Raw genomic sequence first — 57671 nt, forward strand, 5'->3', positions numbered from 1 at the left:
GTTTCGGGGCGGCCTGAAGCACCTTTCATCGCATTCTGGAGGTATCCCGTGTCCGAAAGCAGCGTCGCAGAAGCCAAATCGGCTCTCTCGAAGATCCGCAATATCGGTATCACCGCGCATATTGATGCCGGCAAGACCACGACGACCGAGCGTATTCTGTACTACACCGGCGTGTCGCATCGCATTGGTGAAGTGCATGACGGCAACACGACCACCGACTACATGGCGCAGGAACGTGAGCGTGGCATCACGATCACCTCGGCAGCCGTGACCTGCGAGTGGGAAAACCACCGCATCAACATCATCGACACCCCGGGCCACATCGACTTCAATATCGAAGTGAACCGCTCGCTGCGCGTGCTCGACGGCGCCATCTTCATCATCGAAGGCGTTGCCGGTGTTCAGCCGCAGTCGGAAACCAACTGGCGTCTGGCTGACCGCTATAACGTTCCGCGCGTCATCTTCATCAACAAGCTCGATCGTACCGGCGCCGATTTCTATCGCGCGTTCGACACGCTGAAGGAAAAGCTCGACATCGTCGCTATTCCGCTTCAGCTGCCGATCGGCATTGAAGAAAATTTCGTTGGCGTGGTCGACCTGGTCGAAATGCGCGCCATCATCTGGGAAGGCGGCGAGCTGGGCGCGAAGTTCCACTATGCCGAGATCCCCGATGACCTGAAGGAGAAGGCAGCTGAAGCCCGCCAGAACCTTCTGGACACCGCGCTGAGCGTTGATGAAGCCGCTATCGAAGAATACTTCGAGAAGGGCGATGTCGATGTCGCAACGCTGAAGAAGTGCATCAAGAAGGGCGCCATCTCCGGCGTGTTCCGTCCCGTCCTGTGCGGCACGGCCTTCAAGAACAAGGGCGTTCAGCCGCTCCTCGATGCCGTTATCGATTATCTGCCGGCTCCTGACGAAGTCGAAGGCATCCGTATCGCGCCGCCGGAAGGCGAAGAGGTTGACGAGAACTTCCTGCCGATCGTGCCGGTCGACCCCGATGGCAAGTTCGCTGGCCTCGCGTTCAAGATCATCTCGGACAAGTACGGCACCCTGACCTTCGTGCGCGTCTATCGCGGCGTCCTGAAGTCGGGCGATACCGTGCTGAACACGACCAAGGGCCACAAGGAACGCGTGGGCCGCATGTTCCAGATGCACGCTGACAAGCGTGAGGAAGTCAAGCAGGTCGGCGCTGGCGATATCGCCGCTTTCGTGGGTCTGAAGGACACCCAGACGGGTGACACCCTGGCCGACGCTGCCGATCCGGTTGTTCTGGAGCGCATGCAGTTCCCGGTTCCGGTGATCGACATCTCGGTCGAGCCGAAGACCAAGGACGGCGTTGAGAAGATGACGCTGGCCCTGCAGAAGCTGGCCGCTGAAGATCCCTCGCTGCAGCTCAAGACCGATCAGGAAACGGGTCAGACCATCCTGTCCGGCATGGGCGAGCTGCATCTGGACATCATCGTGGACCGTCTGCGTCGTGAATACGGCGTTGAAGCCAATGTCGGTGCGCCTCAGGTGGCCTATCGTGAGACGATCTCGCGTGCCCACACCGAGACCTACACCCACAAGAAGCAGTCCGGTGGTTCGGGTCAGTACGCTGAAGTCAAGATCGAGTTTGTGCCTGTCGAGCGTAACGAAGGCATCAGCTTCGAGAACAAGGTCGTTGGCGGTACGGTTCCGAAGGAATACATCCCGGCTGTCGAAAAGGGCATCCGCATGCAGTCCTCGACGGGCGTGCTGGCCGGCTTCCCGACGGTGGACTTCAAGTTCACGCTGCTTGACGGCAAGTACCATGACGTTGACTCGTCGGCTCTCGCCTTCGAAATCGCCGCCAAGGCCTGCTTCCGTGAAGGCATGAAGAATGCCGGCCCCGTGATCCTTGAGCCGATCATGGACGTCGAAATCACGACCCCGAACGATCACGTTGGTGACGTGGTAGGCGACCTCAACCGTCGTCGTGGCATCATCCAGAGCCAGGAGACGGCCGGTTCGACCGTCATGATCCGTGCTCAGGTGCCGCTGAAGGAAATGTTCGGCTACATCTCGCATCTGCGTTCGGCCACCAAGGGCCGCGCGTCGTTCACGATGCAGTTCCATCACTATGATCCGGTGCCGCGCAACGTGGCCGACGAGATCATGGCGAAGAGCGCCTGATCCCTCGGATTCAGTCTCGGAACACGGAAAAGCCGCCCTTTTGGGCGGCTTTTTTCGTTTTGGGCAATTGTGCGCAACGGGGGCGTATCTGGGATGGTGATGGTGCAGGAGGTGCGAAACCCCAGCAAGGCCGTGCGTGAGGAGGGGCGCTTCTACCCGCCGCCGCTGCTCATGGGCACCGGCGATGTATCCGGCCTCAATCCAGTCACAGGGCAGGGTGGGCACGCTGGTAGAGGCGATAAAGCGCCGGACCACGAAAACTGAGCAGGATCATGATGAGCAGGCTGAGTTTCAGCCCGATCTGCTCTGTAAGCACGTCCTGAGTCTGCAAGGACATCAGAAGCAGTGTCAGGGCACGCAGGCTGAAATACCCAGCCCATATGAGGGTGTAGACACGAAAGAAGCGCAGAAGAGTGGGATTGCCACGATCGAACATCTGGCCCGTGCGCTGCTCTGCTAGCAGTTGGATCATGGGCACACGCCAGAAACTCCCCGACAGGAAAAGGGCTGCGAGCAGTGTGGCGCAGAGGGCCGCGAAGATATCCGGGGAAAGCTGCGCACGCAGCGTCATATCCATGATGCCGAATCCCAGAGCCGTACCATTCAAGGCCAGCCACAGACGATCGAACGGAACAGAAGCGCGCCAACGGCGAAAGACGCTCACGCCAATCAGAGCACAGCAGGCGGGAAAGGCGTATGCTTCAACATGAAACCATTCGCCACCCCAGATCAGGGCGAGGGCACCCAGTTCGGTAAGGAGCGCTCGGAGGGGTAAACGATGCGCATCTCTCAGATAAGTCATTAATCTGTTTCCCTTGTAATCTTTTCCATGAAAAGATTGCATTTTCATGGGTCATGATGTCAAACTTTTCCTTGTAAAGATTTGGCAGAGGGGGATTTCATGACCCAATATTTGGAGAGTTATCATCACGGCGATCTTGCCAAGGCGCTGATGCGGGCGGCGCGGGTCGTCATCCAGCGCGATGGTATCGAGGCCCTGACCCTGCGCGCTGTAACACGGGAGGTCGGCGTCTCGGCCACCGCTGCCGTGCCACATTTCGGCAACCTGACTGGCTTGCGCTCAGCTCTTGCAGCTGAAGGGTATGAGGCCCTTGCCCATGCCTTGACCCGGGCCATATCGGGAGCGCCTCGGGTGAGCGCTCATGCTGTAGGTATGGCCTATATCGGTTTTGCCCTGGAAAATCCGGACCTGTTTCGGTTGATGTTTCGACGTAGCTTGCTCGATTACGCGCTGCCAGACCTTGCGCAGGCGTCATCGCGTGCTTTTGCCGCTCTGCGTGGAATCGCAGGCAGGGAAGAATCTTACCCGGATTCGACGGATGCAATGCCCCGCATGGCGGGACTATGGGCGCGCGTTCATGGCCTTTCGCTTCTGGCAATAGACGGGATGTTTGACCCGTTCCTCCAAAGTGCTGAGGCCGGAGTACTTCCTGACTTTTTGAGCAAGGCGCTCGGTGAGGGTAAGCCTGGATCGTGAGATTCCATGATCGGATGCTGTCCCATCAGGATGGCAAGCGACCGGTCATGAGAGTGCTCACAATGTGATTTATAACATGGATGGGATTTAACTATCACATATCCGTTATAAGATTAAAGATTGCAAAAACATTATATAAATTTAACAAAATATCTGCTTCTCTCTCGTCAGGCAGAGGGACGCGCAAGGACCCGTCCGGCTGCTAGCGTTTAATCCGGGAGACTGGTCCCATGACACTGGCCCAACACATTTCGTGTGACACGCATGGCGGTGCGCCGCTTCTGCAGGTCGAGGGTATTTCCAAAACATTCTCGGGAGTGAGAGTTCTCAAGGATGTTTCGCTGGTCGCTTATGGCGGCGAGATTCTGGCGCTCATGGGAGAGAACGGGGCCGGTAAATCCACCCTGATGAAAATCCTTTCCGGTGCCTACACGGCAGACCCGGGCGGCGAGATCCGCATTGCAGGCGAGACAGCCAGAATTACAAATCCGGGCTCAGCGCGGGCACTTGGGATCGGCATCATCTATCAGGAACTGGCGCTCGCGCCGAACCTGACCGTTGCCGAAAACATCCATCTGGGTTCAGAGCTTCGCAAGAACGGCATGATCGACCGCGCCGCCATGAACGAGGCCTGTCGGGGTCTGCTCAAGGAACTCGGGGCACCTTTCGGGCCGGAAGACCTGCTCTCAACTATGTCGGTAGCCGAGCAGCAACTTGTCGAGATTGCCCGCGCGCTGCATCGCGATGCCCGTATTCTCGTGCTCGACGAGCCCACCACGGCCCTTTCAGCCCGCGAGACGGATCGTCTGTTTGCGCTCATCCGTCAGCTTCGGGCCAAGGGGCTGGCAATGATCTATATCAGCCATCGCATGGACGAGATTGACGAGCTGGCAGATCGGGTTTCAGTGCTCCGCGATGGTGCCCATGTCGGCACGCTCGAAAAGCATGAGCTCTCTTCCGGGCGTATCGTCAGCCTGATGGTCGGGCGTGATCTGTCGAGCTTTTACGAAAAAGACGGCAATCACATCCGCCATGATGCTGCGCCCATTCTGAAGGTCGAGGGACTGACGGATGGCAAGCGCGTTCAGCCAACCAGTTTCGACCTGCGGCCCGGTGAAGTGCTCGGCATCGCCGGGCTGGTCGGGGCAGGGCGTACCGAACTCGCGCGCCTGATTTTCGGGGCGGATCAGAAGACCGGCGGCACAGTGTGGCTCGACTCCCGCAAGATCGACATCCGTTCACCGCGCGACGCGCTGGCGGCGGGCATTGCGTATCTCACGGAAGATCGCAAGGCGCTCGGGCTTTTTCTGGATATGTCGTGCAGCGGCAACATCAATCTTGGCGTGGTCGAGCGTGACTCCCGTATGGGCGTGCTCGATCAGGGCAAAGGTCGCACACGCGCAACCGGGTCGTTCTCTGCCCTGCGGATCAAGGCACAGAACATGCTCACCAATGTCGGGGGGTTGTCAGGTGGCAACCAGCAGAAGGTCCTGCTTGGCCGCCTGCTCGAAACCGGCCCCAAGGTTCTGATTCTCGACGAGCCGACACGCGGCGTCGATATCGGGGCCAAGACTGAAATATACCGCATCATCAACGATCTGGCTGCCCAGGGTCTCGGGATCATCGTCATCTCCAGCGAGATGGCCGAGATCATCGGCGTCAGTGATCGGGTTCTTGTCATGCGCGAAGGTCACATGACCGGTGAACTTGAAGGCAAGGCCATCACGCAGGAGGCCATCATGTCTCTCGCTGTCGGGCTCGTCTCCCCCTCGCCAATCGCCGCCTAGGATATCATCTCCATGAGCAACACTCTCAACCCGGCGGTGGCGGCCTCACCAGCTGCCCAGCTGAACGCACGCGCCACCACGCGCAGCATCCTTCAGGCAGCGGGCATGCTGCCTGTGCTGATCCTTCTCGCGCTGGGCTTCCATTTCCTGGGTGGTCATCGCTTCCTGTCCGGCCAGAACCTTTCCATCATTGCCCAGCAGGCCTCAATCAACACCGTGCTGGCCTCAGGCATGACCTTTGTCATCCTGACAGGTGGTATCGACCTGTCTGTTGGGTCGATCCTCGCCTTCGCTGCCATGTGCGGACTGATCGTCTCGCTCATGCCGCATCTGGCCTGGCTTGCCGTGCCCGCCTGCCTTGGTGCCGGGCTTCTGATTGGCGTGTTCAATGGTGCGCTAATTGCGGGTGTGAAGATACCGCCTTTCATCGTCACCCTTGGTACGCTGACCGCCGTGCGCGGCCTTGCCCGCCTGATGGGCAATGACCGCACGATCTTCAACCCCGATCTTTCCTTTGCGTGGATCGGTAATGATGGCATCGCCATCACCTCGACCTTCACCATTCCCTGGCTGGCTGTCATCGCCTTTGCCGTCGTGGTGGCAAGCTGGTTCATCCTGCGTCGCACGGTGCTGGGTGTGCATATCTACGCGATTGGCGGCAATCCGTCCGCTGCGCGTCTGGCAGGTATTCGTGTCGGTCTGGTTCTCATGTTCGTCTATGCGGCTTCGGGCCTTCTGGCCGGGCTGGGTGCAGTCATGTCGTCGGCGCGTCTCTACGCAGCGAACGGCCTGCAACTCGGTCAATCCTATGAGCTCGACGCAATTGCCGCAGTCATTCTGGGTGGAACCTCTTTCGTGGGCGGTATCGGTTCGATCTGGGGCACGCTTGTCGGTGCTCTCCTGATTGCCGTGCTCACCAACGGGCTCATCCTGATTGGCGTCTCCGATATCTGGCAGTTCATCGTCAAGGGTCTGGTCATCATTGTGGCCGTGGCACTCGACAGGTTCCGTGCACCGACAGCCCGCACCTGAGCCGCCATTTATTCCACCGGTTCCAAAGCTTGTTTCTCTTCCGTTTCGGATTTTTCAAGATGATCACTCGTACGAAATTCTTCCTCGGTGCTCTCGCTCTCTCCACCGTTCTGGCGGCGCCCGCGGCACGGGCTGATGGCATCAGCAATGTCGGTGTCTCTGTCGGCTCACTCGGCAATCCCTACTTCGTGGCGCTGGTGAAGGGCGCCACAACCCAGCTCAAGAGCATCGCTCCAAGCGCCAGCATCAATGCGTTGTCGGCTGATTACGATCTCAACAAGCAGTTTTCGCAGATGGACAGCTTCGTCACCTCTGGCGTGAATCTGATCCTGCTCAATGGTGTGGATCCGCAGGCCGTCATGCCCGCCGTCAAACGTGTGCAGAAGGCCGGTGCGACCGTCATTGCGGTTGACGTGGCCTCGGCGGGTGTCGATGGCACGGTGCAGACAGATAACGTTGCCGCTGGGCGCATCTCCTGCGAGTATCTGGCCAAGAAAATTGACGGCAAGGGCGAGGTCGCCATCGAAAATGGCCCGCAGGTTTCGTCGATTATCGATCGTGTGAAGGGGTGCAAGGAGGTTCTTGCCAAGTACCCTGATATCAAGATCGTCAGCGACGACCAGAATGGTGGTGCCGAGCGCGATCTCGGATTCAAGGTGATGCAGGGCTTCCTTGTGCGCTTCCCGAACCTGAAGGGTGTGTTTGCGATCAATGACCCCGAGGCAATCGGTGGTGACCTGGCCATTCGCCAGGCCCATCGTCAGGGAATTGTCGTTACCTCTGTCGACGGTGCGCCCGATATCGTTTCGTCGCTCAAGGACCCGCGCTCGTCGGTGGTGGCCTCGGCCAGCCAGGACCCTTACCAAATGGGCAAGGACGGCGTGGCGATGGGGCAGGCCATCAAGGATGGCAAGGTTGCCAAGGGTACGGTGCGCCTGATGCCGCCAACCCTGATCACACGTGACAATGTTGGCAGCTACAAGGGCTGGACTGGCGAGTAAATCGCCTCGCAGCTATCCCCCCGGTGCTGAGGCGTCGGGGGGATTTTTTCAGTTCTGCTGGTTGTTGGCCACGAACAGGCGATAGATCAGCAGAAGGATCATGGCGCCGAATACGGACGCAACAAAACCGGCAGGCTGGCCGGGATGATAGAAATGCAGCTTCTGGCCGATCCAACTCGCCAGCAGCGCACCAGCCACACCGAGAAAGATCGTGATGATAAAACCACCCGGATCACGGCCGGGCATCAGGAATTTCGCGATCAGTCCCACAAAGAAACCGACAATCAGTGTCCAGATCAGATGCATGTCATCTCCTTGATTGGATAGGATAGTCTATCACGTTACCGTGAGTATCACGAAGCGTTCGTCATGACACGTGCCACTTGCGTCGCAAGGGTGACAGGTCAATGCGCTGCGTTGAGCGCCCAGCATCGCGATGTCGGAATATTCTGGTCATTGCGCAGGTCCGGGGGTGTGAGCGCACATAACACCACGTGGCCGCGCTGGCTCAGCGTTAGGACGAGTTCCGGCCCGGTTTGTGTCGTTGTGGTGATGGCATACCCCTGGTCGAGCAGGGAGGCGAGAGAGCCGGCGAGCGGCTTCATCGTTGTCGGCACGGCAGGGGCGGAATAGGGTGATTTCACCCCCGACTCAGGAAGAATGCTCGTTGTCTCTGCGGCCTGTGCGAGGCCGGGTACGGCGAGTGCCATAACCAGAGCAGCGTATCGTATCATGATCTGTCCTTGCTCAAGATGCAGGCCGTCTAGGGGCCGCTTCAGATAAGGGGCGCAAGATGCGCCGTACAGATCATGAACGATGGCAGGACAAGTTTGTTCAGCTGTCGCGCCCGGCCATGCCGTCCAGCCCCCTATAGAGGCGGGGCGGACTGCATGGGGAGACTGACTTAGCCGAACGACCCATTGGCATGCATGACCGCCACGCTGATTTCACGCAGCAGGGCAAACAGGCGTGCCATCGGGGCAAAGATTTCCTCATGCTCGCGCGTGAAGCCGTGATCGTCACGCGGGCCGCTCGGTTCGTGAAAGTCCAGATCGGTCACGATACCCGCGGATTGCGGGAAAATTTCCGAAAGACGTTTGAGCACGGCGGGAATTTCGAGCTGAAGCACGAGGCGCAGCAGGGTCTCACGATTGATATCGTTGCGCGGGCTGAAATACGGGATGCGTGTAGCCAGCAGCCAGATCTGCCCAATCACGGCATGACGTATGGCGTGCAGCGTACGCTCCTGCGCACTCATCTTGAGCGTGTGGCTCCAGACAGATTCGAGCGCGATATGGTCAGCCTGGATGCGGCGGAACATGGCAGGCAGGCTGCGCCAGAATTCGAGCCCCTCCAGACCATCGGCGAGAACGAGGTGCTGGCTTCGCTGTTCCTCATTGCGTGCCGAGGCCGCCCGGTCGAGCCAGGTGCCGGGGTCAAGCAGGCGCACGATGCCACGCAGGGCACCAATATCCGAATGGGCGGCGGCCTGGCGGGCAAAGTCGAGCGCAAGGCCGAAGCGACGGCTGCTGCGGGCCAGTTTCTCGAATGTTTCCGGGTGGCGTGATGCAGCCGTACCGAAGCCCTGCAGCACATTGGTCCACCAGCCGAGCTGCTCGAGAATGGCGTTGTTCGGGATGGCGCGAAGCTGGCTGGGATGGGTGATGCGCGTGACACTGATACCATCGCCCTGACGGGCCGACGGGCGTGATCCTGATTTGTCGATCAGTGCCGGACCGAATGCGCCGAGAAGCCCCGCATAACCCGGATCTTCCACAAGGCTGCTCATGTCGAGCGCGATGGTCGAGAAGAAGTCGGCGGAGAAATCGGGCTCGTCATAAATCGGATCGCGCGACGTGGAGAGCGGGCGCACGAGATGCTCTGCAAGCGTAGCGATCGTTGAAGCTGCCAGCGGGGCCGTGCCAAACAGGGTATAGCCATCGCCACCCTGAAAAGCGGCTTCCTCGCGCAGGCTGATACCGGCTTTCGCGAATAGACCGCGTGTATGATCGGGCGAGAAATAGCTGAGGCGGTCCGACAGGCTGAAGGGATGTGCCCCACGGCCGATGCTCTCGCCATGGGTGTCGAACAGGACAAGCTCAATATCCTGCATGCCATGCTTTTGCATGAGCGACAGGGTACGCAGGCGAAGGCGCTCGACGAGGTTCGTCGCAGCAAGCTGGCCGATATAGCGGCCCGAATCCGAATAGCCGAATTGCAGGCAGAGACGACCGTTATTGCGGATATACTGGCGCCAATGCGGTGAGCGGAAAGCCTCTTCCAGAATGATCTCACCATGTTCGAGGGCGCTTTGCGTCTCAAAGAGCGGTGAAATCTGGATCTGCTCGTCGCGAATACCCAGCAGGCGGGCCAGCCAGAGAGTGGCGAGAAGCGTATAGCCGCTTTCTGTTTCGGCAATCAGGAAGCGAATGGGTGTGGCGCTGTCGATGTGCTTGAGGATCTGCGCCATCGTCATCATGAGACGGCCAGCAGAGGACTGCTCCATCATCACCGCGCCGAAATCGACAGGAATCGGTTCCTTGATCCCTTCCAGCGCCTCGTTGATCTGTGACAGCACCAGACGGCGGCGTGAGGGAATGGTCGGGTCGTCCTCGATGCCGAGGCGATGGCGCACGACGTTGTAGATCTGTGTCGCATTGAGGCGCGTGTGGATATGCGCAGCACCAAGGCCATGCGCCATGAAGCCCGAACGTGCGGTCAGCAGGGCACTGCGCTTTTCCCCATCGATAAGCGTCAGAGCCTCATCGAAAAGGGGGCGAAGCGTCTCGGCGGAAATCAGGGCAGATTCGCGTCGGCTTACCAGCGCCTGCGCAAAGGCGGCGATGGCATTGGCGTCGTGATGCTGCTGGTCAGGGCAGGCGGCTTCCTGCTCCTTGACTGCGCCAAGGGCAACATCGATGCGGGCGACCAGTTGCGAGCACTGCGGCAGGAGAGATTCGAGCTGTGTGCGCAGGCGCTCCAGCTGCGTGCGCTTGAGTGCCAGCCGGATACGCAGCGTGTCCCACCAATGGATATCGCTGCGGCCATCTGTATCGAACCCGACCCAGGTTGCAAGAATCAGGGTGCGGATATCGAGCGTGCCGAGCGTGTCGCCCTGATCCGGCCAACGCTTGCTGGCATGATCGAGAATGGCCGCGTTGAAGATGTCGAGGGCATCGCGACCGCGCAATATGGCTGTCAGCGCCAGATTCTGCTCGTGAGCGAGGGTCGGGGCCGCTTCGCGCCGATGGGATTTCAGTTCGGGCAGGCGATGACTCGGCTCGGTGGCCATTTCGACAATGTGACGATAGACATTATCGGCCAGCGCGAAGGTGGGATGGGCGGTGAACACTGCGGCAAAACCGGGGCGCGATAGGCGCGCAACCAGCGTCTCGACGCTGTCGCAACTTTCCACGGTCAGGCGCGCAGCCTCGGCGAGGCGTGCTGCCGGTGTGGTCTCGTCCTTGAGCCCGACATAACTGCGCAGACGAGCCGCACGCTGCTTCAGATTCGCATCACGCAGGACGCGCACCGCGTTTTCAAGCGTGGGAACTGACAGGGCACCGTCGATCAGTTCATCACCGATCTGGCTCGACAGGGTCTCGATCGGGTCGGGAGCGTGACGCTCATGGGCGGCACGGTCCTGAAGCGCCTGCATCTCGCCGGTGAGACGTTCGGCAAAAGCTGCGCCATCTCGCAGGTCCGGCACGGTTTTCGGATCGGCCTTGCTCTCGGGTTTCGGGGCAGGCGTTCCGGAAGAGGCGTGATGCGGCGCGGTATTGGACAAGGCACTCTCGCTTATGTTCAGTTCACGGACTGCGCCCGGTTTTCCATGCCCCAAGAGTGATGGCAATGGTGGATTGCGGGAGGCGCAGGACTTTTTATCCCGCCGGTGGTAATCGATCCATCATGCAACAAGCGTTTTCCGAGAATCCGCCGCCAACGCAACGACCTGCCGAAACCTCGACGACCGAAGCCGAGGCGCTCGCCGCGCTCAGGGCGTCCCGCCGTCTGGCGGGCGGGCTGCTGGTCGGTATGGGCGGGCTCATGGTCGTATCGGCCGGGCTGCCGGCTATGGGTCTTGTGAAGGACGGCCTTGTTCTGGAAGTGCTGCGTTCCGGGGCGCGGGCCGGGGTGGTGGGCGGCATTGCCGACTGGTTTGCGGTCACGGCACTGTTTCGCCATCCGCTGGGGCTGCCCATTCCGCATACGGCTGTTCTGCCACGGCAGCAGCCCCGGCTGGCACGGGCGCTGGGGCGTTTCGTCTCAACGCAGTTTTTCACTGAGGAGGATGCCGGGCGGGCGCTGGCCTCGGCAGATGTCGCCCGTATTCTGGCCAATCTGTTGCGGCAGCCGCGCACTGCCAATGCCACGGCCTCCGCCCTCCGTCGTAGCGTGCCGGACATGCTGGACCGTCTGGAGGACGGGCGGGCCAGTGCTGCCATTGCCAAAGCACTGCCGGTGCTGGCGCGTGGTGAGGCCTCCATCAACGTCATCACCCGTGCGCTGCGCGCCTTGGTTGAGGATGAATTGCATCAGGAGGTGCTCTCGGCGCTGCTGGAGCGTTTCAAGATTGCCGTGCAGAAACGCGAGACAACATTGCGCAGCTTCATTGAGGAGCGTGTGCGTGAGCAGGGCGGTCGTATGATTGGCTGGGCCATTGGCCCCTCTGTCGCCAATCGTGTGATCACGGCCCTCTATCTGGAACTCGAGCGGATCGACCCTCAGGACTCCGAGCTGCGCGAGGGTTTCACCAGCTGGATACGTGCCGAGATCGACCGGCTGGAACAGGACCCCGAGCGGCGGGCGCGTTTTGGCGATGCCGTAAGCGGTTATCTTGGGCATGACAGCCTTAAGCTGTGGTGGTCCGAGATATGGCAGCGCTTTCGGACCCTCGCTGAAGATGATCTGGCCTGTGAGAATGGCTGGAGCCGCAGCGTGATCGAGACGGCATTGCAGAGTCTGGCTGACCAGCTTGACCACGACCCCACCATGCGCGCGCGCCTTGAGCAGACGCTGCGTACGACACTTGTGCGTATCCTGCCGTCGCTGCGTGACAAGCTGGCAGCCTATATCGCCTCCGTCATGGAGCGGTGGGACCCTGCGGAACTGTCGGCACGACTGGAGCAGCGTGTAGGGCGTGATCTGCAATATATCCGGATCAACGGAACTCTGGTTGGTTTCGTGGTGGGCGCGGTGCTGGATATGCTCATGCGGCTCTGTTTCGGCCATCTGGGCTGACCCATCGTCCTACGTTGCGAGGCCTGTGCGGTCACACGTGGCGCGCAGGATGCACAACCACCTGTTTTATCCTCATGACAAAAGGCGAAAAGGGTTGACGCGGGAGCCTCGGACGCGCATCTGCTAGAAAAATAGCACCATTTAGGTCTTTAATTTCTGTTCATGCGGAACTGATCGAGGGAGCAGGATGCTCAGGTTATCGAAACTCGCTGATTACGCTACGGTTCTGCTCGTGCAGCTTGGCCAACAGGACACGCTCATGACAGCTACTGCGCTCGCGGGTGCGACCGGTGTGCCCGAGCCGACAGTTGCCAAGCTCCTCAAGGGATTGGCAGCAGACGGGCTTGTGGCCTCGCATCGCGGGGCACGTGGCGGCTATCGTCTCGCCCGTTCGCTCTCCGATATCTCGATCGCTGCCGTCATTACGTCGGTCGATGGTCCGATTGCACTTACGGCCTGCGTTGAGGGGCGTGTGTGCGAGGCCAAGTCGCTCTGCTCTCTCTCCTCGGGGCAATGGGACATGGTGAACACGGCCATTCGCTCGACCCTTGAGGCCATCAATCTGGCGGATATGAGCCGTGCCCATCTCTCGGGGGGCTTCATGCCGGCGTCACGCTGTGTGGCGCATGATCACGCCGAAAATCACGACCAGCATCCTGCCAGGGAGGGATGACATGCCAGCCGTAACCGAAACACGCGAAGCCGTCGAAACCCTTGGCCAGTCGACCTATAAATGGGGTTTCGAGACCGAGATCGAGATGGAGTTCGCGCCCAAGGGCCTGAGCGAGGACACGATCCGGTTCATTTCCGCGCGCAAGCAGGAACCCGAATGGATGCTCGAATGGCGCCTCCAGGCTTTTCGCGCCTGGAAGTCCATGGAAGAGCCGAGCTGGCAGAAGCCCCATTATCCTGCCATCGACTATCAGGATGCTTTTTACTTCGCCGAGCCGAAGACGAAACCCGGCCCGAAATCGCTGGAAGAAGTCGATCCCGAGCTGCTGCGGACCTATGAAAAGCTCGGTATCCCGCTGCACGAGCAGGCCATTCTGGCCGGGGTCGAGGGCGCGGGCGAGCCTGAGGCACGCCTGCCCGTAGCGGTCGATGCCGTGTTTGACTCCGTTTCGGTGGTGACGACATTCCGCAAGACTCTGGAAGAGGCTGGCGTGATTTTCTGCCCGATATCGGACGCCATTCGCGAGCATCCCGAGCTGGTGAAGCGCTATCTCGGCTCGGTTGTGCCAGTCAGTGATAATTTCTTTGCTGCGCTCAACTCCGCCGTGTTCACTGACGGCTCGTTTGTCTATGTGCCAGAGGGTGTGCGTTGCCCGATGGAGCTGTCGACCTATTTCCGCATCAATGCCCGCAATACCGGGCAGTTCGAGCGTACGTTGATCATCTGTGAGGATCGGGCGACTGTCTCGTATCTCGAGGGCTGCACCGCGCCGATGCGCGACGAGAACCAGCTTCATGCAGCCGTGGTCGAACTGGTGGCTATGAACGATGCCACCATCAAGTATTCGACGGTGCAGAACTGGTATCCCGGCGACGAGAACGGCAAGGGCGGCATCTATAATTTTGTGACCAAACGTGGCGCCTGCCGCGGTCGCAATGCCAAGATCTCCTGGACACAGGTCGAGACCGGCTCCGCCATTACATGGAAATATCCCTCCTGCATTCTGGCGGGTGAGGGCTCGGTGGGCGAGTTCTACTCCGTGGCCGTGACCAACAACCGCCAGCAGGCAGATACGGGCACGAAGATGATCCATCTGGCGCCAAATACGCGCTCGACCATCATCGCCAAGACCATTTCGGCCGGACATTCGGACAGCACCTATCGTGGACTGGTGCGCATGATGCCCAAGGCACGCGGTGCCCGTAATTTCACGCAGTGTGACAGCCTGCTGATCGGTGATCAGTGTGGCGCGCATACCGTGCCCTATATCGAGAACCGCAACATGACGGCCCGTGTCGAGCATGAGGCGACCACCTCGAAAATCTCCGAGGACCAGCTGTTCTATTGCCGGTCCCGTGGCCTGTCGGAGGAAGATGCGGTGGGTCTGATCGTCAACGGGTTCTGCAAGGATGTCCTGAAGGAACTCCCCATGGAGTTTGCAGTGGAAGCACAGAAGCTCCTGCAACTCAGTCTTGAAGGTAGCGTCGGATAAAGAGCCGCAACATGAATGATTTTCTGAAAATTTCCGGTCTCTGTGCGCAGATCGACGACAACGGAACCCCCAAGGAGATTCTGCGCGGTCTGGATCTCGAAGTACCCAAGGGCGAGATTCACGCCATCATGGGGCCCAACGGGTCGGGCAAGTCGACCCTGTCCTATGTGCTGGCCGGGCGTGACGATTATGAAGTCACGGGTGGCAGCGCCTCCTTCCAGGGCGAGGATCTGCTGGCCCTCGAGCCGGAAGAGCGTGCAGCACTCGGTCTGTTCCTTGCCTTCCAGGCACCCGTGGAGTTGCCGGGCGTCAATAACGCGAATTTCCTTCGCACAGCCGTCAATGCCGTTCGTCGCGCCCGCAAGGAAGACGAGCTGGATGCTGTGGGATTCCTCAAGGCAGTTCGCGCGGAAACCAAGCACCTGCACATGTCGGACGACATGCTCAAGCGCAACGTGAATGTCGGCTTTTCGGGCGGCGAGAAGAAGCGCAACGAGGTGCTTCAGATGCGCATGCTGCGCCCGAAATTCGCGATCCTCGACGAAACCGATAGTGGCCTTGATATCGATGCCCTGCGTATCGTGGCAGAGGGCGTCAACAGCCTGCGCGGGCCTGATTTCTCGGCGCTGATCATCACCCATCATCAGCGTCTGCTGGATTATATTCAGCCGGACCGCGTGCATGTCATGGCCAAGGGACGCATCATCCATAGTGGTGGCGCAGAAGTGGCGCTCGCACTGGAAGCCCAGGGTTATCAGCAATATCTCGAGGCGGTGGCATGAGCGACGTCGCAGCCTTGTCGCCTGCGGTCGGGTCGTTTCTGACACGTGCCCATGAGGGTGAGGCCCGCGCGCTGCTGGCGCAGCAGGGCCTGCCCCAGCGTCGTGCAGAAGCATGGCGCTATACGCCGCTTCGTGAGATTGAAAAAACGAGCTTCGACGCGCCAAAGCCCGTGTCGCTCGGTGATGCGGAAGCGCTCCTCGCTCGTCTGGCACCTGAAGCGCGCACCGGGAATCGCGTTGTCTTCATCAATGGGTCGCTGGTTTCCGGGCTGACACGCCTGCCTGAGGGTGTTGTCATCACGAGCGACGTGGCATCGCTGGTGGCCGATCGGCCCTTGAGCGTGCTCAACAACGCCCTGCGTCAGCCGGGTCTGTCTCTGGTTGTGCCGGAAAACGTTGAGGCCGGTCAGGTCTGCCTCGTTTCGCTGGTAACGACCGATACGCCGGTCTCGACCCATCTTGCGCATCAGGTCACGCTCGAGGCCGGGGCTTCGCTGACCCTGCTCGACATCCAGTCGGGCGAGGGGGGCTATCTTGCCAATCCGAGCCTTACGGTGTCGGTTGCCGAAAAAGCGCATCTGACCCATCTGCGCGTCCAGCAGGACAGCGTTGAGGCCACCAATCTGGCTTTCGTCAATGCCTGCGTGGCTGAGCATGGAACGTATGACAGCTTCACCCTGACGCTGGGGGCCAGGCTCTCGCGTCATGAGGTGCTGGCGCATCTGGCTGGAAAGCATGCGATGGTGCATGTGAATGCGGCCCAGCTTCTGGCTGACGCGCAGCATGCCGATCTTACATCGGTGATCACTCACGCCGCGCCCGATTGCAATTCGCGCCAGACCGTCAAGAATGTGCTCATGGATGCGGCTCATGGCGTGTTCCAGGGCAAGATTCACGTTCATCGCGTTGCTCAGAAAACCGATGGCTATCAGATGAACCAGGCGCTTCTCCTTTCGGAGAAGGCCCAGATTGACAGCAAGCCCGAGCTGGAAATCTATGCGGATGACGTGAAGTGCAGCCATGGCGCGACCGTTGGTGCGCTTGATGACGAGCAGCTTTTCTATCTGCGCGCGCGCGGCATCCCCTATGCGGAAGCACGGGCTATTCTCGTGCGCGCCTTCCTGCTGGATGCGCTGTCTCTCGTGACTGACGAGGCGGCTCATGCCCTGCTTGACCAGCGCGTGGATACCTGGTGGCAAAAAAGAGAGGGATGATGTCCTCAATCGACATGCTCGACCGTTTTGCTGCCCTGCGCAGCCGGTTTCCGATCCTGTCCGAGACGGTTCATGGCCGCCCGCTGGTCTTTCTGGACAGTGCGGCGTCGTCGCAGAAACCGGATTGCGTGATCGAAGCCATGATTCACGCGATGCAGCATCAATACGCGAATATTCATCGCGGGCTGCACTGGATGAGCGAGCGTACGACCGAAGCCTATGAATCGGTGCGTACGCAGGTCGCGCGTTTTCTGAACGCGCCCGACCGTCATGAGGTCATTTTTACACGCAATAGCACCGAGGCCATCAATCTCGTTGCTCATTCCTATGGCGCCTTGCTCAAGCCGCGTCAGGCGGTGCTGATTTCGGAACTCGAGCATCACTCCAATCTCGTGCCGTGGCAGATGCTGCGTGACCGCGCCGGTATCGAATTGCGCGTCGCCCCCATTACCGAGACCGGCGATCTCGATCTCGAGGCCTATGAATCCCTGCTGGCCGATGGCCGCGTCGGGCTTGTGGCCATCACGCATATGTCGAATGTTCTAGGCACGCTGACACCTGCTAAGACACTCGCGCGTCTGGCCCATCAATACGGGGCGAAGATCCTGCTCGACGGGTCACAATCGGCCGTGCATCGCGCGATCGACGTGCAGGATCTGGACGCTGACTTCTTCGTTTGCACAGGGCACAAGCTCTACGGTCCGACCGGGATTGGTGTGCTCTGGGCACGCAGCGAATTGCTCAATGCCATGCCTCCATTCCTTGGTGGTGGCGAAATGATCGAGACGGTGAGTTTCGCGAAATCGAGCTGGGCCGCTATTCCGCACAAGTTCGAGGCGGGAACGCCCCCTATCATCGAGGTGATCGGGCTTGGCGCTGCGCTCTCGTTTATGGAAGAGCTGGGTGCTGCATCCATTGCCGCCCATGAAAATGCGCTTGTGGCCTATACGCGTGACGTGCTGGGTGGCAGCGAAGGCGTGAGGCTGATCGGTTCTCCGGCAGAACAGGGTGGTGTGGTCTCTTTCATTGTCGAGGGCGCGCACCCACATGATCTGGCGGTGCTGCTGGATCGGCAGGGTATTGCGATACGTGCTGGCCAGCATTGTGCCGAGCCACTGATCAGACGCCTTGGTCTGACCGCTACGGCCAGAGCCAGTTTCGGCGTTTACACCACACGAGATGATATCGACGCATTGGTGAAGGGCGTAGCACGCGCCCGTCAGATGCTGGTCTGACCAAGGGAGGTCGTTCATGTCTGAAGAAGGTCACATCCTGACCAGACCGCTTGGCGCTCCGGCGGAAACGCCAGCGCCGGAAGCTCACGCCGGTGTTCCTGACGAGGATAGCGTCATATCGGCTATCGCGACCGTTTATGACCCGGAAATACCGGTCAATATCTACGAGCTGGGGCTGATCTACGCGATCGACCTGCATGATGATGGTCGCGTGGATATCGAAATGACGCTGACCGCCCCGAATTGCCCGAGCGCACAGGAATTGCCCGAGCAGGTGCGCGAGGCTGTGGCGGCGCTTCCCGGTGTCAGCAATGCCAGCGTCTCGATTGTCTGGGATCCGCCTTGGGATATGAGCCGCATGAGCGACGATGCCCGCCTTGCGCTGAACATGTTCTGAACCGGGAGAGAATCATGAGCGATACGACAACCGCCCCGGCACCGGTGAAGCGTGCCCTGCCGCCCCTGATGCAGATGACCGAACGCGCTGCCAAACGGCTGAAGAAGCTCTATGAGGGCGCAAACAAGGGCCAGCTTTTGCGTATTGGCGTGAACACGCGTGGCTGTTCAGGCATGTCCTATGACATGAGCTTTGTGGAGAGCGTGTCACCCGGTGATGAGCGCGTTACCGATCACGGGGTGGATGTGCTGATCGATCGCAAAGCGACACTGTTTTTGATTGGTACGGTGATGGATTACGAGATCAAGGATCTCGAATCCGGCTTCACCTTTACCAATCCGAATGAGAAGGGCCGTTGTGGCTGTGGCGAGAGCTTTCACGTCTGACGACGTGAAAGCCGTTTCTTGCTTCTGGTAAAGGTTACTACAGCTTCAACCTCGGTCGACCAGAGGAACTGGTCGATCACCGCGATCGACAGCACCTCGTAACCCGCCTTTTTCAGGAGCGCCGAATCCTTGTTCAGCGCCTGCGGGTTGCAGCTGACATAGATGATGTCCTCCACCTTGGACCGTGCGATATGATCCATCTGGATCAACGCACCCGCGTGAGGCGGGTCCAGAACGACAACGCGCGCCTTTTCGAATTCCTTCGCAATAAGCGGCTGACGCGTCAGATCGCGATGCGTTGTCTCGATACGCTGGCCAATCGCGCCCGATTTCAACGCAGCAATAGCCTCGAAGTGGCCTTCATAGGCGAGGACACGGCCCTTTTGCGCGAGAGGCACGGTTAATGTGCCGAAACCAGCAAACAACTCGACGATAGGATCGCGGCGGTTCAGCGCAGGCAGAGCAGCGAGGACGGCCTCGGCAATGGCAGTCTCGCTCTGGGCGCTGGCCTGCAGGAACCCGCCGGGGGGCGGTGTAAGCTTCACGCTGCCAAAGGCATGAAACACCGGGCCCTGCTGGGCAACGATTTCATAGCCGTCATTCGGGCGGCGTTTCGAGCGCCATGAGATACGCGGGATCTTATGTGTCTTGCCGAAATTGGCGAGCTTTACCCGATCCGTCGGCACAAGAGCCGCGTCCGTCGAAAGCAGAATATCGGGGCCGGAGCTGTAGAGATTGATCTGCAGATCACCCCCGCCTGTGACGGCGCCGAGCGAGCCGAGAACCTCGCGCAAAGGAGCGAGCAGTGCAAAAAGGGCAGGATCGATGACATGACACTCGGTCATATCCACGACATCGCCATGGCGTCGATGTAGCCCGAGGATAATCCGGCCGGGCAGGCGCTGGAACGCTAGATCGATGCGGCGACGGCTTTCAACCGGCACCTGCATGGCCTCGATACGGGGCAGATTGTCGAAGCCCGCACGCTGCAACGCGTGCGCCACAAGACCCGTCTTCCATTCCAGGAGTGCCGGAAGGGCGGTTGTCTGCATGGAGCAGCCGCCGCAACTGTCAAACAGCGCGCAGACAGGGGCAACGCGATTGGCGGAAGCGCTCTCGATATCGAGAACCTCGATATGCCGATCGCTGCCAACACGCAGCTTCAGGCGGTCTCCGGGGACGGCCTGCGGAATATAGGCGGGCTTGTCATCGATAAGGACAAGCCCGTCGCCGTTCGCCCCGTAGGAGAGAACGGTTGTATCAATCAGGGATGCCATGATCGCTCAGACAGTACCGCGATGCTGGATCGGGCCGACCTGATCTTCATTCTCGACCCGCCGGTTGCGACGCGGCAGGAGCATGAAGGCCGGGGTCTCGTGGCCGAAGCCGGTGCGTGGTGCGTCGTGATCGAAGGCGTTCGTCGGCGCAACGGAACCACGGTCGGCGCTCGCATGCTCGCCAGAGTGGCGCTCGATCGCTGCATCCTGCTTCGGGCGCGATGCTTGACGCGTCGGTTCGGACGTAGCAGCCCGGTCACGGTCACGGTCACGGTCACGGTCACGGTCACGGTCACGGTCACGGTCACGGTCACGGTCACGGTCACGGTTTTCGCCGTGGCGGTTCTGGCGCCCGCCGCGATCCTTCCCGCGCCGCTCGCGTCGTTCATGCTGCCCGCCTTCCTGCTCCGGATCGGCCCAAGGGAGGGTTTCAATACCCTCGACTTCGACCATGGGAATTGGCGCGTGTTTCAGCTTCTCGATACCCTCAGCCAGAAGCTTCTGGCGAGGTGAGGCCAGGCTGAAGGCATGACCTGTCTTGCCCGCACGTCCCGTGCGACCAATGCGGTGGATATAGTCCTCGGCATTGAAGGGCAGGTCGAAGTTGAAGACATGCGACAATCCGCCGATATCGATGCCGCGAGCCGCGACGTCGGAACAGACGAGAATCTGCAATTCGCCAGCCTTGAAGCGTTCCAGCGTCTTGAAGCGCAGCGACTGCGCCAGATCGCCATGCAGGTGCCCAACCGCGAAGCCGTGCTTGTGCAGCGATTTGTAAAGCACATCCACATCGCGCTTGCGGTTGCAGAACACGATGGCGTTTTGCACGTTCTCGCGACGCAGCAGCTTGCGCAGGACGCGACGCTTGTCGTGTTCATCAACGACCAGCAGCGCTTCCTCAATGGTCGTGGCAACCGATGAGGGACGGGAAACCGTGATTTCCTCAGGCAGATGCAGGAACTGATCGGCCAGGGTGCGGATCTCCGGGGCCATCGTCGCCGAGAACAGCAAGGTCTGGCGGCGCACTGGCAGCATGGACACAATGCGCGTGATATCGGGAATGAACCCCATATCGAGCATACGATCCGCCTCGTCGATGACGAGGATACCGGTCTGGGTCAGGAGCAGCCCGCCACGATCGAAAAGATCCATCAGGCGACCCGGCGTGGCGATCAGGATATCAACACCCTGATTAAGTACCGCACGCTGGTCAGCCATGCTCTCGCCACCAATCAGCAGGGCATGGTTGAGCCGCAGATGCTTGCCATAGAGTGTGAGGTTTTCGGCAACCTGCAGCGCAAGCTCGCGCGTCGGTTCGAGGATGAGAGAACGCGGCATGCGGGCGCGAGCGCGCGAGCCTGCGAGCTTCTCCAGCATGGGCAGGGTGAAGGACGCTGTCTTGCCGGTGCCTGTCTGGGCGACACCCAGCACATCCTGTCCGCTCAAGACGACCGGAATGGCGCGTGCCTGAATCGGGGTTGGGTGCTCGTACCCCATTTCCTCGATGGCACGCATGATCGGTGCAGAAAGGCCGAGTTCGGAGAAGAGCGGCTTGGGCGTATCAATGATAGCTTGCAGTGCTGGATCGGCCTTGGCTGCCTCGGTCGTGCTCGCAGGAGGGATGTCTTGCGTTTCCGGCGCGGCGTCGACAGACGATGCATCAGTAGCAGACGTACGGGCTGAGTTCCTGCCCCCGCGTCGACGACGCGAGCGCGTCGCGCGGCTGTCGGTCTGTACTTCAGGCTCAGAAACCGCGGGGGTAGGGGCCTCGGGTTCAGCAACCGTGGTGCTGCTCACGACTGGCGCGTTATCCTGCGCAGCAGCTTTCTCGGCGGCTTTCTTCACAGCGCGGCTGCGTGTTTCCGCCGGGGTCGTGCTCGGGGCGCTGTTGCGACGCGAAGGACGGCCAGCGCGAGACTTGGGCTCGTCCGTGACAGGTGTAACGGCCTCTGCGATCGCTTCTTCCGGCTTGGGCGCAGCGGGCTTCCTGCCACGGCGTGGCTTTTCTGCTGGCGCTGCCGTGTTACCGCTTTTGACGTTGCCTTCTGCAATTTCTGCAGCGACAGCTGTCTTGCGCGGGCGACCCGGCTTGCGCTTGGCGGGCTGCTCGGGCGAGACGGGCACTTCTGGGCTCGCATCGGCCGGAGCGGTCACGACGGCCTCGATCTCGGTTGCGCTGGCGTCCTTGCCGCGTGAAGAACGACGGCCAGCTGATTTTGGCTCGTCTGCCTTGCTGCCCGCAGTTGCGGGTTTACTCGCCTTGCGCGTCGTGGATTTGGCTTTGGCCGGGGTCTTGGCGCTGGCAGAGTCTGCCGCGTTGATCTCGGGCTCTGGAGCGGTTTTCGCTGTAGCCGCCTTCGTGGCGCGTGCCTTGGTCGGGCGCGCTGCCGTAGTCTTTGTCTTGCGTGCAGCCTTCGCGACGGGCGACGCAATCGAGGCCTCGGGTTCGCTGTTGCGCGGCTGTGTGTCAGCCACGGCCTCCATCACGGATTGTTCCGTCTTTGAGGTGGAACGTTTCTTGCGTGTGGTGGAGGTCTTTGCAGAACCTGCGGTCGATTTTGCGGTCAAACTGCTCTCTGATAACTTTGGAGGTCCAGAAATGATGCGGTGCCGTGGCGCTGCATATTCTCAAACAGGTCAGCCCGTAATGCTGGCCAATTGCCTGTGCGTTATCGCGAAATCAGGCAAAAGGCAAGATTTTACGGGGTATTTTGCGTGTCTCTCATTCCGCCTGCCGCGGCCAGCCCGTAGCGGCAGGGGCGCGGCGGGGTCAGTCCCTGTTTACATGTTTCCGCCCATGGCCGCGCAAAGCACGGTCAGGACACCAACAGCGACCATAATGATCACGCGCTGACGGACCTTGTTAAAAAGGGCAGGCTGCGGACGGATGGCGCGGCGGAGGCTCTGGAACGGACCGAGATAAGCGCTCACGAAAATCAGCGCCATGACAAGCGCAAGACCCTGCATGAGGTTGATCGGCAGGCTCATATTCGCAAAGCCACCCGTATGAATGACAAGCAGCCACCCCGTCACCAGCGCGGTCGGGATGATGTGCAGCAGGGTACGAAAATAGCGCGCAATGAGCTGCATCTGGACGTTCTGGCGCTGTGCGGGCTCCAAAAGGGCCACGGTGCTGCGGCTCACAATGGCTGCATAGAGACCGCCGCCAATCCAGTACGCCATGCATAACAGATGGATGGCGAGAACGAGGCTCCAGAGAAACGGGTTCGACATGGGGGCTCCATAACGGGTCGGTTCGCGCATGAACCAGCCCTCAAAAGGGCGGCATCATGAATACACGGGGTTGCTGCGACGTTCCCTAGCAGTATGCGCGAAATCATCAACAGTGGAGTGAATTCATGACAGCCTTGCCGCTACGTTTCTGCCTGCCGGATCCTGCCCAGTGTGCCGCAATGGATGAAATGGCGAGCCACAGCATTGGCATCGAGGCGTTGATGGAGCGTGCTGGATGGGCAGTAGCGCAGGCCGTCAGAGCGCGGTTCGCCCCGTGCCGTGTGCTGGTCTTGTGTGGGCCCGGCAATAATGGAGGCGATGGCTATGTGGCGGCGCGCTATCTCGAGCGCGCCGGGTGGCCGGTTCAGGTGGCGGCGATGGCTACGCCTCGCGCAGGCACCGTAGCTGCTCAGGCAGCGGCGCGCTTTCATGGCAGGCATGCCGCTTTTGATCAGGAAAGCGCGGCACGCGCCGATCTGGTGATCGATGCTGTTTTTGGAGCCGGGCTTGATCGGGCGCCATCGGACGATGTGATGACCGTACTGGACAGCGCGAAAAAGCTGGTGGCGATCGATCTGCCAAGCTTTGTGAACGGTCGCACTGGCGAGTTGCTGACCAATGATAGTGCCTCCCGTGAGGTGCCGGATTACCTCATGAGTGTCACGTTCGTGCGGCCCAAACCGGGACACGTGCTCTATCCTGCGCGATCAATCTGCGGGGAAGTGATCTGTGCGGATATCGGCATGCCGGAAGATTGCGTGGCGCACGCCGCACCGGACATGTGGCTCAACCATCCCGCGCTCTGGGCCATTCCGGCCATGTCGCCGGGTGATCATAAATATAGTCGCGGCGTCGTCAGTCTTTGTGGCGGGGCGGTCATGCCTGGCGCGACACGTCTTGCGGCAGCGGGCGCGAGGGCCAGTGGGGCTGGGCTCGTGCGGATCAGTGCTGGCGAAGCTGCGCAGGCTTATCGCCTGGGTGCGGCCGGACTAGTGATCGACGATGCGCCACTGCCGTCTTTACTGGACGATGAACGGCGCAAGGTCTGGCTCTGCGGGCCGGGACTGACGCCTGAGGAAGTGGAGGCGGCATTGCCGAGCCTGCTCCGCGCTGGTCGTATCGTTCTTGCGGATGCCGGAGCACTTGGTTGGGCCGATGGCGTTCCGGACAAGCTGCGCGGCGTGTCGGTCATCACGCCCCATATCGGAGAATTTACCAGATTATTCGGTGCCCCTGGCAAGGATCTGGTCCAGGCCGTGCGTGCTGCGGCGGAGAAGCTTGATTGCGTGGTGCTTCTCAAAGGGGCTGTGAGCATTATCGCGGCGCCGGATGGGCGGGTGATGCTCAACGATCATGCGAGTCCTGCACTGGCCACGGCAGGCTCCGGAGACACGCTGGCCGGTGTGATTGCCACGATGTTGGCGGCAGGTATGCCGGCCTGGGAAGCCAGCTGTGCCGGGGCCTGGCTGCATGGCGAAGCAGGGATAAAGGCTGGCAACTGGCCTGTTGTCGAGGCGCTGGATACTCGTCTTGGTGATGCGCGGGCGCTCGCAATCGCCCTTCATGCTGCCGCGCACGCGCAGGTGTGAAAGCTTATGGGCATGTCGTGGAGCACCCCGTCTTGTGAAAAGATTGATCTTGCTGTAAAGCGGCGCGCTTGACGGCTCAGTTTACTCTGATCCGAGTGTGCGGGCGTGGTGGAATTGGCAGACACGCCAGATTTAGGTTCTGGTGGCGCAAGTCGTGGGGGTTCAAGTCCCTCCGCCCGTACCAAAAAATTTTCTCCTTAGTCGGGGCTTCCTGCCTTGCCCGTGCTGCGATGAAGCCGGGCGTGGGGCCCCGATGGCAACCCGGTCAATAGAGGATCGCCTGACAGATGCAGGTTACCCAAACGCAATCCGAAGGTCTGAAGCGCGGCTTTACCGTCACTGTGCCGGCTGGCGATCTGGAGGCGCGACGCGCCGCTCGTCTCGCCGAGCTCGGCCGCACGATCAATCTGCCCGGCTTCCGCCCCGGCAAGGTGCCCGCATCGCTCGTCAAGCAGCGCTATGGCGCCGCCCTGAACGGCGAGATCATGGAGCAGGCTGTCAACGACTCCACCAACCAGGTTCTGGAAGACAACAAGCTGCGCCCTGCCGTACAGCCCAAGGTCGAGCTGGTTTCCGGTGGTGAAGGCGAAGGTGATCTCGTTTTCAAGATCGAGCTGGAAGTCCTGCCCGAAATCGCCGTGCCGGATCTGTCGGGTCTCGAACTGACCCGCCTGACGGCCAAGCCGAGCGACGAGACCATCGACAAGGCCCTGGCCGAGCTGGCGAAGCGTCAGCGCAGCTTCGAGACGATCGAGGAAGATCGCGCCGCCCGCACGGGTGACGTTGTGAACTGCGATTTCGTAGGCAAGCTCGATGGCACGCCCTTCGACGGTGGCACGGCGCAGGACGTCAATGTCGAGATCGGTGGCGACGGCTTCATCCCTGGCTTTGCCGAGCAGCTCGAGGGCGTGAAGGCTGGCGAAGAGAAGGTGATCACGGTCACGTTCCCCGCCGAGTATCAGGCCAAGGAACTGGCTGGCAAGGAAGCAACATTCGACATCAAGGCGAATGCGCTCAAGACCCCGGTTGATCCGGCGCTTGATGATGAGCTGGCCAAGAAGATCGGCTTCGAGAACATCGCTCAGGTGCGTGACATCATCGTCAAGCAGGCTGAGGGCGAATACGGCCAGCTGTCGCGTCTGCGCATCAAGCGCGAGCTGCTGGACGCCCTGTCGGGCAAGACCGATTTCGAAGCGCCCGGGAGCATGGTCGAGAGCGAGTTCGGCCAGATCTGGCAGCGCGTCGAGCAGGATCGCGCTTCGGGTGAGATGGATGAGGAAGACGCGGGCAAGGACGAAGAGACCCTGCGCGCCGATTACCGCAAGATTGCCGAGCGTCGCGTAAAGCTGGGTCTGCTGCTGGCAGAAATCGGCCGCACCAAGGAAATCACGGTGACCCGTGAGGAACTGATGCAGGCTGTCCGTCAGGAAGCCATGCGCTACCCCGGTCAGGAGCAGGCCGTTTTCGAGTTCTTCAGCAAGAACCCGCAGGCAGCCGATGGTCTCCGTGGCCCGATTCTCGAAAACAAGGTTGTCGATTATCTGATCGAGCTGGCCAAGGTCACCGAGAAGGAAGTCACGCCGGAAGAGCTGGCAGAAATCCCGCCTGCCGATCTCTGATCGTCTGATTCGCGCCGAAATGTCTGGAGTCCGTTCGTTTTTTGACGGACGGGCTCTAGGCGTTCATGGTGGCCATACCAAGATGAGAGAAGTCACACACCGGCCCTGATGGGGCCGGTGCCAGTTAGGAACGGAAATGGCCATGAGGGATCGCGATCCTGTCGAGATCTTCAACAACGCGCTCGTACCGATGGTCGTCGAGCAGACGTCACGCGGCGAACGCGCTTTCGATATCTATTCCCGCCTGCTTCAGGAGCGGATCATCTTCCTGACAGGTCCGGTTTACGACCAGGTGGCCGCTGTCATCTCGGCTCAGCTTCTCTATCTGGAGAGCGTCAATCCGAGCAAGGAAATCTCGTTCTACATCAACAGCCCCGGTGGTGTGGTTTCAGCCGGCCTCGCGATGTACGACACGATGCAGTACATCCGCTGCCCCGTAAGCACGGTGTGCATCGGTCAGGCGGCATCGATGGGTTCGCTGCTGCTTGCAGCCGGTGAGAAGGGACGTCGGTTCTGCCTCCCCAATGCCCGCGTCATGGTGCATCAGCCTTCAGGCGGCGCTCAGGGCCAGGCATCAGATATCGAGATCCAGGCCCGCGAGATCCTCGAAATCCGCAAGCGCCTCAACGAGATCTACCGTCATCACACCGGTCGTACGCTTGAGGAAATCGAGCAGAAGCTTGAGCGTGATTCCTACCTCTCGGCAGATGAAGCAAAGGCCTTCGGTCTTGTCGATGAGGTTGTTCAGGCACGCCCCAAGAGTGTTGCCGAGCCGGGCTAAAGCCCTTGCTCTCCGGTTGCGAGGTCCGGCCCTCCTGCCGGGCCCTACGCGGCGAACGGGCAATCCTGTCCTGTGATTGCCTCCAGGTATCCAATTATTGCCTCTTGCCGGAGGGGCTTGCCGGGCTTCTGTCGCCTGGCTTAAGTTTGAAGTTCCCCCTGTCGGGGCGTCATCACTGATGCGCCGGATCGGGGAGGAGGAGCAGCGATGAATAACAAGACCGGCGATTCGAAAAACACCCTGTATTGCTCGTTCTGCGGCAAATCGCAGCACGAGGTGCGCAAGCTGATTGCCGGTCCAACCGTTTTCATCTGTGATGAATGCGTTGAGCTGTGCATGGATATCATCCGTGAAGAGCACAAGACGCATCTCGTAAAGTCACGTGACGGGGTGCCAACTCCGAAAGAGATCTGCAAGGTTCTCGATGATTACGTGATCGGTCAGTTCATTGCCAAGCGTGCGCTGTCTGTGGCTGTGCACAACCATTACAAGCGTCTGGCCCATGCCCAGAAGAGCAATGATATCGAGATTGCAAAGTCCAATATCATGCTTATCGGCCCGACCGGTTCGGGCAAGACGCTTCTCGCACAGACGCTTGCGCGTATTCTTGACGTGCCATTCACCATGGCCGATGCCACAACCCTGACTGAAGCCGGTTATGTGGGCGAGGATGTCGAGAACATCATCCTCAAGCTCCTGCAGGCTGCCGATTACAATGTCGAGCGGGCTCAGCGCGGCATTGTCTATATCGACGAGATCGACAAGATCTCCCGCAAGTCGGACAATCCCTCGATCACCCGCGATGTGAGCGGTGAGGGTGTGCAGCAGGCGCTGCTGAAGCTGATGGAAGGGACCGTGGCTTCTGTTCCCCCGCAGGGTGGACGCAAGCATCCGCAGCAGGAGTTCCTGCAGGTGGATACCACGAACATGCTCTTCATCTGCGGTGGCGCATTCGCGGGGCTGGACAAGATCATTTCTGCTCGTGGCAAGGGTTCGGGCATCGGGTTCGGGGCTGATGTGCAGAATCCCGATGATCGTCGTCTGGGCGCCGTGCTTCATGACGTCGAGCCTGAGGACCTGCTGAAATTCGGTCTGATCCCGGAATTCATCGGTCGTCTGCCGGTTGTCGCGACGCTTGAGGATCTCGACGAGGAGACGCTGGTCGCCATTCTCTCGAAGCCCAAGAATGCGCTGGTCAAGCAGTATCAGCGCCTGTTCCAGATGGAAGGCGTGGCACTGACCTTCACCGATGATGCCCTGGTGCAGATTGCCCAGCGCGCCATTGCCCGCAAAACCGGTGCGCGTGGATTGCGCTCGATCATGGAAGCCATCCTTCTCGGCACCATGTTCGATCTTCCGGGCCTTGATGGCGTGGAAGAGGTCGTCATCAACAAGGATGTCGCCGAGAACCGTGCTGCGCCCGTGTATGTCTACGGCAAGGGCAAGTCTGCAGAACCCGCTGAACAATCTGCCTGAGTCAATCAGGTAAAAACTCCGGGGCTGGCTTGCCGCACCAGCCCTTCATCCTCACATAAAGGGGATACTGCCTTTTCAGGCAGCAAAGATGCGATGCCGGCCACGCCAGACTTACGGGTGGCCGCATTGAGATCGTCCTCAAGGAGATCAGGATCTCATGACTGAAAAAAAGAGGAAAACTGCGGTGAGCAAGCTGAACACCGCAGCAAAGGCAGAAGAGCCCAAAGCCAAGGCAAAGTCGGTCGAGACGATCGCTGTCCTGCCTCTGCGCGATATCGTTGTTTTCCCCCACATGATCGTGCCGCTTTTCGTCGGGCGCGAGAAATCCGTCCGTGCGCTTGAGGCTGTCACGCGTGACAGCAAGCAGATCCTGCTTGTTGCCCAGAAGAACGCCTCCCAGGATGATCCGCCGGCCGAGGATATCTATCGTTTCGGCACCGTTTCCACGATCCTGCAGCTGCTTAAACTGCCCGACGGCACCGTAAAGGTTCTTGTCGAAGGCATCCGCCGTGCCCGCATCAAGGAATTCCATGATGTTGACGGCCATTTCGAGGCCGAGATCGAGGACGTACAGGACGAGGTTGAGACGGGCAGCGAGGCGGAGGCGCTTGGTCGCACCGCGATCTCGCAGTTCGAGCAGTATATCAAGCTCAACAAGAAGATCGCGCCTGAAGTCATGGTGTCGCTCAACCAGATCGAGGACCTCTCGAAGCTGGCCGATACGATTGCGAGCCATCTGAACCTGAAAATTGCCGAGAAGCAGGAAATTCTGCAGGGTAATTCGGTCAGCAAGCGGCTGGAGCAGGTTTTCGCTCACATGGAGCAGGAAATTGGCGTCCTGCAGGTCGAGAAGAAAATCCGTAACCGCGTCAAGCGGCAGATGGAAAAGACCCAGCGCGAGTATTATCTGAACGAACAGCTCAAGGCGATTCAGAAGGAACTGGGTGAGGGTGAGGATGGCCGTGACGAAACGGCTGAAATCGAAGAGCGCATCGCCAAGACCCGCCTGAGCAAGGAAGCCCGCGAGAAGGCCATTGGCGAGCTGCGCAAGCTGCGCGGCATGAGCCCGATGTCGGCTGAATCCACAGTGGTGCGCAATTACCTCGACTGGATCCTGTCCATCCCCTGGAAGAAGCGCTCGAAGGTCTCGCGCGACTTCGCCGCGGCAGAGGAAGTGCTCGAATCCGAGCATTATGGTCTTGAGAAGGTCAAGGAGCGCATCCTTGAATATCTCGCGGTCCAGACGCGCTCGCAGAAGCTCAAGGGGCCGATCCTATGCCTCGTAGGGCCGCCGGGTGTGGGCAAGACCTCGCTGGCACGCTCGATTGCGAAAGCAACTGGCCGTCAATATGTGCGCATGTCGCTGGGTGGCGTGCACGATGAGTCCGAAATTCGCGGGCATCGTCGCACCTATATCGGCTCGATGCCGGGTAAGATCGTCCAGGGCATGAAGAAAGCCAAGACGTCGAACCCGCTATTCCTGCTGGACGAGATCGACAAGATGGGCTCCGACTGGCGCGGCGACCCATCCTCCGCGCTTCTCGAGGTGCTGGACCCGGAGCAGAACAGCACGTTCAACGATCATTATCTCGAGGTCGATTACGATCTGTCGGACGTGATGTTCGTGACTACGGCCAACAGCCTCAACATGCCCCAGCCTTTGCTGGACCGCATGGAGATCATTCGTCTATCGGGCTATACCGAAGATGAGAAGGTTGAGATCGCGCGTCGTCATCTGGTGGGCAAGCAGGCTGAAGCGCATAATCTGAAGCCGCAAGAGTGGTCGATCAGCGACGACGCTCTGCGCAGCCTGATCCAGCATTACACGCGTGAAGCCGGTGTGCGTAATCTGGAGCGCGAAATCGCGAAGATTGCGCGTCGTGTGGTCAAGCGCCTCGTGACGAGCTCGGTCGAGACCATTGCGGTCACGGCGGAAAATCTCGGCGAGTTCTCCGGCATCCGTCGTTTCAAGCATGGTGAGACCGAGAGCGAAGACCTGGTCGGCATGGTGTCCGGTCTTGCCTGGACGGAAGTCGGTGGCGAAATCCTGACAATCGAGAGTGTGATGCTGCCCGGCAAGGGACACGTCAAGGCAACGGGCAAGCTGGGAGAGGTCATGCAGGAGAGTGTTTCTGCAGCCGTTTCCTATGTGCGCTCACGAGCCCAGTCCTTTGGCATCAAGCCGACGATCTTCGAGAAGCGTGACATCCATGTGCATGTTCCGGAAGGAGCAACGCCCAAGGATGGTCCGTCTGCCGGTGTTGCCATGGCAACGTCGATTGTCAGCGTCATGACGGGTATTCCGATCCGTCGCGATGTGGCGATGACAGGAGAAATCACCCTGCGTGGACGCGTGCTTGAGATCGGTGGTCTGAAGGAAAAGCTGCTCGCGGCGACCCGTGCCGGCATCACGACGGTCTTTATCCCCAAGGATAATGAAAAGGATCTCGCCGAGATTCCGGCCAATGTGAAGGACGCGCTCAAGATCATTCCGGTATCGCATGTCGATCAGGTTCTAGCGTCTGCACTGGTGCGGCCGCCGGAGGCAATCGAGTGGGATGAAGAGGATGATGTGCCGGCCGCGCTGGGGAAGGACAATCTCTCCAGCCAGCTGCCACACTAAGGGTAGGGGAGGCGTGATCCTTCCCATTTCATCAGATTGACCGGACTAACGCAGTGGCCGCCCTCAGGGGCGGCCATTGTCGTATTCATGGCAGGAAAGTCGCAGTGCGGGCCAAAGCGTGAAACCGCCCGGTTTGCAGGCCTCAGCGCGGTTGACGTTAGGGAAAACGCCTTCATAGTGCCTTGCTTGTAGCACCGCCTGTGGCGGATGATCGGTTATTCAGGAACTCTGCGAGGATACGAGATGGAAAAGCCGCTGAACAAGCAGGAGCTCATTGCTGCGGTTGCAGAAAAGACCGATCTGCCCAAGGCGAAGGCCGGGGATGTCGTTGAGGCGCTGTTTGCGAGCATCGAAGAGGCGCTCGCACGCAAGCAGGAAGTGCGTCTGGTCGGATTTGGTTCGTTTGCAACGGCAACACGCAAGGCTGCCAAAGGGCGTAACCCGCGCACTGGCGAAGAAATCGACATTCCCGCGTCGGTTTCTGTACGTTTCCGTCCCGGCAAGGGCTTGAAGGATGCTGTAAGTTAACGTATCCCCTCTCCCACGGCAGGCGGCGATTCGACCGTCTGCCCTGAGGGCGATTAGCTCAGCGGTAGAGCGTCTCGTTTACACCGAGAGGGTCGGCGGTTCAATCCCGTCATCGCCCACCATTCCTCAGCTATTGGAAGATCGATGAGCTTCCAGTCAGGCTTCATCTGGACCCTTGAGTGTCATGAGACGCTCGGTTCCACCTCCGATTACTGCAAAAACGAAGCGGAAAATGGTGCTGCCCATGGCAGAGCCGTCCTTGCCTACCGTCAGACGGCCGGTCGCGGGACGCGCGGGCGTCAGTGGGACGCCCCCAGCGGAAACCTATCTTTCTCCTTCATATGTCGTGATGCTCGGGTAAACGACCTCGTGCAGGCCATGCCGTTCATGGTTGCCGTGGCTCTTCACGACGCTCTCTCTGCCTGCGCGCCGTCTGCGGCTCTGCGGATCAAGTGGCCCAACGATATTCTATGCGATGGAGCCAAACTGGCTGGCGTGCTGATAGAGCGCGGCGGTGTGACCGGTTCCGAATGGATTGTCATCGGCATTGGTGCCAACCTGAAGACCGCGCCGGATATTGCAGGGCGTCAGACGGTCGCACTCTCAGCGCTGGGAGGGCAGGTTGGCCCCGCCGATCTGGCCCGCCAGATACTGACGTCTTTCTCATTCTGGTTCGATCTCTGGCAGCGTCGGGGCTTTGCACCCATTCGGCAGGCCTGGCTTGATCGGGCGCATGAGCTGGGTTCGCGGCTTGCGGTCCAGAGGGGTGGAGACTATATAGAGGGTTTCTTCGCGGGTCTCGATGAGTGCGGTCGGCTGGTCTTGCAGACCGACCAGAACGAGGTTCAGACAGTCGCGGCGGGGGATATTCTACTGCTTGGGTGAAGGACGGTCTGTGCTCCTCGTTGTCGACGCTGGTAACACGAACATTGTTTTTGCTGTCCATGACGGCAAGGAGTGGCGTGGTACTTGGCGCGTATCGACGAACGACCAGCGGACCTCTGATGAATACGCTGTCTGGCTCCTCGGCCTGATCGAATTATCCAATCTCAATTACCGCGCAATATCGCGTGCGATTATCGGCACTGTCGTGCCAGCTGCGCTTTACCATCTGCGCCGTCTGTGCCGCGAATGGCTCGATATCGAGCCCCTGATCGCCAATAACGCGCTCGACTGGGGATGTCCCGTCAAGGTTGATACCCCGGCCGAGGTGGGCGTGGACAGGCGGCTCAACGGGCTTGCCGCACAGCATTTTTTCGGCGGTCCGTTGGTGGTGGTCGATTTCGGCACAGCGACGACTTTCGATGTAGTGGATAGCGAGGGCGCCTTTTGTGGGGGGGCGATTGCACCCGGGGTCAATCTCTCGCTCGAGGCCCTGCATCAGGCAGCAGCGCGTCTGCCCCGTATCAGTGTCGGGCGTCCATCTTCTGCCATTGGGCGCAGCACGACGGTTGCCATGCGTTCAGGTCTTTTCTGGGGTTATGTCGGTCTGGTGGAAGGGATCGTCTCGCGCATCGCGCTTGAGATGGCCTCACCGATCAAGGTGATCGCGACAGGGGGACTGGCCCCGCTTTTTTCCGAGGGAACAGATCTGTTCCAGCATGTAGCTCCAACTCTCACGCTGGATGGCCTGCGCTTGCTCGCTGCGCGCAATGCCACTGGCGAATTTATTCCGGCACCAGGATGAAGGTGTATTTTTTGTCTCTATCTAGGATTAATTTATGAGCATTACTGAAAAAGGTCTGGCCTTCCTGCCATTGGGCGGGACGGGTGAGATCGGGATGAATTTCAATCTCTATTGCCTCGACGGCAAGTGGCTCGCCATTGACTGCGGTATCGGCTTTTCGGGCAATGATACGCCTGAAGCCGAAATCCTCATGCCTGACCCGCTCTTCATCGCCGAGCGGCACAAGAGCCTGTGCGGCCTTGTGATCACCCATGCACATGAAGACCATCTGGGTGCTGTCGCGCATCTCTGGCCGCAATTGCGCTGCCCGATCTACGCCACGCCTTTCGCAAGCGCTGTGCTTCGACGCAAGCTGGGAGAAGCGCATCTGCTGTCGCAGGTGACGATCCACACCATCCCGATGGGCGGGTATTTCGCGGTCGGGCCGTTCGATCTGCAATTCATCAATGTCACCCATTCGGTGCCCGAGGCGCAGTCGCTCGTTCTGCGCACGCCTTACGGCACGATCGTACACACTGGCGACCTCAAGCTTGATCGCGAGCCTGTGGTGGGCCCCCTAACGGATCTCGACGCCTTTAGGGCCGTGGGTGACGAGGGCGTTCTGGCCATGGTGTGCGACAGCACCAATGTCTTCCGCGACGGAATCTCCGGTACGGAAGGCCAGGTGCGTGATTCCATGGCCGATCTGATCAAGACGCTGCATGGCCGTGTCGCGATCACCTGTTTTGCCAGCAATGTGGCGCGTGTCGAGAGCATCGCACGCGCTGCCAAGGCGGCCGGGCGTCAGGTAATGGTTGTCGGGCGTTCTTTGCGCAATCTCGAGGTTGCGGCCCGCGAATGTGGTTATCTGCAGGATATCCCGCCCTTCCTTGATGAGCGGGAGGCGAATTCGGTTCCGGATAACCGCCTGCTGATGATCATCACTGGCAGTCAGGGCGAACCCCGCTCGGCACTGTCGCGCATTGCCTCGGATGTTCACCCGAACATTTCGCTGGGTGAGGGGGATACGGTCATCTATTCCTCACGCATGATTCCCGGCAATGAGCAGGCCGTCATGGCGGTGCAGGACAACCTGACCCGGCGCGGTGCCACTGTGCTGACCGACAAGGATCATCTCGTCCATGTGTCGGGCCATGCCACGGCAGATGATCTGCGTCATCTCTACAGCCTTGTGCGCCCCAAGCTGAGCGTGCCGACCCATGGTGAATGGCGTCATCTGACGGCTCACGCAGCCCTCGCTCGCGAGACCGGCACCGAGGCGATCCTGCTTGAGGACGGTGACCTGCTGCGCCTCGGTCCGGATCATGCAGAGGTGGTGGATACCGCCCCTACGGGTCGTCTGGCGCTCGATGGCGGGCGTCTGCTGCCCATGACCGGAGGCGTGCTGGCAGCGCGTCGCAAGATGCTCTTCAACGGCATGGTCATTGCGAGCTTTGCGGTCGATGACGAGGGCTATGTGATTGGCATGCCCAAGATCAGTGCGCCCGGTCTGCTGGAATCCGAAGATCCCGAGAGCACGCGCATCTCGGAAGAGTTCGCCGATGCCATCGATGAGATCCCTGATGATCTGCGTCAGGACGACGATGCCTTCCGTGATGCGGCCAAGACGGCGCTGCGCCGCGCGCTGGGACGCAAGCTGCAGAAGCGTCCTCTGGTCGATGTCCATCTGCTGCGGGTCTGATCCCGCAGCATCTGCCACGAACGCGCCATAACAGGCGCGCCACTTTTCTTTTCTAGAACGGTCACACACGATGCGTCTGTCCCGCGGTTTCCTGCCTACCCTCAAAGAAGTGCCTGCCGAGGCCCAGATTGCCTCGCATCGTCTGATGCTGCGCGCTGGTCTTGTGCGTCAGACTTCGGCGGGTATCTATGCCTGGCTTCCGGCTGGTCTGCGCGTGCTGCGCAATATCGAGCAGATCGTGCGGGAAGAGCAGAATGCCATCGGCGCGCAGGAATTGCTGATGCCGACCGTTCAGTCTTCCGAGCTCTGGAAGCGCTCTGGCCGTTATGACGCTTACGGCCCCGAAATGCTGCGCATCCGCGACCGTCAGGACCGCGAATTGCTTTACGGGCCGACCAATGAGGAAATGATCACCGATCTTTTCGGTCAGGTCATCAAATCCTATCGCGAGCTGCCGCAAGCGCTGTATCATGTGCAATGGAAGTTCCGCGATGAGCTGCGTCCGCGCTTTGGCGTGATGCGCGGTCGCGAGTTCTTCATGAAGGACGCCTATTCCTTCGATGCGTCTTATGAGGACGCCGTTGCTGCCTATCGTCGCATGATGCTGGCCTATCTGCGCACCTTCCAGCGTCTGGGCGTGCGGGCTGTCCCCATGAAGGCCGATACTGGGCCGATCGGCGGCGATCTGAGCCACGAATTCCTCGTGCTGGCGCCGACAGGCGAGAGCGGGGTGTTCTTCGACGCAGCGCTTGAGGAGCAGGACTGGCTGCATGAGGCCGTCGATATTGCCGACCATGCCAGCCTTGAGACCTTTTTCAGCGGCGTTACGAAGTTCTATGCCGCGACTGACGAGATGCATGACGAGAAGGCGTGGGAAGACGTGCCTGCCGATCGTCGCCGTGAAGGGCGTGGTATCGAAGTTGGGCATATCTTCTATTTCGGCACCAAATATACCGAATCCATGGGGATCTCGGTCAGCGGTGCTGATGGCAACCAGTTCTTCCCGGAAATGGGGTCGTACGGCATCGGTGTATCGCGCCTTGTCGGTGCCATTATCGAAGCCAGCCATGATGAGGCCGGTATCATCTGGCCGGACTCGGTCGCGCCCTATCGCGCTGCCATTCTTAGCCTGAAGCCCGGCGATGAAGCAGTGGATGCGCTGTGCGAACAGCTCTATGCCGCAGCCCCCGACGCATTCCTATATGACGATCGTGGCGAGCGCGCCGGCGTGAAGTTCAACGATGCCGACCTGATGGGCCATCCCTGGCAGATGATTGTCGGCCCGCGCGGCGCCAAGGAAGGCAAGGTCGAACTAAAGCGTCGCGCGACAGGCGAACGCTTCGAGCTGACAGTGGAAGAAGCACTTGCGAAGGTGCTGGGCACTCATGCAGCAGGCAAGGACGCCGCCTGATCATGTTCAACCGCTTCGAGCGCGTGGTGGCGGGGCGCTATCTGCGCGCCCGTCGCGGAGAACGCTTCGTTTCCATCATCGCGATTTTCTCCCTCATCGGCATTGCGCTGGGGGTCGCCACCCTCATCATCGTCATGGCGGTGATGAACGGGTTTCGCGCCGACCTGATGGGCCGCGTGCTCGGACTGAATGGCGATCTGAACATTTTCAGCGCAGGGCACAGCATCACCAATTATCAGGATGATGTGGTCGCCATACGCGAGGTCAAAAACGTCACCCGTGTCACGCCAATGGCGGAAGGGACGGTGCTGATCGACGCCGGGAATTATTCTACAGGCGGCGTCGTGCGTGGCATCATCCCCTCTGACCTGCGCGATCTCCATGCCCTGAGCGATAATATCACCGATGGCAAACTTGCTGATTTCCAGGGCGATGATGCGATTGCCGTTGGCACGACGCTCGCGGCCCGGGCCGGCCTGACGGTTGGCAGCAAGGTAACGCTGCTCTCGCCCAATGGCCGCGCCACGCCTTTCGGGACCATGCCGCGCATACGGGCCTATCATGTGGCCATAGTGTTCGACGCCGGGGTGAATGATTACGACACCAGTGTCATCCTGATGCCGTTGGACTCTGCCCAGCGCTTCCTGATGATGCCCGATGCAGTATCGCTCATTCAGGTGGCGACGCGTGAACCGCTTGAGGTGATGCCTGTCACCCGCGCCATCGCCCAGCGTCTGGATGACCCAAGGCTGCGCGTGATGGACTGGACCCAGAGTAATAACGCGTTTCTGGGTGCGCTGACCGTGCAGCAGAACGTGATGTTCCTCATTCTTACCCTGATCATCCTGGTGGCAGCGTTCAACGTGATTTCTTCCATGATTATGATGGTCAAGGACAAGACGCGCGATATCGCGGTGCTGCGCACATTGGGCGCCAGCCGGGGGGCTGTCATGCGCATCTTCCTGATGTGCGGCGCCTCGGTCGGTGTGTCCGGCACACTGATTGGTTTCGGGATCGGGGTCGTATTCTGCCTGAACATCGAGCGCATCCAGCATGGTGTGGAGCATCTGACCCATACCAGCCTGTTCAACCCGGAATTCTATTATCTCGAACATCTGCCAGCCAAGCTGATCTGGTCGCAGGTCATCGAGGTTATGGTCATGGCGCTTGCCCTGTCTTTCGTCGCAACGCTTTACCCGTCCTGGCGTGCAGCCAAGACCGATCCGATCGAGGCGCTGCGCCATGAGTGAGACCAACTCCGCAACCGCTCCGGTTCTTTCTTTGAAGGACGTGACGCGTCGTTTTCGCTCCGGCGAAGAAACGCTCGAAATCCTGAAGGGCGTGTCTTTCGATCTGTTCCCCGGTGAGATCGTGGCTCTTGTCGCGCCCAGCGGTACGGGCAAATCGACACTGCTTCATATCGCCGGTCTGCTGGAAGCCCCGCAGGAAGGCAGTGTGCGCATTGCCGGGCACGACACGGCTTCCCTGTCAGACACGGCACGCACGCAGATACGACGCGACGAGGTGGGTTTCGTCTATCAGTTTCATCACCTTCTCGCCGAGTTCACGGCATTGGAGAATGTGGTGCTCCCCCAGCATATTGCGGGCGTTTCCCCTCGCGATGCGACATCACGCGCGACCGATCTTCTGACGCGTTTCGGGCTCGCGCATCGGCTGCACAATCTGCCGGGCAAGCTTTCGGGTGGAGAGAAGCAGCGTGTGGCCATCGCCCGTGCTCTGGCCAATCAACCAAAGCTTCTTCTGGCTGACGAACCGACCGGCAATTTGGATGTGCATACCTCCGATGCCGTGTTTGACGAGTTGCTGCATGCGGTTCGTAGCGAGAATGTGGGCGCGTTGATTGCGACCCATAACGAGGAGCTGGCGTCGCGTATGGATCGTGTCGTGACCCTGCGTGATGGGCGGATCGTCTCGCGATAAAGAAAGAGATGAAGGGGGCGTTCGGGTCTGATAGACCATGACCCATGTCCCATGCCCCCTTCGTTCATCTTCGTAATCACTCCGCCTATTCGCTGAGCCAGGGGGCGATACGCATACCCGATCTGGTGGCTCTGGCCGCTGAATCCGCCATGCCTGCCGTGGCGTTGACCGATACAGGCAATCTCTTCGGGGCGCTTGAATTCTCGCAGTACTGCACGGGTAAGGGCGTGCAGCCCATCATCGGTTGCCAGCTCGCATTGCCATCGCGCAGCGACAAGCCCGGTGCCCCGTCAGAGCCCATGGTGGCGCTGGCCCGTAATGAGGCGGGGCTTGCCAATCTGCAGTTCCTCTCTTCCGAGGGATTCCTCAAGGGCGATCCTTCCGACCCGGCCATTCTGCTTGAGACATTCTGCGCTCATGCGGACGGGCTATTTCTGCTGACTGGCGGGACGCGTGGGCCATTGTTCCGCCTGCTTGCCGAGGGGCAGGAAGATCAGGCAATGACGCTGCTGCGCCGTTTGCAGGAGAGCTTTGGCGCCCATATGGCTGTCGAGCTGCATCGCCATGGTCTGCCTGAAGAGAAAGCCGTTGAGCCCGGCATGATCGCCGCTGCTGACCGTCTGGGGCTACCTTTGGTCGCCACCAACGAGTGCTTTTTCTCCAAACCGGCCATGCATGAGGCCCATGATGCGTTGCTCTGCATCGCGCAGGGACGCACCATGGCGGAGCAGGAGCGCTGGCGGGTCACGCCGGAGCACTGGTTTAAATCGCCCGATGCCATGCGGGCGCTTTTTGCCGATCTGCCGGAGGCCTGCGACAACACGCTCATGATTGCGCAGCGCTGCGCGGTGAAGGTCTCGACCCGGCCGCCGCTCCTGCCTGTCTGTCCCAAGGTCAATGAGGGCGCGACCGAGGAAGAGACCTTGCGGGCGATGTCGGAAGAGGGGCTACGCCAGCGCCTGTCCCGCATGGAGGCCGATGACGACACACGCAGACGCTATGAGGAGCGTCTGGAAATGGAACTCGGCATCATCGGGCGTATGGGCTTTCCCGGTTACTTCCTGATTGTGGCCGACTTCATCCAATGGGCGAAGGAACATGATATCCCGGTCGGGCCGGGGCGTGGGTCGGGGGCAGGCTCTCTCGTGGCCTGGGCGCTCACCATCACCGATATCGATCCGCTGCCGTTCAACCTGCTCTTCGAGCGCTTTCTGAATCCCGAACGCGTCTCTATGCCTGACTTCGATATCGATTTCTGTCAGGACCGGCGCGACGAGGTGATCCGCTACGTGCGCACCGAATATGGTGGCGAGCGCGTGGCGCAGATCATCACCTTCGGCAAGCTTCAGGCGCGCGCCGCCGTGCGCGATGTCGGGCGCGTGCTCGGCCTGCCTTTTGGCATGGTCAACCGCGTGGCGGAGCTGATCCCGAACAACCCGGCCAAGCCTGTCACGCTCAAACAGGCGATCGATGGCGAGCCGCGCCTTCAAGAAATGCGCGAGAATGACGAGGCGCTGCGCCGCTTGATGGAGATCGCTTTGCAGCTCGAAGGGCTCTATCGCCACGCGTCAACTCACGCGGCAGGTGTGGTGATCGGCGATCGTGAACTGGTCGAGCTCGTGCCGCTCTATCGCGATCCCAAGAGCGATATGCTGGTCACGCAGTATAATATGAAATTCGTCGAGCAGGCCGGGTTGGTAAAGTTCGACTTCCTCGGCCTGACCACGCTCACCATTCTCAAGCGTGGGATCAATTTCATCGCGCAACAGGGCATCGAGGTCGATCTGGCCACACTGCCTCTGGACGACGCGCCCACCTATGACATGCTGGCCCGTGGCGATGCGGGCGGCGTCTTCCAGTTCGAAGGCGCGGGCATGCGCGACGTGCTCAAGCAGATGCGCCCGACGCGGCTTGAGGATCTGATTGCGGCGGTGGCGCTCTATCGTCCGGGGCCGATGGCCAATATCCCCGATTACTGCGCGCGCAAGCACGGTGCCTCATGGGAGCCGCCCCATGAGGAAATTCGCGATATCCTGTCCGAGACCTATGGCATCATGGTCTATCAGGAACAGGTCATGCAGATCGCGCAGAAAATGGCCGGGTACAGCCTTGGCGGCGCCGATCTCTTGCGTCGTGCCATGGGCAAGAAGATCCGCGCCGAGATGGACACGCAGCGCGAGATCTTCGTCAAAGGCGCGACTGGGCGCGGGATCACCCCCGAGAAGGCTGCCGAGGTGTTCGACCTCATGGCGCGCTTCGCGGATTACGGGTTCAACAAATCCCACGCCGCCGCCTATGCGCTTGTCTCGTATCAGACGGCCTGGATGAAGGCGAATCATCCGGTGGCGTTTCTTGCCGGATGCATGTCGCTCGCCCGCGAAAAGACGGACAAGCTGGCGTCACTCTGTCAGGAAGCGCGCCGGATGAAAATCAAGGTGCTTCCCGTCGATATCAATCGCTCAAAGGCTGATTTCTCGCTCGAAAAGCAGGAGGATGGAAGCTGGGCCATCCGCTACGCTTTGGCTGCGGTCAAACGCGTCGGGTTTTCGGCCATGCAAGCCATTGTGGAGGCCCGCGGCGACAAGCCCTTCGCCAGTCTCGCCGATCTGGCTGCACGTTGTGATGCAAAACAGCTTAACAAGATCCAGATTGAAAACCTTGCCAAGGCTGGGGCTTTCGACTCCCTCGACAAGCCGCGTCATATCGTCTTTGCCAGCTCTGAAATCATTATGCGTCGCGCGCAATCCGACGCACAGGAGGCGGCTTCGGGCCAGATCGGCCTGTTCGGTGCCTCGGCCGAGCCCGAGGAGTTGCGTTTGGCCGAAGCCAAGTACTGGCCCGAATTCGAACGTCTGGCGGCCGAGGCCGAGGCGATCGGTTTCCACATGTCGGCGCACCCGCTGGATGCCTATCGCTCGGTCCTGAAGCGAGCCAATGTGCTGACGTCGCAGAATCTCATGACCGCTGCCGAGAACGGGTCCTATCGCGTGCGTATCGCGGGCTGCGTGGTCGACAAGAAGGAGCGGCCCACCAAGAGCGGGAGCAAGATGGCGTGGGTACGCCTGTCCGATGCGACAGGTGGTTGCGAAGTGACCCTGTTCTCGGAGGTCCTCTCGCGTTGCCGCGATCTGCTGGTGGCCGGTCAGGCCGTGATGGTGACGGCCGACCTCAAGCTGGAGGGCGATGCACTACGCATTACGGCCAATGACGTGACGGATCTGGAGAAGGCTGCCGCTCAGGAAAGCTCGGAGATGCGCGTATGGATCAGCGAAGCGTCAGCGGTGACGAAGGTGCGCGATCTTCTCAGCAGCCAGGGCAGGGGGCGCGGTAAGATCGTGCTGGTGCCAGCCGTGGACGAGACCAAGGCCGTGGAGGTGACCCTGACCGGACACTTCCCGGTCACGCCACGATTGGGCGAACAATTGCGCACCATTCATGGGGTATCGCGTATCGACCATCTTTGAGCAGGGACGATGCCCAAGGCGCGACACAAGGGGACAGCCGCGATGCAGGTCATCGCAGTCCGCAATAGCCACCTGCATCGGATCCCGTGTTATAGCGCTGCCGCACATGGAGCGACGTTTATTGGAGAGCTGTGTCCTGCGGCGAATTTCAAGAGGCGGGGAAATTATGCCTGTGAACAACCGTACCTCTTCAACCTCGCGCGCGCGATAGCAAGCTGCTGTTCGGTGAAAAGTGTCGACCACGGTGATTGCAGGACAAAGTACTCGACGCTTTTCGTGAGGCCCTCCGTCTGTCCGTGGAGATAGAGCTGGGTAAATCCCTCTGACGGATTGGGTGTGGCCAATAATCTGTCAGCCGCTTTCTTGCCGCCCAACTCCCTGACAAGCTGCAAATATCTGGTTGCTCTGTAAGGTTTCTGGAGCTTGAGCCCCTCGTGATAGATGTTTTCCATTGCCGCGTGAAATTTCTTTTCGAGCATAATCATATTCCCTTCGTGATTAGCTTGGTTCGGCATATTCCCGGGTCGAACAATGTCGTCAGATCCTGACCGTTTGCCCTCGCACACCAAAGAGCGTCTTGCGATCATTACTGGCCTGAGGAGGCGGCGTCCTATAGGGCCCGCCGAAGATCGCGTGATATGCGCCGGGGATCGCCTTTCCACGTCCTTGCGAGCCTCTCTGATCTTTGCCCGAGCGGCATCACACGATGGAAGAGAGTTGGGCTTGTCGCTTGAGCGTGCGCGGAGGATCTAAGGCAATCCCTGCTCTTCTTCCTTGCCTTTTCAAACGAAAAAGGCGATACCGCGCCCGTCTGGCTTTTCTGACGGCGTTGCCGGTAGGGGAGTTAGGCAATTCGCACGTATGACGACAGACTCTCTGGTGCCCGTGAAAACGCGCAATGTCATACGGAGGCACAACCAGAAGAACAGGAATTTGCATCATGGCGATGCCTGAATTCACCATGCGTCAGCTGCTCGAAGCCGGCGTTCACTTTGGTCACCACACGCGTCGCTGGAACCCGGCGATGGCACCGTATCTGTTCGGTGTCCGCAACCAGGTTCACATCATCGACCTGCAGCAGACCGTTCCGATGCTCGATCGTGCCCTGCAGGCCGTTCGCAACACGGTGGCCGGTGGCGGTCGCGTGCTGTTCGTCGGCACCAAGCGCGCTGCTGCCGAGCATGTGGCTGAGGCTGCAACCCGCTGCGGCCAGTACTACGTCAACCATCGCTGGCTCGGCGGCATGCTGACCAACTGGAAGACCATCACGGGTTCGATCAAGCGCCTGCGCCAGATCGACGAGATGCTCTCCGGCGACACGCATGGTCTGACGAAGAAGGAAATTCTCGACATCACCCGTGACCGCGAGAAGCTTGAGCGTTCGCTCGGCGGCATCAAGGAAATGGGCGGCCTGCCGGACATCCTGTTCGTCATCGACACGAACAAGGAGAAGCTGGCGGTTGAGGAAGCCAACAAGCTTGGCATTCCGGTTGTTGCCGTTCTCGACAGTAACTCCAACCCGGCTGGCGTGACCTACCCGATTCCGGGCAATGACGACGCCATCCGCGCCATCACCACCTATTGCGACCTCGTGTCGCAGGCCGTGCTCGATGGTATCTCGGCTGAAATGGCTGCTTCGGGTGCCGATTTCGGTGCGTCTGAAGAACTGCCGGTCGAGACGGTTGTTGAAGAGACCACGGCAGAAGCTCCGGCTGAAGCCTGAGATGCGTGCGGGAGATCGTGAGGTCTCCCCCAGCATTCGGAATTTCTGGCGTGCCCGGCTGAAAAGCTGCGGCGCGCCGTTTCGTTCCTAGAGCCTGCCCCGCGCTTTCGGGATGCGGGGAGGGGCTCAGGTTCTTTATTGTGGCGAGTATTGTCATCCGGTCAGCCGATCGGGTCTGACGGGACAATGCTCAAGAGGAGTTTTGGACATGGCGGAAATTACTGCTGCCCTCGTTCGTGACCTGCGCGAGAAGACTGGCGCCGGCATGATGGACTGCAAGAAGGCTCTTACGGAAGCTGCTGGCGACATGGATGCCGCCATTGACTGGCTGCGCGCCAAGGGTCTGTCGCAGGCTGCCAAGAAGTCGGGCCGCACCACGGCTGAAGGCCTTGTGGCCGTTGCTTCAGGCAAGAACAAGGCCGCCATGGTCGAAGTCAATGCCGAGACCGATTTCGTGGGCCGTAACGAAGCTTTCCAGGCATTCGTCGAGTCCGTGGCTCATGCGGCACTCGATGCCGGTGACGATCTCGACACCCTGTCGCAGGCCAAGCTGCCCACGGGCCGCACGGTTGCTGAAGAACTGACCCACCTGATCGCCACGATCGGCGAGAACATGTCGCTGCGTCGCGCCAAGGTTCTGACCGTTCCTTCGGGCATCGTTGCTTCCTACGTGCACGGCGCGCTGCGTCCGGGCGTTGGCAAGATCGGCGTTCTGGCTGCTGTTGAAGCCCCGTCGGAATCCGAAGCCCTGCTGACACTGGGCCGCCAGATCGGCATGCATGTTGCCGCAACGCGTCCGGCTGCTCTGGAAGTTGCCAGCGTCGATCCGGAAGCTCTGGAGCGTGAGCGCCAGGTTCTGATTGAGCAGGCTCGTGAGTCCGGCAAGCCGGAAGCCATCATCGAGAGGATGATCGAAGGCCGTATCCGCAAGTTCTACGAAGAAGTCGTTCTTCTGGAGCAGGTCTGGGTGCATGACGGTGAAACCCGCGTGTCCAAGGTTGTCGAGAAGGCCGGCGCCAAGCTGATTGCTTTCGAGCGCTTCCAGCTCGGCGAAGGCATCGAAAAGGAAACCAGCGACTTTGCTGCCGAAGTGGCCGCTGCCGCTGGCGCCTGATCGGCCAAACGATCACGGGATTGGTTGCAGCACATGAATTTCGAATGTGCTGCAATCGTCCTCTCCGCCCGGCGCTACGGCGAGGGCGGAGCTGTGGTCCATCTCTTCACGGAAGAGTATGGACGCATTGCCGGTCTGGTGCGTGGCGGCTCGTCACGACGTCAGGCCGCGCTCTGGCAGCCGGGTAATCTGATACTCGCCCGTTATGCCTCCCGCCTGTCCGATCAACTCGGGCATCTGAGCGGTGAAATGGTTCAGGAAACAGCCGTCAGGCTACTGGACCGCCCTCTGCAACTCGCTCTGGTTCAGTCAGCGGCCGAACTGGCCGATGCTGCCTTGCCGGACCGCGAGCCTCATCCCGATTTCTTTCTTCAGACCGTGCGCGATCTCGCGGCCTTCTGTGTGCTGTCCGATCCCGCCCCGGTGGTGGATTATGTGCGCTGGGAAATCGCGTTGCTTGCGACGCTAGGTTATGGACTGACGCTCGATTGCTGTGCCATCTCAGGTGCAACGACTGATCTCGCCTTTGTCTCTCCGCGAACAGGACGCGCTGTAAGCCGCGATTCTGCCGGGCAGTGGGTCGATCGTCTCCTGCCACTGCCTCATTATCTGACCCCGCAAGGGGTTGAGGATGACGGCGATGATCCCGCCCTCTGGGCTGAGGGGCTGGCATTGACGGGACATTTCCTCTCACGCCATCTTTTCGGCTGCCAGCACAAACCTGTCCCCGGTGCGCGCGAGCGTTTGGATATGCGTGTCAGGGCACTGGCGGATGCACGTGAGGCCGTGCAGGAAAATCCCCCGGCATAGGTGTCCGGGCTTCACGAAGCGCCGGGGCCCCTCCAATCAGATAATCGAATATCATGTGGGGCAGCGTCAGAGCGGCCAGAAGCTGGAACGTGACAGCGATCATTCGCGGTGCCAGCGGCCCTGCGTAGAACGGCACCATGACGGCCCCGATGCCTAGCGAGGCAAATGTGAGCGGCAGGCTGCGATAGAATGCGTGACCCGCTGAACTGAGACGGCACCAGCGACAGTCAGCTATGAGCGATTCGATATGCGCCGGCGCGTGCTGGAACACGAAATAGATCATGAACGCTTGCAGCGGCGGCAACAACGCGAACGGGACAATCAGCCCGAACAGCGACCATAAGCGCCTCATGCGTGTCGCGGGAGGACTGACGCCTAACCACGCGCTGACGCAGAGGGCCCAGACGGGAAACAGAACGATCAGCCATAATGGCGGCATGATGAGATGAACAGGCGGCGCCATGGCGCTCAGTAGCGCTGCGGTGGCCTCTGGCTGAAATACGCAGGGAAGGATTAGTGGCGCCCCCCCAAGGACAAACCCGGCGAGCAGAGAAGAACCGTCTTCGCGCATCTCACTGCCAAAATGCCAGATGGACAGAGCCAGAAACAGGTTGAGCGTGAGTAACGGCTCGATATGCCAGGCGATGAGCACGAGCCCGACAAGCGCGAGATAAGGCAACGCAAAAACAGGAAACCAGAGATACCCGAGACGGGGGCGCAACGCTTGTCGTGCCATCTCTCCATCAAGCGCACCATGTGGGAGACCAAAGATGATGATGGTGGCGAGACTAATCAGCACATTATCGGTGAGGATCGCGGCAGCGGCGCAAATTCCCGCGCCGCCCCAATAGAGGGGGGCGAAGAAATCGCGTGGCCCGGTCAATGTCATAAATGTCACGCCGGGCCAGACATCATCAGACCGTGGTCAGTTTACGGTCATCGGACAGGCTGAGGAAACCAAACCCGACTTTCGCCAGAACATCCGTGATGGCGATGATGAGTACGCTTGCCGAGTCCGGCACGATTCCGAGGCCGTCAGGCGAGAGGGCGAGGATGATCGGGTACACCATCCAGAGCACCGAAAGGATGGTGGCGCTGCGGATATAGGCCGTCTGCACTTCAGGCCGCTCGAGGCGATTGGCCTGAAGCTGCGAGACCCAGATGACATAATACACACCGAGAAACGCCACGCAGGAAAGCACGAACCAGATCCAGCGGCTCACCACGTTTTCCGAGGCACTGAAGGCAAAGGCAGTGATGACCATGATCACGTCGGCTGTGACGGCACCCAGTAGCAGATCGGCTCGCTTGCGGCCGCGGAACATGCCAAGAAACCCGAGACCGACAAGCAGAAGCGGGGTTGTAAACACCCAGTCGATATAGCGGCCGAACCAGAAGATGCGGGTCGTGCTGGCGGCGCCTGCGAGTGTGGCGTCCGTCGGCAGGAGCACTGCGCCCTGGCCTGTCGCCATGGCGACATACAAACAACCTGCGATGATGGGGACGATACCGTGGGCAAGGCTCATAACCCCTTCGGTTTCGGTACGCCGTTTGCCAAGCAGCAGCAGCGCCGTCCCACCGGCAAACATGATCAGGGCTGTCAGCCAGAGAACTGTCAGGGTCATTATCGCTGTCTTTCACGAGATGAGGAGAGCGATAAACGGTGCCTGACACATAAAGTTGTAATTAGCCTGCCTTGACAGCCATATTTATCAGACCTGATCGCGCTCAGGCTTTTCTCTGAGCAGATGACGCAGGGGCGGCTACCCGCTGAAGCGTGCCAAGAGGGACCGGGAACAAAAACGGGGTATTTGCACTGGACAGGCCGCGCCGCGCCGCCTTATCTGCCCTGAAACGAAAGGGCGTGGCATGAGTCAGGATCTGGCAGGACATATCGAGGATACCAAACTCGCAGATGCGCTGAGCGAGCGCTATATTGCCTATGCCATGTCTACCATCATGGCGCGTTCGTTGCCCGATGTGCGCGATGGTATGAAGCCTGTGCATCGGCGCATCCTCTACGCCATGCAGCAGCTCAAGCTGGATCCGACGGCGGGTTTCAAGAAATGCGCCCGCGTCGTGGGTGACGTGATCGGTAAGTTCCATCCCCATGGCGACGCAGCCGTGTACGAGGCGCTGGTCCGCCTCGCCCAGGACTTCGCGGTGCGTTATCCGCTTGTCGAAGGGCAGGGCAATTTCGGTTCGATCGACGGCGATAACGCGGCCGCCATGCGTTACACGGAGTCCCGGCTGACCGCTGTGGCCAAGGCCCTGCTGGAAGGCATCGAGGATGACGCGGTCGATTTCCGTCCGACCTATGACAATGAGGATGCCGAGCCCGTAGTCCTGCCCGGCGCTTTTCCGAACCTGCTGGCCAATGGCGCGGCCGGGATCGCGGTTGGCATGGCCACCAGTATTCCCCCGCATAACGCCGCCGAGATCTGCCGTGCCGCGCGTCATCTGATCGAGAACCCGCAGGCGCCTGTCGAGGCGCTGATGCAGTTCATGCCGGGACCTGACTTCCCTACAGGTGGCGTGCTGATTGAGGACCCTGCCAGCATGGTCACGGCTTACGAGACCGGACGCGGCAGTTTCCGTACCCGCGCGCGATGGGAAGTCGAACAGGGACGCTTCGGCACCTGGACCGTGATCGTAACCGAGATTCCCTATCAGGTGCAGAAATCGCGCCTGATCGAGCAGATCGCGGAGTTGATGGAGCAGAAGAAGCTGCCGCTCCTCGCCGACATACGCGACGAAAGCACGACCGATATCCGCCTTGTCCTCGAACCCAAGACCAAGGGGATCGAGCCGGAAGTGCTGATGGAAACCCTCTTCCGGGTCACCCCGCTGGAGAGCCGATTCAGCCTGAACATGAACGTGCTGGACGCCAATCGCGTGCCGCGGGTGATGGGGCTGCGTGAGGTCATCCAGTCATGGCTGGACCATCGCGAGATCGTTCTCGTTCGCCGTTCGCAGCATCGTCTGAACGCAGTTGAGCGTCGTCTGGAAATCCTCGAAGGGTTTCTGGCCGTTTATCTCAACCTTGATGAAGTCATCCGCATCATTCGCGAAAGCGACGAGCCCAAGCCCGAATTGATGCGTGTGTTCAGCCTGACGGATCTGCAGGCCGAATATGTGCTGAATATGCGCCTGCGCTCACTGCGTCGTCTTGAGGAGATCGAGATACGCAAGGAGCGTGATGCGCTTCTCAAGGAGAAATCCGGGCTCGAAGGATTGCTAGGCAGCGAGCGCAAACGCTGGACCCGTATCGGCAAGGAACTTGACGCGACAGCAGCCAGCTTTGGCGAGGGCGCCCTTGGCACCCGACGCACCCAAATTGCGGCACCGCCCGCACCGATCGATTTGAGTGCCGCCATACAGGTAGATCGTGAGGCCCTGACCGTGCTTCTCTCACGTGAAGGCTGGGTGAGGGCCGTGAAGGGACATGGGATCGACCCCGAGAGTCATAAGTTCAAGGAAGGTGACGCGTTCGGGCTGTCGCTCGAGTGTCAGAGCACCGATCGCCTCTGTATCCTGGTGAGTGGCGGTCGGGCCTTCACGCTCAAGGCGGCTGACCTGCCGCGTGGGCGTGGCTTTGGGCAGCCCATTCGCGTTCTGGTCGATCTGCCTCAGGATGAGGATATCGTCTCTTTCTTTGTGATCGATGAGTCCGGCCGTCACGTTCTGGCCAGCGAAAGCGGACGCGGCATGATTGTGCGTGACGCTGATATGGCGGCTGAAAAACGGACGGGCAAACAAGTCCTGACGCTGCGTGACGGTGACCGCGCCGGGTTCTGCGTGGCCGTTACAGGTGATCAGATCATCACCATGGGCAGCAACCGCAAGGCGCTATCCTTTGCTCTCGATGCCCTGCCCGAAATGACAAAGGGCATGGGTGTCACGATCCAGAAGCTCCCGCCGGGTCAGCGCATCGTCGATCTGCGGGTCTTTGCCTCGGAAACAGGTCTGGTCTGGCATGAGGGGCAAAAGCCGCGCAGTGACGCCGATCTTGCGTCGATCGTCGGCAAACGAGCGGATCAGGGCAAGGCTGCCCCGCAATGGATGACCCGCAAGCCCGTGACCAGAAGCTGAGTTCTCAGGCGGCCCCGGCGGGAGGGGTGTCGGCTTTCGGGCTCGATACCGCGACTGCCGTTGTGGAGGACACCGCAGAGGGCGCGCCCGCAAGTCGGTGCCAGTGCCCGTTGCGAAGAATTTCCGCCGGGTTGAAGCGTGATTTATAGCCCATCTTCGTGCTGCCTGGCACCCAGTAGCCTAGATAGAGATAGGGCTTGTTGCGTCGGGCCGTCTCGGCAATCAGCCATAGAATGGATGCCGTGCCGTAGGAGCGATGGGTGTCTGCCGGGTCATAGAATGTATAGACCGCCGAGAGACCATCAGAGAGCATATCGACAAGAGACACGCAGACCAGACGACCATCGCGTGAGCGGAACTCGAACAGGCTGGTTTCGACCGGGCTGGTCTCGACCATCGACTGATAATCATCGAGCCCCATGAGGGCCATATCACCATCGCCATGACGATGCGCCTGATAGGCCCGGAACAGGGCATATTGTTCCTCGGTTGCGACGATGGGGCGCTCAGTCACAACAAGATCGGCGTGGTCCCGGCGCACCCGGCGCATGGTGCGATCCGGCACGAATTCCGCGACAGGAAGCCGGATGGGGATACAGGACTGACAACCATGGCAGACAGGGGCATAGACAATGCCGTGGCTGCGCCTGAAACCGGCACGGGACAGGCGATCATGAAGCTGGTCGACATCACTGCCGGTCAGCTCGGTCATGACCTTGCGCTCCGTCCTGCCGGGGAGATACGGGCAGGGCGACGGCTCTGTCGTGTAGAAGAGCTGGGGACGATGAGCTGACATAACCATCCTTTCTCTCCTCTGCCTGAAAACGCTTGATAGTGACGCCCCCCGCACGGGAGGGCCATCGATTGCGTAAGCCTGATTGTCCTGACCATCGGTCGCTGCCTGCGGACCTCGCATTCCGGTCCGGTGCCACAGGGCGTTTCCGTCCCATCCAGACAGGCCAGCACCGGCCTTGCTTCAGACCCTTGTCCAACCGGTATCCTGACCCGGCAGGACAGACGCGCCGTGAAAACGCTGTGCACGCTTTTTCGAGCGGCTCAGCAACATTCCTTGTGGCTAGCCAAAAGCCTTGCACACCGAGTCCGGACGGATCTAGCCCACGATCACCCTCTCATATTTTACGATGATTTTTCCGGTTGCAAGATGTCTCTCTTTGAATTCCGGACGAATACGCTAACGTTATGAGAAATGAGCTGGCCCATTACCCTCCTTGACGCCTTCCTGATCCTGCTTCGGCTCGGTCTTGCTGTTGCAGTCACCTTGCATGTTCTGCGGACGAAACAGAACACGGCAGCCTGTGCCGGCTGGATCGGTGTGAGCTGGCTTATGCCGATTTTCGGCGCGCTGCTCTATCTGATGTTCGGTATCAATCGTGTCAGGCGTCTGGCACGACGTCTGGTGAGTGACCATCACTGGCGAGGACGGGGCCCGGCCTTTCATACGCGCCAGCGTATGGAGGGGGATTTCGCCCCCCTGGCGCGGATGATCGGCAAGCTGACCGAGCGGCCCCTGCTGGGCGGCAATTCCGTCGATTGCCTCCATGATGGCGACAACATCTATCCGCGCATGCTGCAGGACATTGCCTCGGCACAGGTCTCGATTCTGCTGTGTTCCTATATTTTCAGGGCAGATAGAATCGGGGAGCAGTTTGTGGATGCCCTGGTGGCCGCGCAGGCGCGGGGTGTCGCGGTACGTGTGCTGGTTGACGGTATCGGGGGCGGGTATTTCCGCAGTGGCATTCACAAGGCCCTGCGCGTGCGTGGAATCCCTTGTGAGCGGTTCATGCACTCGCTTCTTCCGTGGAAGATGCCATTCATCAATCTGCGCAATCATCGCAAAATTCTGGTTATCGATGGGCATACTGGGTTCATGGGCGGGCTGAATATCGGTGAGGAGAACCTGCGGCGCCTGCGCATCAAGCATCCGGTGGCGGATACGCATTTCCGGCTTCAGGGGCCGATTGTTCACCAACTGACCGAAGCCTTTGCGCGTGACTGGTCTTTTACCTGCGGTGAAGAGCTTGACGGTAAGATCTGGTTTCCCGAGCTTGACCGGGCCGGTGATATCCCGATGCGTATCGTGACATCTGGGCCGGATAACGATCTTGAGAAGATCGAATTCTCCATGCTGCAGGCGATTGCCCTGTCACGCCGCTCGGTTCGCCTGATGACGCCGTATTTCCTGCCCAATGAGCGGCTGGTGTCGGAGCTCTGCCTCGCGGCCCTGCGTGGTGTGCAGATCGATATCATCCTGCCACGTCGCAGCAATCACAGACTGATCGATTATGCCCGCGATGCCAGTCTTGCACCGTTCCTGAAGGCAGGGTGCCATGTCTGGATGAACAGGCCACCCTTCAATCACGCCAAGCTGCTTGTCGTTGATGAAGAATGGTCTTTTGTCGGCAGCAGCAATATCGATGCGCGCAGCCTGCGCCTGAACTTCGAGATCAATCTTGAGATCTATAGTGGTTCAGTGGCGCAGTCGCTCAATAGTTTCATGGAACGGCACAAGGCAGGCCGGCTCACACATCATGCGCTCGACAGCCTGAGCAACTGGCGCAAGACGCGTAATGCTGCCGTCAGATTGTTCATGCCCTATCTGTGAGCGCCTTGACCTGCCGGCGATCTGCCAGTCGCTGAAAGAAGGCGCGGTGCCTGTCGGGCGCATCCAGCCGCAGCGTTACCGTGATAGGGTGATGGTCCGAACTGCGATTGGGCAAAACACCGGCATCGAGGGGCGTCATGCCACGCACGAGGCAACGGTCTATTCGTATCGGCAGCATGTCGGCCATGCGATGGGTGGGTGCTCTTGGGCCGACATCGCGAAAACCGGGGAGCAGGGTCGGCCCGACAAGGTTGAAGTCGCCCATGACGAGCGCATGATGGCGCAGGATCGGTGCGATACGACGAAGCTGACGGCGATTCAGGATCTGCCCGTGAGACAGATGCACGTTTGCGATCGAGAACGACCCGAAATCGATGAGCTGTGCCGTGCGCTTGACCATCAACCCCGAGGGCAGGGCGCAGGAGACCGGCGGTCTTGTGAAGGGGAAGCGGCTCCAGCACGCTGTGCCGTGGATGCGGTCTGGCAGAGGAATTCGCGCGTAATGTCCGCCCAGTATGGTGGGCAGTCTGTCGAAACTGCTCACGGCTTCCTGCATCAGGAAAATATCGGGCTGGAAGGTGCGGGCCAGCTCGACGACCTCATCGATCGGTGCCCCCACGGCGCGAAGCAGATTCCAGCTCAGGATGGTAAAATTCTGGCTGATACCGGGGACTGTACGATCAGCTAACGGGGCAGGCGGGGCGTCGTGGGTCAAAGACGGGTTCATTGAAGCATTTTCTTTTCTGTCTGATAGGCGCCACGCGCGAATTCAGTGGTCAGAGTATAGCCGACGCCCAGCAGGACCGGACCCAGAAAAATACCCAGTCCGCCCAATGTGACCACGCCGCCCAGCACACCGAGTACGGTCAGCAGATAGGGAAGCTGCGCCCCTCTGGCGATGAAAGCGGGCCGTATGATGTGATCGGCTCCCGAGATGAACACGATGCCGTAACCCGCGAGAAACAGGCCCCAGCCGAGGTGATGATGAAGGGCCAGCCAGATGGCGGCAGGTGCCCATACCAGCGGGGCACCGACCGGAAAAACCGCCACAAAGGCAGCAACACCGCCGAGCAGCACCGGTGCAGGTACGCCCGAGATAAACAGGCCAATGGAGGTGAGCACACCCTGAACGATGGCAGTACCGAGAATGCCGTAGACCGTGCCCCGTATGACGCTGCCGATGATGGTGATCAGACGATCGGCATAGGTGCCGGTGATGCGGGTCAGGACAGCCGTGATGACACGCCCCAGCGAATCACCACTGATCCAGAAAAACAGGGCGATGAAGAGCGCCATGACCAGCTCAGCCAGGCCGCTCGCCATCTGCATCAGCGCCTTGAGGGTATAACGGGCGATCTGTCCGGCATAGGGATGAAGGGCCTCGCCCACGCCGCGGACGTCATGGCTCCAGTGCTGATAGGCACTGGTCAGCTGTGGGCCGATGCCGGGTATCGTGGCCAGCCAGTCTGGCGCCGGATGCGTGCGACCGAGAGCTTCGATTTCGGTATTGATGCCGCCGATGATCAGCGGGAGATCCGCAATGCCGGTTGAGGTAAGGAGCGCGAGCGGCATGACAATGGCAATGGCGCTGCCGACCATCATGACCACAGCGGCCAGAGGCGGGCGCATGTGGCGGCGCAGGCGCTTGAACAGGGGCCATGTCGTGAAGGTCAGAATCGCGCCCCACAGGATGGCGGAAAGGAAGGGCCACAGCACCACGCCGCAACCATAAGCGACCCCCAAGAGGAGCATTCCCAGCATGATGCGTTCAGTTGTCACCTAATCTCCCCCGGCTGCGGCTGCCGCCAGTTGACCACGGGGTCATTCCGGCTGCTATCGTGCGGTTCCTGATCCGTTTTTGCGATCCCCGTCAGGCCGGGCCATGTCTGATCCATCATGTGCCGGAGCGTGCCATCCATGACGATACCCCCCCTGATCGATGCGCAGACCCTGATGTTGCTTCCTCCCGGCCGGTATCGCTATCTCGATGCGTCGGCTCTCCTCCCCGGGCAGGACGGTGACCCGGAAGCAGATTTCCACAAATTAGCGCTTCCCGGGGCAAATCGTTTCCGTATCAACGACATATGTGATCGCTCGGACCCGCTCCCCCACACCGTGCCCGGTGCGGCCACATTTGCGCAGGCCATGATGGCACTGGGCATAGGCTCCGATACGGGACTGGTGTTCTATGACCACAAGGGAAGTATCGGCGCCTGTCGGGCGCACTGGATGGCCTCACTGTTCGGGCACGAGTCTGCGCATGTCCTTGATGGTGGCCTGGCAGCGCTTGAGGCTCTTGGTCTTGCGCCCGACGCTGCGCCGGCCCCGGCAGCACCCTGCGAGCAGCCTTATCGACCGCGCACGCGCTATGCGCTCCTTGCAGGCAAGGGCGATGTGCTCGATGCGCTCGATGATCCTGATCGCGTAATCCTCGATGCACGCAGTGCAGCGCGGTTCCATGCCCAAGCCGTCGAGCCACGGCCCAACATGCGCGGTGGGCATATGACGGGCGCAGTGAACCTGCCCTTTACCGAGGTGCTGAACCCCCAAGGCTGCTTTCTGCAGCCTCAGGCGCTGGTCGAGCGTTTCGCGGGCTGTGCCATAGGCTCGCGTCGGGTCATTACCAGTTGCGGGTCGGGTCTGACCGCCGCAACGCTGACCATGGCCTTGCGTGTGGCCGGGCTGGCGCCAGGGCAGCTTTATGATGGGTCATGGGCCGAGTGGGGAAGCGATCCTGCCACCCCTATTGAGGCCTGACAGGAGAAACGAGAGAGTGGAAAACACCGCCAAGCAGGTCACTTCCGGCTGGAAGCGCCTGTCCTCCCTTCTGGTACAGGGGGGGCGACCGGAGCCCACCCCGCCCCAGGGGGCCTATGTGAATGCGCCGGTGACGAGGGGCTCGACTGTCCTTTTTCCCTCATTGGACGCAATGCGGGAGCAGGGGCTGCGCAGCCATGAGCATGAACTGATCTATGGGGCGATGGGCTCGCCCGTTCAGCATGAGCTTGAAAAGCTTCTCGCGCTGATTGAAGGCGGGACCCATACGCAGGTCGTTTCCTCGGGGCTGGCGGCCTGCACCCTGCCTTTGCTCGCCTTCCTGAGTTCTGGTGATCACCTGCTTCTGCCCGACTCGGTCTATGGGCCCACACGCCGTTTTGCCGGCACTATGCTGGCGCGTATGGGGATCGAGACCACCTATTATGCGCCCCTCGCGGATGAAGAGACCCTGATCGGGCTCATGCGAGAGAACACGCGGATCGTGTTTGCCGAGAGCCCGGGCAGCCACACATTCGAGGTGCAGGACGTTCCCATGCTGGCACGTGTGGCCCATGAGCATGGTGCGCTGCTTATGCTCGACAATACCTGGGGAATCGGCATTTTCCAGCCTTTCCGCCACGGGGTCGACGTCTCCATCCAGGCGCTGACGAAATATCCCGCCGGACATTCCGATGTGATCGCCGGTGCGATTACGGTGGCAGATGGCGCGCTCTGGAAAACACTGCGCGATTCCGCCATTCAGATTGGCCAGCTGGCCGGACCGGATGAATGTTGGCTGACCCTTCGCGGGCTCCGCACGATGGCGGTGCGGCTCGAGCGTCAATCGGCCTCGGCTTTGCTGGTGGCGCAATGGCTGCGTGGCCGACCGGAAGTGGCGCGTGTGCTGCATCCAGCGTTCGAAGAATGTCCCGGCCATGAATTTTGGCTGCGCGATTTCGAGGGGGCAAGTTCGCTTTTCGGCGTGGAGTTGCGCGCCGATCTGTCTGTCGCGGCCATGCGGGACATGATTGATGCGCTGGCCCTGTTCGGCATCGGCGCGTCCTGGGGCGGATATGAAAGCCTCGTTTTGCCAACGACGGGGGGCGTACGTCGCTCGCTGCCCAACGCCATGCCTGAGGGTCCGAGCTTCAGGCTGCATATCGGGCTTGAAGACCCCAACGACCTCATTGCGGATCTTGAAGGGGGGCTCGAAGTGCTCCGTGCTTCACTGGCGGGGTGAGGTGCGGCTCTAGCGCATTCTGAAACCGAGCGCCTCGCGCAGATGCGGGGCGCCGACATCTGACGCGTGGTCGAGATCGGCAATGCTGCGTGCAACGCGCAGCAGGCGCGTCAGCCCGCGGGCTGAAAGGCGCAGCCTGGTACCCGCCTCACTGACAAGATGGCGTGCGTCCGGTGTCAGAACGATATCCTGGGCTGCCACCTGCGCGTTGGGGACCCCCTGACGCGCAATCTGAAAATGTCGTGCTTTCACGACGCGGGCGCGCACGGCGGCACTGTTCTCGCCTGCCGGTGCGGTAATCATGTCGAGGGGCGAGACCGGGGTGACGAACAGGGAAAGATCGATCCGGTCGAGCATGGGGCCGGACAGGCGGGAGAGATACTCCTCGCCGCATTGAGGAGCCTTTCGGCAGGCACGCTCAGCATCGCCCAGATAGCCGCACCGACAGGGATTCATGGCCGCGATGAACTGAAATCGCGAGGGATAAAGCACCGTCTGTCTGGCCCGTGCCACCGTGATTGCGCCCGTCTCCAGTGGCTGGCGCAGGGATTCGAGGCAGCTTCGCGAAAACTCCGGCAGTTCGTCGAGAAAGAGAACGCCATTATGGGCAAGGCTGACTTCGCCCGGGCGGGATCGTGAGCCCCCGCCGACAAGCGCGGGCAGGGTGGTCGAGTGATGCGGCGCCCTGAAAGGCGGTTGGGTAATCAGGGTGCTCCCGCTGGCCTGACCGCCCAGACTGTGAATCCGGCTGCACTCAAGTATCTGCTCATGCGTCAGATCGGGCAGGATGGAGGGCAGGCACTGCGCAAGCATGGATTTGCCAGCACCCGGCGGCCCTGACATCAGCAGGGAATGGGCCCCGCAGGCCGCGATCTCGAGGGCGCGTCGCCCGATATCCATGCCCTTGACCAAAGCAAGATCGTTCAGTGGCGCTGAGGTCGCCACGGGTTCGAGTTCGGGGGAAGGCAATACATGCTCGCCGTTGAAATGCGACAGGAGGGCGCGCAACGTATCAGGGGCAAGAATATCGAGCGTGTCGCTTGCCCATCGTGCCTCCTGCGCCTGGGGGCGGGGGCAGATCAGGCCAAGCTGATGCCGGACTGTCTCGA

General features: G+C 60.3%; 47 protein-coding genes and 2 tRNA genes (1 of these 49 cut by a window edge). 35 read left to right on the forward strand and 14 right to left on the reverse strand.

Features of this window, described 5'->3' with window-relative positions; all coding sequences use genetic code 11:
• Window positions 1–48 precede the first annotated feature (48 nt).
• Window positions 49–2154, forward strand: coding sequence for an elongation factor G (gene fusA / locus P5689_RS13360; protein ID WP_023977515.1), 2106 nt, complete (start codon window positions 49–51; stop codon window positions 2152–2154).
• Window positions 2155–2359: 205 nt separating this feature from the next.
• On the opposite strand, the gene P5689_RS13365 is transcribed toward fusA, so the two are convergent.
• The gene (locus tag P5689_RS13365; RefSeq protein ID WP_285533525.1) at window positions 2360–2956 is read right to left on the reverse strand and encodes a hypothetical protein; all 597 of its coding nucleotides are present in this window, start codon (window positions 2954–2956) and stop codon (window positions 2360–2362) included.
• A 99-nt stretch (window positions 2957–3055) separates the two neighbouring features.
• On the opposite strand from P5689_RS13365, the gene P5689_RS13370 reads away from it, so the two are divergent.
• From P5689_RS13370 to P5689_RS13385, 4 genes are all read left to right on the forward strand, one after another.
• A complete protein-coding gene (locus P5689_RS13370) occupies window positions 3056–3652 on the forward strand; it encodes a TetR/AcrR family transcriptional regulator (protein WP_035439279.1) in 597 nt (198 codons plus the stop codon).
• Window positions 3653–3882: 230 nt separating this feature from the next.
• Window positions 3883–5439: a sugar ABC transporter ATP-binding protein gene (locus P5689_RS13375; protein WP_285533526.1), complete on the forward strand. Its 1557-nt coding sequence runs from the start codon at window positions 3883–3885 to the stop codon at window positions 5437–5439.
• A gap of 12 nt (window positions 5440–5451) precedes the next feature.
• Window positions 5452–6471, forward strand: coding sequence for an ABC transporter permease subunit (locus P5689_RS13380; protein WP_023977511.1), 1020 nt, complete (start codon window positions 5452–5454; stop codon window positions 6469–6471).
• A gap of 59 nt (window positions 6472–6530) precedes the next feature.
• Complete coding sequence (locus P5689_RS13385) at window positions 6531–7472, forward strand: ABC transporter substrate-binding protein (protein ID WP_023977510.1); 942 nt, start codon at window positions 6531–6533, stop codon at window positions 7470–7472.
• Window positions 7473–7520: 48 nt separating this feature from the next.
• Here the strand turns inward: P5689_RS13385 and P5689_RS13390 are convergent, their stop codons facing one another.
• The 3 genes from P5689_RS13390 to P5689_RS13400 form a co-directional block, all read right to left on the reverse strand.
• A complete protein-coding gene (locus P5689_RS13390) occupies window positions 7521–7778 on the reverse strand; it encodes a GlsB/YeaQ/YmgE family stress response membrane protein (RefSeq protein WP_122039212.1) in 258 nt (85 codons plus the stop codon).
• Window positions 7779–7876: 98 nt separating this feature from the next.
• Window positions 7877–8206: a hypothetical protein gene (locus tag P5689_RS13395; protein WP_285533527.1), complete on the reverse strand. Its 330-nt coding sequence runs from the start codon at window positions 8204–8206 to the stop codon at window positions 7877–7879.
• Between the two features lie 170 nt (window positions 8207–8376).
• Window positions 8377–11130: a phosphoenolpyruvate carboxylase gene (locus P5689_RS13400; RefSeq protein ID WP_285533896.1), complete on the reverse strand. Its 2754-nt coding sequence runs from the start codon at window positions 11128–11130 to the stop codon at window positions 8377–8379.
• Between the two features lie 251 nt (window positions 11131–11381).
• Here P5689_RS13400 and P5689_RS13405 point away from each other — a divergent pair, with 251 nt between their 5' ends.
• The 8 genes from P5689_RS13405 (at window position 11382) to P5689_RS13440 (ending at window position 18892) form a co-directional block, all read left to right on the forward strand.
• Window positions 11382–12713, forward strand: a complete 1332-nt coding sequence (locus P5689_RS13405) for a DUF445 domain-containing protein (RefSeq protein WP_285533529.1) — start codon at window positions 11382–11384, stop codon at window positions 12711–12713.
• 187 nt (window positions 12714–12900) lie between these two features.
• Complete coding sequence (locus P5689_RS13410) at window positions 12901–13386, forward strand: SUF system Fe-S cluster assembly regulator (RefSeq protein ID WP_285533530.1); 486 nt, start codon at window positions 12901–12903, stop codon at window positions 13384–13386.
• A 1-nt stretch (window position 13387) separates the two neighbouring features.
• Window positions 13388–14878 carry a Fe-S cluster assembly protein SufB gene (gene sufB / locus P5689_RS13415; RefSeq protein WP_023977504.1) on the forward strand — a complete coding sequence of 497 codons (1491 nt, stop codon included), beginning with the start codon at window positions 13388–13390 and terminating at the stop codon, window positions 14876–14878.
• Between the two features lie 11 nt (window positions 14879–14889).
• Window positions 14890–15660, forward strand: coding sequence for a Fe-S cluster assembly ATPase SufC (gene sufC / locus P5689_RS13420; protein ID WP_062164355.1), 771 nt, complete (start codon window positions 14890–14892; stop codon window positions 15658–15660).
• Window positions 15657–16874, forward strand: a complete 1218-nt coding sequence (gene sufD / locus P5689_RS13425; protein ID WP_285533533.1) for a Fe-S cluster assembly protein SufD — start codon at window positions 15657–15659, stop codon at window positions 16872–16874. Before sufC ends, sufD begins: the two co-directional genes overlap by 4 nt.
• On the forward strand, window positions 16871–18109 hold the full coding sequence (locus tag P5689_RS13430) for an aminotransferase class V-fold PLP-dependent enzyme (protein WP_408868549.1): 1239 nt from the start codon (window positions 16871–16873) through the stop codon (window positions 18107–18109). The genes sufD and P5689_RS13430 overlap by 4 nt, the downstream gene beginning before the upstream one ends.
• Window positions 18110–18125: 16 nt before the next feature.
• The gene (locus P5689_RS13435; protein ID WP_023977501.1) at window positions 18126–18506 is read left to right on the forward strand and encodes an SUF system Fe-S cluster assembly protein; all 381 of its coding nucleotides are present in this window, start codon (window positions 18126–18128) and stop codon (window positions 18504–18506) included.
• A gap of 14 nt (window positions 18507–18520) precedes the next feature.
• Window positions 18521–18892 carry an iron-sulfur cluster assembly accessory protein gene (locus P5689_RS13440; protein ID WP_285533534.1) on the forward strand — a complete coding sequence of 124 codons (372 nt, stop codon included), beginning with the start codon at window positions 18521–18523 and terminating at the stop codon, window positions 18890–18892.
• Here the strand turns inward: P5689_RS13440 and P5689_RS13445 are convergent.
• The 3 genes from P5689_RS13445 to P5689_RS13455 form a co-directional block, all read right to left on the reverse strand.
• Window positions 18883–20169, reverse strand: a complete 1287-nt coding sequence (locus P5689_RS13445) for a class I SAM-dependent RNA methyltransferase (protein ID WP_023977499.1) — start codon at window positions 20167–20169, stop codon at window positions 18883–18885. The two genes, P5689_RS13440 and P5689_RS13445, sit on opposite strands and share 10 nt — an antisense overlap.
• 6 nt (window positions 20170–20175) lie before the next feature.
• On the reverse strand, window positions 20176–22644 hold the full coding sequence (locus P5689_RS13450) for a DEAD/DEAH box helicase (RefSeq protein WP_408868550.1): 2469 nt from the start codon (window positions 22642–22644) through the stop codon (window positions 20176–20178).
• Between the two features lie 306 nt (window positions 22645–22950).
• Entirely contained in the window at window positions 22951–23433 is a 483-nt protein-coding gene (locus P5689_RS13455) for a hypothetical protein (RefSeq protein ID WP_285533535.1), read from the reverse strand.
• A gap of 95 nt (window positions 23434–23528) precedes the next feature.
• On the opposite strand from P5689_RS13455, the gene P5689_RS13460 reads away from it, so the two are divergent.
• The 15 genes from P5689_RS13460 (at window position 23529) to dnaE (ending at window position 42203) form a co-directional block, all read left to right on the forward strand.
• A complete protein-coding gene (locus P5689_RS13460; protein WP_285533538.1) occupies window positions 23529–24992 on the forward strand; it encodes an NAD(P)H-hydrate dehydratase in 1464 nt (487 codons plus the stop codon).
• A gap of 99 nt (window positions 24993–25091) precedes the next feature.
• Window positions 25092–25176 (forward strand) — tRNA-Leu (locus P5689_RS13465).
• A gap of 103 nt (window positions 25177–25279) precedes the next feature.
• Window positions 25280–26611 (forward strand): trigger factor, encoded by a 1332-nt coding sequence (gene tig, locus P5689_RS13470; protein WP_285533539.1) that lies wholly within the window; start codon window positions 25280–25282, stop codon window positions 26609–26611.
• A 142-nt stretch (window positions 26612–26753) separates the two neighbouring features.
• Entirely contained in the window at window positions 26754–27392 is a 639-nt protein-coding gene (locus P5689_RS13475; RefSeq protein ID WP_023977494.1) for an ATP-dependent Clp protease proteolytic subunit, read from the forward strand.
• Window positions 27393–27599: 207 nt separating this feature from the next.
• Entirely contained in the window at window positions 27600–28868 is a 1269-nt protein-coding gene (clpX, locus tag P5689_RS13480; RefSeq protein WP_122049444.1) for an ATP-dependent Clp protease ATP-binding subunit ClpX, read from the forward strand.
• Between the two features lie 157 nt (window positions 28869–29025).
• Window positions 29026–31491, forward strand: a complete 2466-nt coding sequence (gene lon / locus P5689_RS13485; protein ID WP_285533540.1) for an endopeptidase La — start codon at window positions 29026–29028, stop codon at window positions 31489–31491.
• Between the two features lie 243 nt (window positions 31492–31734).
• Window positions 31735–32019: an HU family DNA-binding protein gene (locus P5689_RS13490; protein ID WP_023977491.1), complete on the forward strand. Its 285-nt coding sequence runs from the start codon at window positions 31735–31737 to the stop codon at window positions 32017–32019.
• 47 nt (window positions 32020–32066) lie between these two features.
• A tRNA-Val gene (locus tag P5689_RS13495) sits at window positions 32067–32141 on the forward strand.
• A 22-nt stretch (window positions 32142–32163) separates the two neighbouring features.
• Window positions 32164–32904: a biotin--[acetyl-CoA-carboxylase] ligase gene (locus P5689_RS13500; protein ID WP_285533541.1), complete on the forward strand. Its 741-nt coding sequence runs from the start codon at window positions 32164–32166 to the stop codon at window positions 32902–32904.
• A 10-nt stretch (window positions 32905–32914) separates the two neighbouring features.
• Window positions 32915–33706 carry a type III pantothenate kinase gene (locus P5689_RS13505; RefSeq protein ID WP_285533543.1) on the forward strand — a complete coding sequence of 264 codons (792 nt, stop codon included), beginning with the start codon at window positions 32915–32917 and terminating at the stop codon, window positions 33704–33706.
• Window positions 33707–33740: 34 nt separating this feature from the next.
• Window positions 33741–35387, forward strand: coding sequence for a ribonuclease J (locus P5689_RS13510; RefSeq protein WP_285533545.1), 1647 nt, complete (start codon window positions 33741–33743; stop codon window positions 35385–35387).
• Between the two features lie 70 nt (window positions 35388–35457).
• Window positions 35458–36798, forward strand: a complete 1341-nt coding sequence (proS, locus tag P5689_RS13515; RefSeq protein WP_023977487.1) for a proline--tRNA ligase — start codon at window positions 35458–35460, stop codon at window positions 36796–36798.
• Between the two features lie 2 nt (window positions 36799–36800).
• Window positions 36801–38048, forward strand: coding sequence for a lipoprotein-releasing ABC transporter permease subunit (locus tag P5689_RS13520; RefSeq protein ID WP_023977486.1), 1248 nt, complete (start codon window positions 36801–36803; stop codon window positions 38046–38048).
• Window positions 38041–38739 carry an ABC transporter ATP-binding protein gene (locus P5689_RS13525; RefSeq protein ID WP_023977485.1) on the forward strand — a complete coding sequence of 233 codons (699 nt, stop codon included), beginning with the start codon at window positions 38041–38043 and terminating at the stop codon, window positions 38737–38739. Before P5689_RS13520 ends, P5689_RS13525 begins: the two co-directional genes overlap by 8 nt.
• Before the next feature lie 44 nt (window positions 38740–38783).
• Complete coding sequence (dnaE, locus tag P5689_RS13530; RefSeq protein ID WP_285533546.1) at window positions 38784–42203, forward strand: DNA polymerase III subunit alpha; 3420 nt, start codon at window positions 38784–38786, stop codon at window positions 42201–42203.
• A 164-nt stretch (window positions 42204–42367) separates the two neighbouring features.
• On the opposite strand, the gene P5689_RS13535 is transcribed toward dnaE, so the two are convergent.
• Window positions 42368–42682: a hypothetical protein gene (locus P5689_RS13535; protein WP_285533547.1), complete on the reverse strand. Its 315-nt coding sequence runs from the start codon at window positions 42680–42682 to the stop codon at window positions 42368–42370.
• Between the two features lie 461 nt (window positions 42683–43143).
• Between P5689_RS13535 and rpsB the strand changes: the two genes are divergently transcribed.
• From rpsB to recO, 3 genes are all read left to right on the forward strand, one after another.
• A complete protein-coding gene (gene rpsB, locus P5689_RS13540; protein ID WP_035439212.1) occupies window positions 43144–43926 on the forward strand; it encodes a 30S ribosomal protein S2 in 783 nt (260 codons plus the stop codon).
• A 208-nt stretch (window positions 43927–44134) separates the two neighbouring features.
• The gene (tsf, locus tag P5689_RS13545; protein ID WP_285533549.1) at window positions 44135–45040 is read left to right on the forward strand and encodes a translation elongation factor Ts; all 906 of its coding nucleotides are present in this window, start codon (window positions 44135–44137) and stop codon (window positions 45038–45040) included.
• 33 nt (window positions 45041–45073) lie between these two features.
• A complete protein-coding gene (gene recO, locus P5689_RS13550; RefSeq protein WP_285533550.1) occupies window positions 45074–45850 on the forward strand; it encodes a DNA repair protein RecO in 777 nt (258 codons plus the stop codon).
• Here recO and P5689_RS13555 read toward each other — a convergent pair.
• Window positions 45798–46739 carry a Brp/Blh family beta-carotene 15,15'-dioxygenase gene (locus P5689_RS13555; RefSeq protein WP_285533899.1) on the reverse strand — a complete coding sequence of 314 codons (942 nt, stop codon included), beginning with the start codon at window positions 46737–46739 and terminating at the stop codon, window positions 45798–45800. The two genes, recO and P5689_RS13555, sit on opposite strands and share 53 nt — an antisense overlap.
• Before the next feature lie 25 nt (window positions 46740–46764).
• Window positions 46765–47475, reverse strand: a complete 711-nt coding sequence (locus P5689_RS13560; protein ID WP_023977478.1) for a bacteriorhodopsin — start codon at window positions 47473–47475, stop codon at window positions 46765–46767.
• A 244-nt stretch (window positions 47476–47719) separates the two neighbouring features.
• Between P5689_RS13560 and parC the strand changes: the two genes are divergently transcribed.
• Window positions 47720–49942, forward strand: coding sequence for a DNA topoisomerase IV subunit A (gene parC / locus P5689_RS13565; protein ID WP_285533552.1), 2223 nt, complete (start codon window positions 47720–47722; stop codon window positions 49940–49942).
• 4 nt (window positions 49943–49946) lie between these two features.
• Here the strand turns inward: parC and P5689_RS13570 are convergent, their stop codons facing one another.
• Entirely contained in the window at window positions 49947–50738 is a 792-nt protein-coding gene (locus P5689_RS13570) for an arginyltransferase (RefSeq protein ID WP_285533553.1), read from the reverse strand.
• A gap of 411 nt (window positions 50739–51149) precedes the next feature.
• On the opposite strand from P5689_RS13570, the gene cls reads away from it, so the two are divergent.
• Complete coding sequence (cls, locus tag P5689_RS13575; RefSeq protein WP_285533554.1) at window positions 51150–52565, forward strand: cardiolipin synthase; 1416 nt, start codon at window positions 51150–51152, stop codon at window positions 52563–52565.
• Here the strand turns inward: cls and P5689_RS13580 are convergent.
• Together P5689_RS13580 and P5689_RS13585 are read right to left on the reverse strand one after the other, a co-directional pair.
• Window positions 52549–53280 carry an endonuclease/exonuclease/phosphatase family protein gene (locus tag P5689_RS13580; RefSeq protein WP_408868551.1) on the reverse strand — a complete coding sequence of 244 codons (732 nt, stop codon included), beginning with the start codon at window positions 53278–53280 and terminating at the stop codon, window positions 52549–52551. The genes cls and P5689_RS13580 overlap by 17 nt on opposite strands.
• An 8-nt stretch (window positions 53281–53288) precedes the next feature.
• A complete protein-coding gene (locus P5689_RS13585; protein WP_031239928.1) occupies window positions 53289–54326 on the reverse strand; it encodes an AI-2E family transporter in 1038 nt (345 codons plus the stop codon).
• Window positions 54327–54482: 156 nt separating this feature from the next.
• Here P5689_RS13585 and P5689_RS13590 point away from each other — a divergent pair, with 156 nt between their 5' ends.
• Window positions 54483–55322, forward strand: a complete 840-nt coding sequence (locus P5689_RS13590) for a rhodanese-like domain-containing protein (RefSeq protein WP_285533555.1) — start codon at window positions 54483–54485, stop codon at window positions 55320–55322.
• Between the two features lie 16 nt (window positions 55323–55338).
• Complete coding sequence (gene metC, locus P5689_RS13595; protein WP_285533556.1) at window positions 55339–56562, forward strand: cystathionine beta-lyase; 1224 nt, start codon at window positions 55339–55341, stop codon at window positions 56560–56562.
• 9 nt (window positions 56563–56571) lie between these two features.
• Here metC and P5689_RS13600 read toward each other — a convergent pair whose 3' ends face one another.
• On the reverse strand, window positions 56572–57671 hold the 3' portion of the coding sequence (locus P5689_RS13600; RefSeq protein WP_408868552.1) for a YifB family Mg chelatase-like AAA ATPase. Its footprint extends 403 nt past the window's final position; the window shows 1100 of its 1503 coding nt (coding positions 404–1503); its start codon lies beyond the right edge, outside the window — the gene reads right to left on this strand; the stop codon is at window positions 56572–56574.

It is taken from the genome of Asaia sp. HumB, assembly GCF_030263835.1.
In the GTDB taxonomy this organism is placed as follows: domain Bacteria; phylum Pseudomonadota; class Alphaproteobacteria; order Acetobacterales; family Acetobacteraceae; genus Asaia; species Asaia bogorensis.

Bases quoted from the DNA above. Each gene is read 5' to 3' on its own strand.
- P5689_RS13365 (WP_285533525.1), bottom strand. From the start codon at position 2,956: ATGACTTATCTGAGAGATGCGCATCGTTTACCCCTCCGAGCGCTCCTT.
- P5689_RS13370 (WP_035439279.1), top strand. From the start codon at position 3,056: ATGACCCAATATTTGGAGAGTTATCATCACGGCGATCTTGCCAAGGCG.
- P5689_RS13375 (WP_285533526.1), top strand. From the start codon at position 3,883: ATGACACTGGCCCAACACATTTCGTGTGACACGCATGGCGGTGCGCCG.
- P5689_RS13380 (WP_023977511.1), top strand. From the start codon at position 5,452: ATGAGCAACACTCTCAACCCGGCGGTGGCGGCCTCACCAGCTGCCCAG.
- P5689_RS13385 (WP_023977510.1), top strand. From the start codon at position 6,531: ATGATCACTCGTACGAAATTCTTCCTCGGTGCTCTCGCTCTCTCCACC.
- P5689_RS13390 (WP_122039212.1), bottom strand. From the start codon at position 7,778: ATGCATCTGATCTGGACACTGATTGTCGGTTTCTTTGTGGGACTGATC.
- P5689_RS13395 (WP_285533527.1), bottom strand. From the start codon at position 8,206: ATGATACGATACGCTGCTCTGGTTATGGCACTCGCCGTACCCGGCCTC.
- P5689_RS13400 (WP_285533896.1), bottom strand. From the start codon at position 11,130: ATGCAGGCGCTTCAGGACCGTGCCGCCCATGAGCGTCACGCTCCCGAC.
- P5689_RS13405 (WP_285533529.1), top strand. From the start codon at position 11,382: ATGCAACAAGCGTTTTCCGAGAATCCGCCGCCAACGCAACGACCTGCC.
- P5689_RS13410 (WP_285533530.1), top strand. From the start codon at position 12,901: ATGCTCAGGTTATCGAAACTCGCTGATTACGCTACGGTTCTGCTCGTG.
- sufB (WP_023977504.1), top strand. From the start codon at position 13,388: ATGCCAGCCGTAACCGAAACACGCGAAGCCGTCGAAACCCTTGGCCAG.
- sufC (WP_062164355.1), top strand. From the start codon at position 14,890: ATGAATGATTTTCTGAAAATTTCCGGTCTCTGTGCGCAGATCGACGAC.
- sufD (WP_285533533.1), top strand. From the start codon at position 15,657: ATGAGCGACGTCGCAGCCTTGTCGCCTGCGGTCGGGTCGTTTCTGACA.
- P5689_RS13430 (WP_408868549.1), top strand. From the start codon at position 16,871: ATGATGTCCTCAATCGACATGCTCGACCGTTTTGCTGCCCTGCGCAGC.
- P5689_RS13435 (WP_023977501.1), top strand. From the start codon at position 18,126: ATGTCTGAAGAAGGTCACATCCTGACCAGACCGCTTGGCGCTCCGGCG.
- P5689_RS13440 (WP_285533534.1), top strand. From the start codon at position 18,521: ATGAGCGATACGACAACCGCCCCGGCACCGGTGAAGCGTGCCCTGCCG.
- P5689_RS13445 (WP_023977499.1), bottom strand. From the start codon at position 20,169: ATGGCATCCCTGATTGATACAACCGTTCTCTCCTACGGGGCGAACGGC.
- P5689_RS13455 (WP_285533535.1), bottom strand. From the start codon at position 23,433: ATGCGCGAACCGACCCGTTATGGAGCCCCCATGTCGAACCCGTTTCTC.
- P5689_RS13460 (WP_285533538.1), top strand. From the start codon at position 23,529: ATGACAGCCTTGCCGCTACGTTTCTGCCTGCCGGATCCTGCCCAGTGT.
- tig (WP_285533539.1), top strand. From the start codon at position 25,280: ATGCAGGTTACCCAAACGCAATCCGAAGGTCTGAAGCGCGGCTTTACC.
- P5689_RS13475 (WP_023977494.1), top strand. From the start codon at position 26,754: ATGAGGGATCGCGATCCTGTCGAGATCTTCAACAACGCGCTCGTACCG.
- clpX (WP_122049444.1), top strand. From the start codon at position 27,600: ATGAATAACAAGACCGGCGATTCGAAAAACACCCTGTATTGCTCGTTC.
- lon (WP_285533540.1), top strand. From the start codon at position 29,026: ATGACTGAAAAAAAGAGGAAAACTGCGGTGAGCAAGCTGAACACCGCA.
- P5689_RS13490 (WP_023977491.1), top strand. From the start codon at position 31,735: ATGGAAAAGCCGCTGAACAAGCAGGAGCTCATTGCTGCGGTTGCAGAA.
- P5689_RS13500 (WP_285533541.1), top strand. From the start codon at position 32,164: ATGAGCTTCCAGTCAGGCTTCATCTGGACCCTTGAGTGTCATGAGACG.
- P5689_RS13510 (WP_285533545.1), top strand. From the start codon at position 33,741: ATGAGCATTACTGAAAAAGGTCTGGCCTTCCTGCCATTGGGCGGGACG.
- proS (WP_023977487.1), top strand. From the start codon at position 35,458: ATGCGTCTGTCCCGCGGTTTCCTGCCTACCCTCAAAGAAGTGCCTGCC.
- P5689_RS13520 (WP_023977486.1), top strand. From the start codon at position 36,801: ATGTTCAACCGCTTCGAGCGCGTGGTGGCGGGGCGCTATCTGCGCGCC.
- P5689_RS13525 (WP_023977485.1), top strand. From the start codon at position 38,041: ATGAGTGAGACCAACTCCGCAACCGCTCCGGTTCTTTCTTTGAAGGAC.
- dnaE (WP_285533546.1), top strand. From the start codon at position 38,784: ATGTCCCATGCCCCCTTCGTTCATCTTCGTAATCACTCCGCCTATTCG.
- P5689_RS13535 (WP_285533547.1), bottom strand. From the start codon at position 42,682: ATGCTCGAAAAGAAATTTCACGCGGCAATGGAAAACATCTATCACGAG.
- rpsB (WP_035439212.1), top strand. From the start codon at position 43,144: ATGGCGATGCCTGAATTCACCATGCGTCAGCTGCTCGAAGCCGGCGTT.
- tsf (WP_285533549.1), top strand. From the start codon at position 44,135: ATGGCGGAAATTACTGCTGCCCTCGTTCGTGACCTGCGCGAGAAGACT.
- recO (WP_285533550.1), top strand. From the start codon at position 45,074: ATGAATTTCGAATGTGCTGCAATCGTCCTCTCCGCCCGGCGCTACGGC.
- P5689_RS13555 (WP_285533899.1), bottom strand. From the start codon at position 46,739: ATGACATTGACCGGGCCACGCGATTTCTTCGCCCCCCTCTATTGGGGC.
- P5689_RS13560 (WP_023977478.1), bottom strand. From the start codon at position 47,475: ATGACCCTGACAGTTCTCTGGCTGACAGCCCTGATCATGTTTGCCGGT.
- parC (WP_285533552.1), top strand. From the start codon at position 47,720: ATGAGTCAGGATCTGGCAGGACATATCGAGGATACCAAACTCGCAGAT.
- P5689_RS13570 (WP_285533553.1), bottom strand. From the start codon at position 50,738: ATGTCAGCTCATCGTCCCCAGCTCTTCTACACGACAGAGCCGTCGCCC.
- cls (WP_285533554.1), top strand. From the start codon at position 51,150: ATGAGCTGGCCCATTACCCTCCTTGACGCCTTCCTGATCCTGCTTCGG.
- P5689_RS13585 (WP_031239928.1), bottom strand. From the start codon at position 54,326: ATGCTGGGAATGCTCCTCTTGGGGGTCGCTTATGGTTGCGGCGTGGTG.
- P5689_RS13590 (WP_285533555.1), top strand. From the start codon at position 54,483: ATGACGATACCCCCCCTGATCGATGCGCAGACCCTGATGTTGCTTCCT.